At 70.2% G+C, this 56,146-nt stretch carries 52 protein-coding genes (2 of these 52 only partly in view); 27 read left to right on the top strand and 25 right to left on the bottom strand.

All coding sequences use genetic code 11. The features are described 5' to 3' along the window. The 3 genes from MFF01_RS03035 to MFF01_RS03025 form a co-directional block, all read left to right on the top strand. Positions 1 to 491 carry the 3' portion of a GrpB family protein gene (locus tag MFF01_RS03035; protein WP_238221870.1) on the top strand. 10 nt of this gene lie to the left of the window's left edge, so only the last 491 of its 501 coding nucleotides appear in the window; its start codon lies off the left edge, out of view; it ends in the stop codon at positions 489 to 491. A gap of 125 nt (positions 492 to 616) precedes the next feature. Then, positions 617 to 1,888 carry an N-acetylmuramoyl-L-alanine amidase gene (locus MFF01_RS03030; RefSeq protein WP_238221869.1) on the top strand — a complete coding sequence of 424 codons (1,272 nt, stop codon included), beginning with the start codon at positions 617 to 619 and terminating at the stop codon, positions 1,886 to 1,888. Between the two features lie 185 nt (positions 1,889 to 2,073). Further along, positions 2,074 to 4,503 (top strand): penicillin-binding protein 1A, encoded by a 2,430-nt coding sequence (locus tag MFF01_RS03025; protein WP_238221868.1) that lies wholly within the window; start codon positions 2,074 to 2,076, stop codon positions 4,501 to 4,503. A gap of 112 nt (positions 4,504 to 4,615) precedes the next feature. On the opposite strand, the gene MFF01_RS03020 is transcribed toward MFF01_RS03025, so the two are convergent. Then, positions 4,616 to 5,578, bottom strand: a complete 963-nt coding sequence (locus tag MFF01_RS03020) for an alginate O-acetyltransferase AlgX-related protein (protein WP_238221867.1) — start codon at positions 5,576 to 5,578, stop codon at positions 4,616 to 4,618. An 84-nt stretch (positions 5,579 to 5,662) separates the two neighbouring features. Further along, positions 5,663 to 6,184 carry a copper chaperone PCu(A)C gene (locus MFF01_RS03015; protein WP_373319609.1) on the bottom strand — a complete coding sequence of 174 codons (522 nt, stop codon included), beginning with the start codon at positions 6,182 to 6,184 and terminating at the stop codon, positions 5,663 to 5,665. Positions 6,185 to 6,729: 545 nt separating this feature from the next. Between MFF01_RS03015 and MFF01_RS03010 the strand changes: the two genes are divergently transcribed. Then, positions 6,730 to 8,049, top strand: coding sequence for a L,D-transpeptidase family protein (locus MFF01_RS03010; protein ID WP_238221866.1), 1,320 nt, complete (start codon positions 6,730 to 6,732; stop codon positions 8,047 to 8,049). A 170-nt stretch (positions 8,050 to 8,219) separates the two neighbouring features. On the opposite strand, the gene MFF01_RS03005 is transcribed toward MFF01_RS03010, so the two are convergent. After that, the gene (locus MFF01_RS03005) at positions 8,220 to 8,657 is read right to left on the bottom strand and encodes a hypothetical protein (RefSeq protein ID WP_238221865.1); all 438 of its coding nucleotides are present in this window, start codon (positions 8,655 to 8,657) and stop codon (positions 8,220 to 8,222) included. Positions 8,658 to 9,140: 483 nt separating this feature from the next. Here MFF01_RS03005 and glyA point away from each other — a divergent pair, with 483 nt between their 5' ends. From glyA to thiL, 7 genes are all read left to right on the top strand, one after another. Beyond that, positions 9,141 to 10,445: a serine hydroxymethyltransferase gene (gene glyA, locus MFF01_RS03000; RefSeq protein ID WP_238221864.1), complete on the top strand. Its 1,305-nt coding sequence runs from the start codon at positions 9,141 to 9,143 to the stop codon at positions 10,443 to 10,445. A 117-nt stretch (positions 10,446 to 10,562) separates the two neighbouring features. After that, entirely contained in the window at positions 10,563 to 11,081 is a 519-nt protein-coding gene (gene nrdR, locus MFF01_RS02995; RefSeq protein ID WP_238221862.1) for a transcriptional regulator NrdR, read from the top strand. Continuing rightward, a complete protein-coding gene (gene ribD, locus MFF01_RS02990; protein ID WP_238221860.1) occupies positions 11,078 to 12,178 on the top strand; it encodes a bifunctional diaminohydroxyphosphoribosylaminopyrimidine deaminase/5-amino-6-(5-phosphoribosylamino)uracil reductase RibD in 1,101 nt (366 codons plus the stop codon). The genes nrdR and ribD overlap by 4 nt, the downstream gene beginning before the upstream one ends. After that, complete coding sequence (locus tag MFF01_RS02985) at positions 12,179 to 12,823, top strand: riboflavin synthase (RefSeq protein ID WP_238221858.1); 645 nt, start codon at positions 12,179 to 12,181, stop codon at positions 12,821 to 12,823. A 163-nt stretch (positions 12,824 to 12,986) separates the two neighbouring features. Beyond that, on the top strand, positions 12,987 to 13,493 hold the full coding sequence (gene ribH / locus MFF01_RS02980) for a 6,7-dimethyl-8-ribityllumazine synthase (protein ID WP_238221856.1): 507 nt from the start codon (positions 12,987 to 12,989) through the stop codon (positions 13,491 to 13,493). 5 nt (positions 13,494 to 13,498) lie between these two features. Continuing rightward, on the top strand, positions 13,499 to 13,993 hold the full coding sequence (gene nusB / locus MFF01_RS02975) for a transcription antitermination factor NusB (protein WP_238221855.1): 495 nt from the start codon (positions 13,499 to 13,501) through the stop codon (positions 13,991 to 13,993). After that, positions 13,990 to 14,985 carry a thiamine-phosphate kinase gene (gene thiL / locus MFF01_RS02970; protein WP_238221854.1) on the top strand — a complete coding sequence of 332 codons (996 nt, stop codon included), beginning with the start codon at positions 13,990 to 13,992 and terminating at the stop codon, positions 14,983 to 14,985. Before nusB ends, thiL begins: the two co-directional genes overlap by 4 nt. Here the strand turns inward: thiL and MFF01_RS02965 are convergent. The 3 genes from MFF01_RS02965 to maiA form a co-directional block, all read right to left on the bottom strand. After that, positions 14,944 to 15,297, bottom strand: coding sequence for a hypothetical protein (locus tag MFF01_RS02965; protein WP_238221853.1), 354 nt, complete (start codon positions 15,295 to 15,297; stop codon positions 14,944 to 14,946). The two genes, thiL and MFF01_RS02965, sit on opposite strands and share 42 nt — an antisense overlap. Before the next feature lie 97 nt (positions 15,298 to 15,394). Then, positions 15,395 to 16,726 (bottom strand): NAD(P)/FAD-dependent oxidoreductase, encoded by a 1,332-nt coding sequence (locus MFF01_RS02960; RefSeq protein WP_238222124.1) that lies wholly within the window; start codon positions 16,724 to 16,726, stop codon positions 15,395 to 15,397. 155 nt (positions 16,727 to 16,881) lie between these two features. Continuing rightward, positions 16,882 to 17,526 (bottom strand): maleylacetoacetate isomerase, encoded by a 645-nt coding sequence (gene maiA, locus MFF01_RS02955; protein WP_238221852.1) that lies wholly within the window; start codon positions 17,524 to 17,526, stop codon positions 16,882 to 16,884. Positions 17,527 to 17,712: 186 nt separating this feature from the next. On the opposite strand from maiA, the gene dgcN reads away from it, so the two are divergent. Beyond that, positions 17,713 to 18,735, top strand: coding sequence for an N-acetyltransferase DgcN (gene dgcN / locus MFF01_RS02950; protein ID WP_238221851.1), 1,023 nt, complete (start codon positions 17,713 to 17,715; stop codon positions 18,733 to 18,735). Next, entirely contained in the window at positions 18,732 to 19,718 is a 987-nt protein-coding gene (gene dgcA, locus MFF01_RS02945) for an N-acetyl-D-Glu racemase DgcA (protein ID WP_238221850.1), read from the top strand. The genes dgcN and dgcA overlap by 4 nt, the downstream gene beginning before the upstream one ends. Before the next feature lie 64 nt (positions 19,719 to 19,782). On the opposite strand, the gene MFF01_RS02940 is transcribed toward dgcA, so the two are convergent. The 4 genes from MFF01_RS02940 to MFF01_RS02925 all read right to left on the bottom strand — a co-directional run bounded on the left by MFF01_RS02940 (position 19,783) and on the right by MFF01_RS02925 (position 23,251). Further along, a complete protein-coding gene (locus MFF01_RS02940) occupies positions 19,783 to 21,219 on the bottom strand; it encodes a sensor domain-containing diguanylate cyclase (protein ID WP_306421578.1) in 1,437 nt (478 codons plus the stop codon). 388 nt (positions 21,220 to 21,607) lie between these two features. Next, positions 21,608 to 21,769, bottom strand: coding sequence for a hypothetical protein (locus MFF01_RS02935; protein WP_238221845.1), 162 nt, complete (start codon positions 21,767 to 21,769; stop codon positions 21,608 to 21,610). After that, positions 21,766 to 22,812, bottom strand: a complete 1,047-nt coding sequence (gene cydB / locus MFF01_RS02930) for a cytochrome d ubiquinol oxidase subunit II (RefSeq protein WP_238221844.1) — start codon at positions 22,810 to 22,812, stop codon at positions 21,766 to 21,768. Before cydB ends, MFF01_RS02935 begins: the two co-directional genes overlap by 4 nt. 148 nt (positions 22,813 to 22,960) lie before the next feature. Then, positions 22,961 to 23,251 carry a hypothetical protein gene (locus tag MFF01_RS02925; protein WP_238221843.1) on the bottom strand — a complete coding sequence of 97 codons (291 nt, stop codon included), beginning with the start codon at positions 23,249 to 23,251 and terminating at the stop codon, positions 22,961 to 22,963. A 344-nt stretch (positions 23,252 to 23,595) separates the two neighbouring features. On the opposite strand from MFF01_RS02925, the gene MFF01_RS02920 reads away from it, so the two are divergent. From MFF01_RS02920 to MFF01_RS02910, 3 genes are all read left to right on the top strand, one after another. Further along, a complete protein-coding gene (locus MFF01_RS02920) occupies positions 23,596 to 25,554 on the top strand; it encodes a sensor histidine kinase (protein WP_238221842.1) in 1,959 nt (652 codons plus the stop codon). Positions 25,555 to 25,746: 192 nt separating this feature from the next. Continuing rightward, positions 25,747 to 26,499, top strand: a complete 753-nt coding sequence (locus MFF01_RS02915; protein ID WP_238221840.1) for a peptidoglycan-binding domain-containing protein — start codon at positions 25,747 to 25,749, stop codon at positions 26,497 to 26,499. Positions 26,500 to 26,591: 92 nt separating this feature from the next. Beyond that, positions 26,592 to 26,933 carry a DUF1491 family protein gene (locus MFF01_RS02910; protein WP_238221838.1) on the top strand — a complete coding sequence of 114 codons (342 nt, stop codon included), beginning with the start codon at positions 26,592 to 26,594 and terminating at the stop codon, positions 26,931 to 26,933. An 82-nt stretch (positions 26,934 to 27,015) separates the two neighbouring features. Here MFF01_RS02910 and MFF01_RS02905 read toward each other — a convergent pair whose 3' ends face one another. The 4 genes from MFF01_RS02905 to MFF01_RS02890 all read right to left on the bottom strand — a co-directional run bounded on the left by MFF01_RS02905 (position 27,016) and on the right by MFF01_RS02890 (position 33,130). Beyond that, positions 27,016 to 28,143 (bottom strand): DUF2336 domain-containing protein, encoded by a 1,128-nt coding sequence (locus MFF01_RS02905; RefSeq protein WP_238221830.1) that lies wholly within the window; start codon positions 28,141 to 28,143, stop codon positions 27,016 to 27,018. 236 nt (positions 28,144 to 28,379) lie between these two features. Continuing rightward, complete coding sequence (locus MFF01_RS02900) at positions 28,380 to 29,936, bottom strand: heme biosynthesis protein HemY (protein ID WP_238221828.1); 1,557 nt, start codon at positions 29,934 to 29,936, stop codon at positions 28,380 to 28,382. 135 nt (positions 29,937 to 30,071) lie between these two features. Continuing rightward, positions 30,072 to 32,282 (bottom strand): COG4223 family protein, encoded by a 2,211-nt coding sequence (locus tag MFF01_RS02895; protein ID WP_238221826.1) that lies wholly within the window; start codon positions 32,280 to 32,282, stop codon positions 30,072 to 30,074. A 131-nt stretch (positions 32,283 to 32,413) separates the two neighbouring features. Then, on the bottom strand, positions 32,414 to 33,130 hold the full coding sequence (locus MFF01_RS02890; protein ID WP_238221824.1) for a uroporphyrinogen-III synthase: 717 nt from the start codon (positions 33,128 to 33,130) through the stop codon (positions 32,414 to 32,416). Between the two features lie 169 nt (positions 33,131 to 33,299). On the opposite strand from MFF01_RS02890, the gene tsaD reads away from it, so the two are divergent. From tsaD to MFF01_RS02865, 5 genes are read left to right on the top strand one after another with little or no spacing between them, the layout of a single operon-like run. Further along, complete coding sequence (gene tsaD, locus MFF01_RS02885) at positions 33,300 to 34,343, top strand: tRNA (adenosine(37)-N6)-threonylcarbamoyltransferase complex transferase subunit TsaD (protein WP_238221822.1); 1,044 nt, start codon at positions 33,300 to 33,302, stop codon at positions 34,341 to 34,343. Next, positions 34,336 to 35,217, top strand: a complete 882-nt coding sequence (locus tag MFF01_RS02880; protein WP_238221820.1) for a GNAT family N-acetyltransferase — start codon at positions 34,336 to 34,338, stop codon at positions 35,215 to 35,217. Before tsaD ends, MFF01_RS02880 begins: the two co-directional genes overlap by 8 nt. Then, positions 35,214 to 36,224, top strand: a complete 1,011-nt coding sequence (locus tag MFF01_RS02875; protein ID WP_238221818.1) for an NAD(P)H-dependent glycerol-3-phosphate dehydrogenase — start codon at positions 35,214 to 35,216, stop codon at positions 36,222 to 36,224. The genes MFF01_RS02880 and MFF01_RS02875 overlap by 4 nt, the downstream gene beginning before the upstream one ends. Then, positions 36,221 to 36,685, top strand: coding sequence for an opioid growth factor receptor-related protein (locus tag MFF01_RS02870; RefSeq protein WP_238221817.1), 465 nt, complete (start codon positions 36,221 to 36,223; stop codon positions 36,683 to 36,685). Before MFF01_RS02875 ends, MFF01_RS02870 begins: the two co-directional genes overlap by 4 nt. A 50-nt stretch (positions 36,686 to 36,735) precedes the next feature. After that, positions 36,736 to 37,152, top strand: a complete 417-nt coding sequence (locus MFF01_RS02865) for an EVE domain-containing protein (RefSeq protein ID WP_238221816.1) — start codon at positions 36,736 to 36,738, stop codon at positions 37,150 to 37,152. A 9-nt stretch (positions 37,153 to 37,161) separates the two neighbouring features. On the opposite strand, the gene MFF01_RS02860 is transcribed toward MFF01_RS02865, so the two are convergent. Both MFF01_RS02860 and MFF01_RS02855 read right to left on the bottom strand, forming a co-directional pair. After that, entirely contained in the window at positions 37,162 to 37,824 is a 663-nt protein-coding gene (locus MFF01_RS02860; protein ID WP_238221815.1) for a response regulator, read from the bottom strand. Beyond that, complete coding sequence (locus MFF01_RS02855) at positions 37,821 to 39,257, bottom strand: ATP-binding protein (protein ID WP_238221814.1); 1,437 nt, start codon at positions 39,255 to 39,257, stop codon at positions 37,821 to 37,823. The genes MFF01_RS02860 and MFF01_RS02855 overlap by 4 nt, the downstream gene beginning before the upstream one ends. A 117-nt stretch (positions 39,258 to 39,374) precedes the next feature. Here MFF01_RS02855 and MFF01_RS02850 point away from each other — a divergent pair, with 117 nt between their 5' ends. Next, complete coding sequence (locus MFF01_RS02850) at positions 39,375 to 40,268, top strand: DUF6925 family protein (protein ID WP_238221813.1); 894 nt, start codon at positions 39,375 to 39,377, stop codon at positions 40,266 to 40,268. Between the two features lie 234 nt (positions 40,269 to 40,502). Continuing rightward, positions 40,503 to 41,417 carry a hypothetical protein gene (locus MFF01_RS02845; RefSeq protein WP_238221812.1) on the top strand — a complete coding sequence of 305 codons (915 nt, stop codon included), beginning with the start codon at positions 40,503 to 40,505 and terminating at the stop codon, positions 41,415 to 41,417. Positions 41,418 to 41,510: 93 nt separating this feature from the next. On the opposite strand, the gene MFF01_RS02840 is transcribed toward MFF01_RS02845, so the two are convergent. Then, complete coding sequence (locus tag MFF01_RS02840) at positions 41,511 to 43,220, bottom strand: DEAD/DEAH box helicase (protein WP_238221810.1); 1,710 nt, start codon at positions 43,218 to 43,220, stop codon at positions 41,511 to 41,513. A 307-nt stretch (positions 43,221 to 43,527) separates the two neighbouring features. Between MFF01_RS02840 and MFF01_RS02835 the strand changes: the two genes are divergently transcribed. Continuing rightward, positions 43,528 to 44,616: an NAD(P)/FAD-dependent oxidoreductase gene (locus tag MFF01_RS02835; protein ID WP_238221808.1), complete on the top strand. Its 1,089-nt coding sequence runs from the start codon at positions 43,528 to 43,530 to the stop codon at positions 44,614 to 44,616. A 7-nt stretch (positions 44,617 to 44,623) separates the two neighbouring features. On the opposite strand, the gene MFF01_RS02830 is transcribed toward MFF01_RS02835, so the two are convergent. The 3 genes from MFF01_RS02830 to MFF01_RS02820 are packed head-to-tail and all read right to left on the bottom strand — an operon-like array spanning position 44,624 to position 46,133. After that, positions 44,624 to 45,340, bottom strand: a complete 717-nt coding sequence (locus MFF01_RS02830; RefSeq protein ID WP_238221806.1) for an FAD-binding oxidoreductase — start codon at positions 45,338 to 45,340, stop codon at positions 44,624 to 44,626. Next, the gene (locus tag MFF01_RS02825; protein ID WP_238221804.1) at positions 45,333 to 45,938 is read right to left on the bottom strand and encodes a sulfite oxidase-like oxidoreductase; all 606 of its coding nucleotides are present in this window, start codon (positions 45,936 to 45,938) and stop codon (positions 45,333 to 45,335) included. The genes MFF01_RS02830 and MFF01_RS02825 overlap by 8 nt, the downstream gene beginning before the upstream one ends. A gap of 30 nt (positions 45,939 to 45,968) precedes the next feature. Beyond that, positions 45,969 to 46,133: a YqaE/Pmp3 family membrane protein gene (locus MFF01_RS02820; RefSeq protein WP_238221802.1), complete on the bottom strand. Its 165-nt coding sequence runs from the start codon at positions 46,131 to 46,133 to the stop codon at positions 45,969 to 45,971. A gap of 133 nt (positions 46,134 to 46,266) precedes the next feature. On the opposite strand from MFF01_RS02820, the gene MFF01_RS02815 reads away from it, so the two are divergent. Both MFF01_RS02815 and MFF01_RS02810 read left to right on the top strand, forming a co-directional pair. Further along, a complete protein-coding gene (locus MFF01_RS02815) occupies positions 46,267 to 47,205 on the top strand; it encodes a DUF2336 domain-containing protein (RefSeq protein ID WP_238221801.1) in 939 nt (312 codons plus the stop codon). A 43-nt stretch (positions 47,206 to 47,248) separates the two neighbouring features. Continuing rightward, a complete protein-coding gene (locus MFF01_RS02810) occupies positions 47,249 to 47,995 on the top strand; it encodes a hypothetical protein (protein ID WP_238221800.1) in 747 nt (248 codons plus the stop codon). 59 nt (positions 47,996 to 48,054) lie between these two features. Here the strand turns inward: MFF01_RS02810 and MFF01_RS02805 are convergent, their stop codons facing one another. The 5 genes from MFF01_RS02805 to MFF01_RS02785 form a co-directional block, all read right to left on the bottom strand. Further along, complete coding sequence (locus tag MFF01_RS02805; RefSeq protein ID WP_238221799.1) at positions 48,055 to 49,341, bottom strand: DUF4167 domain-containing protein; 1,287 nt, start codon at positions 49,339 to 49,341, stop codon at positions 48,055 to 48,057. Positions 49,342 to 49,808: 467 nt separating this feature from the next. Next, positions 49,809 to 50,681, bottom strand: a complete 873-nt coding sequence (gene prmC / locus MFF01_RS02800) for a peptide chain release factor N(5)-glutamine methyltransferase (RefSeq protein WP_238221798.1) — start codon at positions 50,679 to 50,681, stop codon at positions 49,809 to 49,811. Between the two features lie 5 nt (positions 50,682 to 50,686). Next, positions 50,687 to 51,772 carry a peptide chain release factor 1 gene (prfA, locus tag MFF01_RS02795; RefSeq protein WP_238221797.1) on the bottom strand — a complete coding sequence of 362 codons (1,086 nt, stop codon included), beginning with the start codon at positions 51,770 to 51,772 and terminating at the stop codon, positions 50,687 to 50,689. A 68-nt stretch (positions 51,773 to 51,840) separates the two neighbouring features. Next, positions 51,841 to 54,102 (bottom strand): phosphoenolpyruvate--protein phosphotransferase, encoded by a 2,262-nt coding sequence (ptsP, locus tag MFF01_RS02790; RefSeq protein WP_238221795.1) that lies wholly within the window; start codon positions 54,100 to 54,102, stop codon positions 51,841 to 51,843. Positions 54,103 to 54,252: 150 nt separating this feature from the next. Beyond that, on the bottom strand, positions 54,253 to 55,488 hold the full coding sequence (locus MFF01_RS02785; RefSeq protein WP_238221786.1) for an aspartate kinase: 1,236 nt from the start codon (positions 55,486 to 55,488) through the stop codon (positions 54,253 to 54,255). A gap of 213 nt (positions 55,489 to 55,701) precedes the next feature. Between MFF01_RS02785 and ubiG the strand changes: the two genes are divergently transcribed. Beyond that, positions 55,702 to 56,146, top strand: the 5' portion of a protein-coding gene (gene ubiG / locus MFF01_RS02780) for a bifunctional 2-polyprenyl-6-hydroxyphenol methylase/3-demethylubiquinol 3-O-methyltransferase UbiG (RefSeq protein WP_238221784.1). The gene runs 299 nt beyond the window's last position; 445 of the gene's 744 nt are visible here — the first part of the coding sequence; its start codon is at positions 55,702 to 55,704; its stop codon lies off the right edge, out of view.

Raw genomic sequence — 56,146 nt, 5'->3', positions numbered from 1 at the left:
AAGCGATGCTCCACCTCGTCGCCGATCCTGATCGCGCGCGTCTTGCCGCCGACACGCTGTTCGCCGCACTCGAACACGATCTCGGTCCGCAACTCCCAGCATCCGCCGAGATGCTGCACGTCGGTGCCACGGCGATACCCGGTTGTTTGACCAAGGGTGATCTCGATGTCGCCATTCGGGTCGATGCCGATGACTTCCCCGCGGCCGCCGCGATTCTGGCGGCGCGGTTTGCGCCCAACGCGGGGTCGATCCGCACGGCCGATTTCGCCGCCTTCGAAGGACGCGTCATGGCGCCCGCCCTCGGGCTTCAGCTGACCGTTCGGGATGGGCAGTTCGATGTCTTTCACCGCTTCGCCGTCGCGTTGCGCGCCGATCCATCCCTGGTCGCGCGCTACAATGCCCTGAAGATCCGATGCGATGGCGCGCCGATGAGCGCGTACAGACAGATTAAGGACGCGTTCATCCGCGAGATTCTGAGCAGCCGTCCCTGACGACCGTCACGGGTGTCGCGTCCCGGCCACAACCGGCCGTCAAATCCCCGATGCGGCACAAGGAACGATTAACCACACCGGCCGTATCGCTTAACCGGAGGCCACAGGAACCGGAACGCCGGACCATGCTCGCATCCCATCGCCTGCTCCGGTCGATCGCCCTCGCCGCGAGCCTCGTCCTCGCGTCGGGTCCCGCCGTGCGGGCGCAGGACGGCGACCGGGCGGCCCGTGCCCCCGCCGCCGTGGCCATCGCGGCGGAGCTGTCGAGCGGCGGAGCCGGGATCACGAAGCTCACCCTCACCCTGTCGAAGGCCATCGACGCGCGTGCCTTCGTCATGGAGCGGCCCGACCGCGCCGTCATCGATCTGGCGGAAGTCAACTTCCAGCTCGGCGCCGAGACCGGGCGCAAGCGCGAAGGCGTGGTGTCCTCGTTCCGCTATGGCCTGTTCGCCCCCGGACGTTCGCGCATCGTCGTCGATCTGGCGCAGCCCGCCACCGTCGGCACCATCGAGACGACGACCCGGCCCCGCGACGGCGCCGTGCTCCTCACCGTCGAGTTCAAGCGCAGCGACCGCGAGGGCTTCCGGCGCGCCGCCGTCGCGAGCGATCCCGCGCCCCAGCTCCGCAAGGCGGTGGCGCCGAGCGAGGCCACGGATGCGCGCCCCCTCATCATGGTCGATGCCGGCCATGGCGGCACCGACCCCGGTGCCATCGCGGCCACGGGCGTGTTCGAGAAGGACATCGTGTTCGGCTTCGCGCAGGCTCTCGTCACCCGCCTCGAAGCGGGGGGGCGCTACCGGGTGCGGATGACCCGCGACCGCGACGTGTTCGTGCCCCTGGCCGAACGGGTCCGTATCGCGCGGGAGGCCAAGGCCGACCTGTTCGTCTCGATCCATGCCGATTCGATCCAGTCCGCCCCGCAGGTGCGCGGCGCCACCATCTATACGGGATCGGAGAAGGCCACCGACGCCGAATCGGCGCGCTTGGCCGAGCGCGAGAACCGGGCGGACGCCGCCGCCGGAACGGAATCGAACGAGGGGCCGGGCCATGTCGCCGACATCCTCCAGGAACTCACCCTGCGCGAGACCCGCACCTTCTCGTCGGGCTTCGCCAAGGGCCTGATGGCCCAACTCGGCCCGGTGATGGAGATGAGCCCCAAGCCCCACCGCGAGGCCGGCTTCATGGTGCTGCGCTCGCCCGACGTGCCGTCCGTGCTCGTGGAGCTCGGCTATCTGTCGAGCAAGCACGACCTCGACCTCCTGCAGTCCGAGTCTTGGCGCGCCGAGGTGACGGGGAGCATGGCCAAGGCCATCGACGCCTTCTTCGGCAACCGCACCTCGCTCACCCGGCCGAATCCGCCCCGGCGCTCCGCGGCAATCGCCCCAGTTTCACCATAGAATGGGAGTGAAACCGGGCCTCGCGACGCCCCGGTTCGACGGAGGTCGCGAGTTCGATGGGAACGGCCGCGCGGGTAGCCTCGAGCGAACGCCGCCCTTCTCCATGCCTGCCGCTCCGAACGGGCGGCGCGCGGTCCCGGTCCTGTGCCGGACCGGCGGCAGATCCAGCGACGAACGGGACCCGGATGCGCATCGTCCTTCGTTTCTTCGGCTTCCTGTTCAGCATCGGCGCGATGCTGTTCTTGGTCGCTTCGGCCGGCGCGGCGTTCTTCTACTGGAAGTATAGCCAGGATCTGCCGGACCACGCGGCGCTCGCCAATTACGAGCCGCCGGTGATGAGCCGCGTGCACGCTGCCGACGGTTCACTGCTCGCCGAATACGCGAGCGAGCGTCGGCTCTACCTGCCGATCCAGGCCATGCCGAAGATCGTGGTCGCGGCCTTCCTCTCGGCGGAGGACAAAAACTTCTACAAGCATGGCGGCGTCGATCCCGAAGGGCTCGTGCGCGCGGCGCTGACAAACTTCAAGAGCGGCAAGAAGCAGGGTGCCTCGACGATCACCCAGCAGGTGGCCAAGAACTTCCTTCTGAGCCCGGAGCAGACCTTCGAGCGCAAGGCCAAGGAGGCGCTCATCGCCTTCCGGATCGAGGCGGCCTATTCCAAGGACAAGATCCTCGAACTCTACCTCAACGAGATCTTCCTCGGCACCATCGTGCCCGGCCGCAACCTCCACGGCGTCGCGGCCGCCGCCCTCGATTATTTCGGCAAGTCCGTCCACGAGCTGACCATCAACGAGGCGGCCTATCTCGCCGCCCTGCCGAAGGGGCCGAACAACTACCACCCCTACCGCCAGACTCAGAAGGCCCTCGACCGCCGCAACGAGATCATCGGCCTGATGGCCCAGAACGGGTACATCACGAAGGAGGAGGGCGAGGCGGCCCGCAAGATGCCGCTGGGCGTCAATCCGCGCGTCGCCTTCGCCAACGCCGCCAACGCCAACTACTTCACCGAAGAGGTCCGACGCGAGATCACCGAACGCTACGGCGAGAAGAAGCTCTACGAGGGCGGTCTCTCCGTGCGCGCCACCCTCGACCCGAAGATGCAGGCCTGGGCCCGCAAGGCCTTGGTCGATGGCTTGATCCGCTACGACCAGTCCCACGGCTGGCGCGGGGCCCAGGCCAAGGTCGACCTCGTCGGCCGCGATTGGGGTCTGGCCGTCGCCGAGGTTCCCGGCCTCGGCGACGTGCAGCCCTGGCGCCTCGCCGTGGTCCTGAACACCAACGGCGGCGTCGCGCAGATCGGCCTTCAGCCCCGGCGCGAGGCGTCCGGCCAGGTCTCCAAGGATCGCGAGACCGGCACCATCCCGGCCGAGGGCACGCGTTGGACCGGCCGCTCGCCGGCCGCGGCCCTGAACCCCGGCGACGTGGTCTACGTCGAGGCCATGGACGGCGGGCGCGGGGCCTATCGCCTGCGCCAGCGTCCGGAGATCTCCGGCGCCATCGTGGCGATGGACCCCTATACGGGCCGCGTCCACGCCATGGTGGGCGGCTTCTCCTACGACGAGAGCCAGTTCAACCGCGCCACGCAGGCGATGCGTCAGCCCGGCTCCTCGTTCAAGCCCATCGTCTACTCGGCGGCGCTGGACAACGGCTACACCCCGTCCTCCATCGTGCAGGATTCGCCCATCACCATCGAGGCAGGTCCGGGCCAGGAGGCTTGGACGCCCTCGAACTACGACGGCAAGTCGGGCGGCCCGCACACTCTGCGCTACGGCATCGAGCACTCGAAGAACCTCATGACGGTTCGGCTCGCCAAGGATGTCGGCATGCCGCTCATCGCCGAGTATGCCCGCCGCTTCGGCGTCTACGACGACATGCTGCCCGTGCTGCCCATGTCGCTCGGCGCGGGCGAGACGACGGTGATGCGCATGGTCACCGCCTACTCGATGCTTGCCAATGGCGGCCGGCGCATCCGGCCGACCCTCATCGACCGCATCCAGGACCGCGTCGGCGAGACCATCTACAAGCACGATGCCCGCAAGTGCCTCGGCTGCGATGCGGAGAAGTGGTCGGGCCAGGACGAGCCGAAGCTCGTGGACGATTCCGAGCAGGTTCTCGATCCGCTCACCGCCTACCAGATGGTCTCGATCATGGAGGGCGTGGTCCAGCGCGGCACCGCCACGATCCTGAAGCAGGTGGGCAAGCCGCTCGCCGGCAAGACCGGCACCACCAACGACGCCAAGGATGCGTGGTTCGTTGGCTTCTCACCCGATCTCGCGGTCGGCGTCTATCTCGGCTTCGACAAGCCGCGCTCCCTCGGTGACCGCGCCACGGGCGGCGGCCTCTCGGCTCCCATCGCCCTCGACTTCCTGAAGCAGGCCCTGAAGGACAAGCCGCCGACGCCGTTCCGCGTGCCGCCCGGCATCAAGCTCATCCGCGTCTCGGCCTCCTCGGGCATGCGGGCGGGCTCGGGCGAGGGCGCCGGCACGATCCTCGAGGCGTTCAAGCCCGGGACAGCGCCGCCCGACGCCTACGTGGCGCCCGCCAATCCGGCTCCCCCGGCGGGCGGCCCGCCCCCCGATGCCGACCGCGCCGCCCAGGCTGGTGGCCTGTACTGAGAGAAACGGGTTCGAAGGGCTCAGTCCTTTGCGGGTCCAGGGCAGAGGCCGGGAGAACGTCGGGCTCCGCCAGACACCCGCCGAAGGGCTTGCCCTTCGGAATCCCGTGAGTTCAGAAGCCTTTGCGCGCGAGTGCGAGGGCCGCGAGCTTGTCGATGTCGAAGCCGGCCTGCGGCACCTCGATCATGAAGCGCTCGGCGATCTCTGAGACGACGAAGTCCGGCCGGATCCGTTCGATCAGCTTCCAGTCGATGCTCGTGGACCACAGCATGTGCACCTCCCGGAAGGTGTCGGCGAACAGCGGCGTCAGGGTGCCGGTGGCGCCGTTCGGCGTGTGGTGGGCGTAGGAATCGCCGAATAGGACGAGACGGCGCGGATCGATGCCGGGCGCATCGTTGCGGAACACCGCATAGGCCCCGATATGCGCATCGCGCCCCCGGCCGTCGGCCTCGAACGCCGTGATCAGCGCATTGGCGTGGACACGCTGCGCCGCGCCCGCGAACAGGCAGGGTTCGGCGATCTCGCATCGCTCCGGATCGAACTTCGCGCCGAGGTCCCCGGCATAGACCTGTGGGGTTCCGAGCCTGCGCGCAGCGATGTCGTAACGCGGCCGCACGCCAAGATGCCGGCAGATCTCCGCGTAGGCGAGCCAGCCGCCCGCGAACGTCCAGTGGGTGTCCGTACGCCGGTAGAGCGCCGTGTCTCGTGCCCGCGCCCGGAACGGCCGCACCAAGTCGACGAGGCATGACCGCGCTGGCGAGAACCTGAGCCACCGCTCCAGGCGCAGGGCCGGCGACCGGGCGGGATCGAGGGCGAGGCCGTCGAACGCGTGGTCGTGGATCGCGAGCTTTTCCGGCGCCACCGCGTGGGCGTAGCCGATGCCGAGGGCGCCGAGACGACGGGTCCGTGCTTCGAGGAGGCGGCGCCAGCGCCAGAGCTTGGCCAGGGGAAATCCGGGCGTGCCGTATTGCGCCGCGACGTCGTTGCTGCCCCCCGTGAGAAACAGCCAGTTGTCCCGCCCGACATGGATATCGGGGCGGACGGAGGGGTCTGTCTCTGGGGCGGGGGGCATCATGCCGGCTGTGTAGCTTGGCCGAGGGAGCGGCGCATCCTTCCCGGCCACGACGTTTCCGAGGCGCGCCCGTCGCCCCGGGCGGCTTCAGTGATGCGCGTGGGGGGCAGGAGCGGCGGAGGCGGCGGCGTTCGGGCTCGTCGCGCCGATGGGCGCCACGGCGAAGGTCACCGGAACCGTCCCGGCCCGCTCGAAGGTCAGGGTTCCGGAGACGGGCTCGCCAACCTTCGGCGCGGACGTGAGATCCTCGAACATGAGGTGGAAGCCGCCGGGCTTCAGCTCCACGGTCTGACCCGGCGCGATGGCGAGCCCCTCCGGCACCGCCGCCATCTTCATGACGCCGCCCGCCATGGTCATGGAGTGGATCGCCCCCCGACCCGCGATGGCGATGCCCGCGCCCGTGAGCCGGTCGGCCTGCGACCCGGTGTTGGTGACGCGGACATAGCCGCCCGCGACCTTCGCCCCGCCCGGCGTCGCCCGCATCCAGGGCGTGTCGATGCGCAGGTCCCCGGCCGTCGTGATCTCGCCGGCCCGGGCAGACGCGGCAAGGCCGAGGGCGGCGACCATTGAAAGGGCAAGGCGAAGGGCGGTGCGGGTGCGCTGAATCATCGGACGATCCGGGAGTGCGATGGAAATGGCATCGGGCGGGAGACCCGCCGACATCGGCGAACCATGCGCGCAAATCTTCCGTGCGCAAGGGCACGTCCTGGAAACGCCACCGGACGCCGCACCGACCGTGCGCGTCCATGCCAAGTTTACGACGCGCGATCGCCGGTGGGCACGCCCACTGCCCGAACGGCGCCACCAAACGAAGCGTACCGGTTTGGAACAAGACGAGAAAATCGCAGTCTGTCAGATAGTTAGGCCGCCGCACCGTGCACCTGTCACGTCACGCATCGGCCCACCGCGCAACGAACGGTCTCGGTCGGCGGGGTATCCGTCAGTCCAACAACCGCATTGGACCATGCTGTGGCCCGGGCGGCACGCTCGCCGGGAAGTCATCGCGGCGCCCGCCGGCGCCATATTGTGGCCCGGACGCCATGAGTTCTTAACTTCACCCCGACACGTTCGCGGCAAGGGGCGTTCCGGAGCTGACGCATCGCGTCGGCGTCCGGGCACCACGCCGCACCCAACGTCAGACCAGAGTTCGCCCGATGCTCAAGCAGGCACTTTCCGCCCGGTCCCTTGCCCGGTCCGTTGCCACCCGGTCCCTCGTCCTCGCCGCCTCCGTCGCCCTCGTGGGCGGCGCCGCCTCGGCCCGCGAGGCCGCCGGCTTCGCCCAGGCCGAATGGGCGCAGGACTACGCCGCGCCGACCACCATGCAGGTGCAGCGCTCCTCGACGCCGATCCTCTCGCCCCAGACCATCGCGGCCACGGAGCAGACCATCGAGCGTTACCGCGACATCGTGAACCGGGGTGGCTGGAAGCCGATCGCGGGCGCCGACCGCCTGCGCATCGGCGCCAAGGGGCCTGCCGTGAGTGCCCTGCGCCAGCGCCTCATCGTCTCGGGCGACCTCGATTCGGCCTCGGGCGGCTCGGGCGTCTACGATTCCTACGTCTCGGCCGGCGTGAAGCGCTTCCAGTCGCGGCACGGCCTCAGCCAGACCGGCGCCATGAGCCCCGCCACCCAGGCGGCCATGAACGTGCCGGCGGATGTGCGCCTGCATCAGCTCGAGATCAACCTCGTGCGTCTGCGCTCCTACGCGGGCAATCTCGGCAACCGCTTCGTCATCACCAACATCCCCGCCGCCCTGGTGCAGACGGTGGAGAACGGCCAGGTCGTGACCCTGCATGCGGCCGGTGTCGGCAAGATCGACCGCCAGTCGCCGATCATGAATACGAAGGCGACGCAGATCAACTTCAACCCCTTCTGGACGGTCCCGGCTTCCATCGTGAAGAAGGACCTCATCCCCAAGATGCAGAAGGATCCGAACTACCTCACCGACAACAAGATCCGCATCTTCACGGGTGAGACCGAGATCTCGCCGGCCTCGGTGAACTGGAATTCGGACGAGGGCACGCGCTACCGCTACCGCCAGGATTCGGGCGCCGACTTCAACTCCATGGGCATCGTGCGCATCAACATCCCGAATCCGTACGGGGTCTTCATGCACGACACGAACACCAAGGGCGTGTTCGGCGACGACTTCCGCTTCATCTCGTCGGGCTGCGTGCGCGTGCAGAACGTGCGCGAATACATCACCTGGCTGCTCAAGGACACGCCCGGCTGGGGCCGCGAGCAGGTCGAGCAGGCCATCGAGAGCGGCAAGCGCGTCGACGCCACCCTGAGCACGCCCGTGCCGGTCTACTGGACCTACATCACCGCCTGGGCGACCCCGGACGGCGCGGTGCAGTTCCGCGACGATATCTACAAGCGCGACGGCGTGAACGTACCCTCCACCCTCTCGGCCCCGACCCCCGTGGCCAGCGCCGAGCAGGTCCCGAGCTTCGAGCCGGGCGACGAGGAGAACTGAGGCACGGGAGCAGGAGCGGCGTCACGAGTCTCCAATCTCGTCCGGGGCGGGTGCGATCAAGCCCCGCCCCGGAAGACCGAGTCTGTCCGACTGTCCGTCTCGGCCGATGAACAGTATCTGGCTCGTCTAGGACTGGGACGAGCGCGACAATCACTCCGCAGGAAACGGTCTCAATGGCGTAGGGAAGCCTCGATCTTCGGCAACAGCAATTCGTTCTCGCGGGCCATGCGAAGCGCTTCCTGATCGCGAAGGATCAAGCTGTCCTGAGGATCGAAGACGATGCCATTGTGCATCTGGGCGAGCGTCACGGCCGCGATATAGGCGGCGACGCAGTCAGTTAGACCGGACCAATAGAAGACATTAGCCGTATCCCACCTTCGACCAAAATCGAGATCGTCATACGTTTCGATGAGCTTGTCGAAGTCGCACGGTCGGAACTCGAACGCGACATCGCGGGACTTCCATTTGGCCGTGACCAGACCCCCTTCTCCGATGACGATTTGATCGCGGGAAAATTTCAAGTCAAACCCATGTTCGTCGATGATTTTTTGCCATTCGATGAGATTCGGAGGCAGGCCGTCAGAGAGGACGTAGAGATCCATGCTCATGGCTTCGGTCCTCTAATCGGAAATGAACTCATCAGCGCGTCGATCTCGCTCTTCGCATCGAGGCCCTTCGAGATGGGCCGCGCGGTGATCGGAACGTCGTCCCCGACGCCAAGATGCTGGTGGATCTGGGCTGCTCGTTCCTGGGTCAGCTTTGCGCCGCCGAGGACCGCCGCGACAACATGCGTCGCTCCGACTCGGGGTCGATCATTGTTCCCGCGTTAGCGCGAAAAATGCAACCCTCGCGTGTTCTGCGGCGGGCGCATCGAACGCCTTCGGCTTGGCCGAGGTGGCATCACGGCTTGGTTCAAAATTTTTCGGCCGCCGCCTCGCCGGGCCGCGGAAACTTTTTTTGTAGGACACGCCAAATTCGTGTGCCTTGGCCTTGTCCCGCCGCCCGTGTAATAAAATGCCCATCGAGCGTCCGCCCGCCGCTACGCCAGCGGATAACGGACGCCTTCGCCCGTTCAACAATCGAGGCAATCCATGAGCGCCGGTACCGCTGCCGACAAGCACTTCTCGAATTCCTTCTTCAGCGCGTCGCTCGCCGACGTCGATCCGGAAGTGGCCGCCGCCGTGGGGCAGGAACTCGGGCGCCAGCAGCACGAGATCGAGCTGATCGCGTCGGAGAACATCGTCTCCAAGGCCGTGCTCGAGGCTCAGGGCTCCGTTCTCACAAACAAGTATGCCGAGGGCTATCCGGGCCGGCGCTACTATGGCGGCTGTCAGTTCGTCGACATCGCCGAGAACCTCGCCATCGAGCGCGCCAAGCGCCTGTTCGATTGCGGCTTCGCCAACGTGCAGCCGAATTCCGGCTCCCAGGCGAACCAGGGCGTGTTCATGGCCCTCATGCAGCCGGGCGACACCTTCCTCGGCCTCGATCTCGCCGCCGGCGGCCACCTCACCCACGGCGCCCCCCCGAACGTCTCGGGCAAGTGGTTCAAGCCCGTCTCCTACACCGTGCGCCGCGACGACCAGCGCATCGACATGGAGCAGGTCGAGCGCCTCGCCCACGAGCACAAGCCCAAGGTGATCATCGCGGGCGGCTCGGGCTATCCGCGTCACTGGGATTTTGCCAAGTTCCGTGAGATCGCCGATGCCGTCGGCGCCTACTTCTTCGTCGACATGGCCCACTTCGCCGGCCTCGTCGCCGCGGGCGTCCACCCGTCGCCGTTCCCGCACGCGCACGTCGCCACCACGACGACGCACAAGACCCTGCGCGGCCCGCGCGGCGGCATGATCCTCACGAACGACGAGGCGCTTGCCAAGAAGTTCAACTCGGCGATCTTCCCCGGCCTGCAGGGCGGCCCGCTCATGCACGTCATCGCCGGTAAGGCGGTGGCCTTCGGCGAAGCCCTGAAGCCCGAGTTCAAGATCTATGCCCGTCAGGTCATCGAGAACGCCAAGGCGCTGGCCGACACCCTGATGTCGGGCGGCTACGACATCACCTCGGGCGGCACCGACAACCACCTGATGCTCGTCGACCTTCAGAAGAAGGGCCTCACCGGCAAGGCGGCGGAAGCCGCCCTCAGCCGCGCCGACATCACCTGCAACAAGAACGGCGTGCCCTTCGATCCGGCCAAGCCGACGATCACCTCCGGTATCCGCCTCGGCACCCCGGCCGGCACCTCGCGCGGCTTCGGCGTCGCGGAGTTCAAGCAGATCGGCGGCTTCATCGTCGAGGTGCTCGACGGCCTCGCGGCCAAGGGCGAGGCGGGCGATGCCGCCGTCGAGGCGGCCGTGAAGGAGAAGGTCCACGCCCTGACCGACCGGTTCCCGATCTACGCATGAGGGTGAGGCAGTGTTCGCGCTTAACGCGTGCACTGCAACACGCTAAAGGAGAACGGCCGTGGATCGAAAGGTCCACGGCCGTTCTCGTTTTCTCGCATCCCCACAGGTGGCCGCCCGATGCGCTGTCCCTATTGCAGCGGCCCCGACACTCAGGTGAAGGATTCGCGCCCCACCGACGATGCCATCCGTCGGCGCCGCGTCTGCCCGGATTGCGGCGGCCGCTTCACCACCTTCGAGCGGGTGCAACTGCGTGAACTCACCGTGGTCAAACGCTCCGGAAAGCGTGTTCCGTTCGATCGCGACAAGCTCCAGCGCTCCATCGGCGTCGCCCTGCGCAAGCGCGCCGTCGACCCTGAGCGGATCGAACGTCTCGTCAGCGGCATCACCCGCCAGCTCGAGAGCGGGGGCGAGGCCGAGATCGCCAGCGAGGCGATCGGCGAGCTTGTGATGGAGGGGCTGAAGGGGCTCGACGACGTCGCCTACGTGCGCTTCGCCTCCGTCTACAAGAATTTTCGCGAGGCCAGCGACTTCAAGGCTCTGCTCGGCACCCTAAGCGAAGCGCCGGCCGAGCCGCTCCCCGACGAGCCCGACGACACCGTCACGCCCCTGCGTGCCAAGCCCCGGCCGCGCCCATGAGCGCGATGGATATCCGCTTCATGCGCCTCGCCCTGGCGCTCGGCCATCGCAACCTCGGACGGACCTGGCCCAACCCCTCCGTCGGAGCCGTGGTGGTGAAGGACGGCCGCATCGTCGGCCAGGGCATGACGGAAACCGGCGGGCGGCCCCATGCCGAACCGCAGGCGCTGGCCATGGCGGGCGAGGCCGCGCGCGGCGCAACCCTCTACGTCACCCTCGAGCCGTGCTCGCATCACGGGCGAACCCCGCCCTGCACCGAGGCGATCATCGCATCCGGCATCGCCCGCGTCGTCACCGCCCTGGAGGACCCCGACCCACGCGTGGCGGGGCGCGGCCACGCGCTCCTGCGGGACGCCGGCATCGCCGTCGAAACCGGCCTCCTACGCGAGCAGGCCGCCCGCGACCATGTCGGCCACGTCACGCGGGTCACGAGGGGGCGCCCGAGCCTCCACCTGAAGCTCGCCCGGACGCCGGACGGCTTCGCCGCCGGGGCACCCGACCAGCGCCTGCGCATCACCGGCCCCATCGCCGACGGCGCCGTCCACCTGTGGCGGGCCCATGCCGACGCCATCCTGGTCGGCATCGGAACGGCGCGGGCCGACGATCCGTCCCTCACCGTGCGCCTGCCCGGTCTCTCGGAGCGCTCGCCCCTGCGGATCGTCCTCGATTCGAGCCTGCGGCTGCAGCCCTCGACCCACCTTGTGCGCGGCGCCCGCGACATCCCCACCCTTGTGGTCACCACCCGCAACGCGCCGGCCCATCCCAAACGCATGCTCGCCTCGTTCAGCGTCGAGGTGATCTCCGTGGCGGCCGAGGCCACCGGCCGGATCGATCTTGCCGCCGCCCTGGAGGCCCTGGCCGAGCGCGGTCTCACCCGGATCTGCTGCGAGGGTGGCCCCTGCCTCGCCGACGCCCTGGCGCGGGCGGATCTCATCGACGTCTGCACCCTCATCACCGGTCCCACCGCCCTCGGGGCGAGCGGCCTGCCGGCCGTCGGCCCCCACCTCGACGCCAGCCTATCGCGGGGCCATCTGAAACCCGTCGCGTCGCGCGATTTCGGTCCCGACCGCGCGGTCACGTATGAGCGGAGCGCCTAGATGTTCACCGGTCTCGTCACGGATGTCGGAGAGGTCGTCGAGGTGTCGGGCGACGACCGTCTGCGCCGCATCCGCATCCGCTCCGCCTACGATCCCGCCACCATCGCGCTTGGAGCCTCCATCGCCTGTTCAGGCCCCTGCCTCACGGCCGTGGCCGTGGAGCGCGTCGCGGGCGGGTGCATCTTCGCCGTGGATGCCGCGGCCGAAACCCTGGCCCTCACCACCGTCGGCACCTGGGGCGAGGGCACGCGGGTCAACCTCGAACGCTCCCTAAAGATCGGCGACGAACTTGGCGGTCACCTCGTCACCGGCCATGTCGACGGCCGCGCCGAGATCGTCGCCCGCGACGCGGTGACGGGTGGGGAGGGCGATCCGCAATGGGCGCCGAGCGACCGCTTCACCCTGCGCGCCCCGAAGGCGCTGGCTGGATTCATCGCCCGCAAGGGGTCCGTCTGCCTCGACGGAACCTCGCTGACGGTGAACACCGTCGCGGACGACCTCTTCTCGGTGCTGCTGATCCCCCATACCCTGGCGGTGACGACGTGGGGGCAGCGCCGCGCCGGCGATGCCCTCAATCTCGAGGTCGATCTCATCGCCCGCTACGCCGCGCGCCTGACGGAGGCCCGCGAGACGCTCGCGCTCTGACCCCGCCCGGCGGGCGCCCGCTTGTCCGCCGGGCGCCTTCGGTCTATCGCTCGCGCCTTCCGATCGGTCCGGGTTCGGCGCGTGCGTCGCGACGGCGCGGCCGGTTCAGGGCGGCGACTGTGCGGGAATCCGGACGTCCCTGCCCCTCTCACAAGGCCCCCCGATGGTTTCGACCCAACCCGCTTCCCGCCCGTCCCCCGCCATCGTCAGGGGCGCCCGCGTCCTCGTGGTCGAAGCGCGCTACTACGACGAGCTCGCCGACGCGCTGCTCGACGGCGCGCGGGGCGTTCTCGACGCGGCCGAAGCCGAGACGACGGTGGTGACCGTGCCGGGCGCCCTGGAAATTCCCGCCGCCATCGCGATCCTGACCGAGGCCGCCACCCGCGCCGGCCAGCCCTACGACGCCGCCGTCGCCCTCGGCTGCGTGATTCGCGGCGAGACCGGGCATTACGACATCGTGGCCGGCGAGAGTGCCCGTGCGTTGATGGACCTGTCCGTTGCCCGGCTGCTGCCGCTTGGCAACGGCATCCTCACGGTCGAGACCGAGGCTCAGGCGTTCGCCCGCGCCCGCGTGTCGGAGATGAACAAGGGCGGCGGAGCGGCCGAGGCGGCCCTGGCGGTGCTTGCCCTCAAGCGCGACGCTTCCGCCGCGCCCGTCGGAGAGGATTGAGCGCCATGGCCAAGATCATCGAGCGCAGCGGCGCCCGCCTCTCCGTGGTGCAGGCGCTCTACGAGATGGAGATCGCCGGCAAGGGCGTCATCGAGGCGGTGGCCGAATTCGAGACCTTCTGGATCGGCCAGACCGTCGACGGCGTCGAACATCCCCCGGCCGAGATCGCATTCTTCCGCGATCTCCTGCGCGGCGTCGTCGACGAGCAGCGCGCCATCGACCCGATGCTGGACGGCGCCCTGGCGCAGGGCTGGCCCCTCAAGCGCATCGAGGCGGTTCTGCGCGCCATCCTGCGCGCGGGAGCCTACGAACTCATGCATCGCCGCGACGTGCCGGCCCGGGCCGCCATCTCTGAATACGTCGATGTCGCCCACAGCTTCTACGGCGGCGACGAACCCGGCATGGTCAATGCGGTCCTCGACAAGGTGGCGCGCGAGGTTCGGAGCCAGGAATTCGCCGGTCTTCCAGGGTCCGGCCTGCCCGGCGCCGGCCGGGCGTGAGCGGGGACCGTCCCACCGAGGACGGCCTCATCGCGCGCTTCTTCGCGCCGCTGGCCGGCCTCGGCGCCGATGGGATGCGCGACGACGCCGCCACCCTGACGCCGAGTCCCGGTTGCGATCTCGTCCTCACGGCCGACGCCATCGTGGCGGGGGTTCACTTCTTTCCCGACGATCCGCCGGCTTCCATCGCCCGCAAGGCCATCGGGGTGAACTATTCGGATCTGGCCGCCAAGGGGGCGGCCCCGCGCGGCATCCTCCTCACCCTGGCGCTGCCCGACGACTGGACGGAACCCTGGCTTGAGGCATTCGCGGGCGGTCTGCGAGACAGTCTCGCCGCGTTCGGCGGCGCGCTTCTCGGCGGGGACACCGTGCGCGCGGCCGGCCCCCTGACCATCGGGGTCACGGCGCTGGGCGAGGTGCCCACCGGCGCCATGGTGAGGCGGATGACGGCCCAAGTCGGCGACGCGATTTGTGTCGGCGGCAGCATCGGCGATGCCGCCCTTGGGCTACTCCTGCGCCAGTCGCCCCCGCCGGATTGGGCCGCCTCCCTCGGCGGCGAGGCCCGCGACGTCCTTGTCGACCGCTATTGGCACCCGCGCCCGAGGCTCGGCCTCGCGCCGGTCCTCCGGCGCCATGCCCGCGCCGCCATGGACATCTCGGACGGCCTCGCGGGCGATCTCGCCAAGATGCTGAAGGGGGAGGGGCGCTCCGCCCTGATCCGCGTCGCCGATGTACCCCTGTCTCCGGCGGCGGCCCGGGCCGTGACATTGCGGCCCGACCTCATGGCGACGGTGCTGACCGGCGGCGACGATTACGAGATCCTCTGCGCCGTGCCGCCGGACGCCCTCGCGGCCTGTCTGGCGGAGGCGCAGGCCCTCGGCCTTCCGTTGCGCCCCATCGGAATGGTGACCGCCGGGGAGGGACCGCCGGTCTTCGAGGCCGCGAACGGGCTACGAACGTTCTTCGGGGCCGGGTCCTTCAGTCACTTCTGACGTCGGGGCCTCGTCCTCGGGCTCGGGATCGACCGTCCAGTGGGTGGCGAAGGCGGCGAGATGGCGGGCATCGGCGAACGCCATCACGGCGACCTGCCGCTCGGCCGGCATGGCGCCGGGATAGGGCGCCAACAGCACGGTCTCCTGGGAGAACTTGGCGCCGGGTGCCTGCTCGGCGAGCCAGACCTCGGCCTCGGTGGTCAGCCGGGTGGGGTCGGCTGCGTCGCGGGCGCGTGAATCGGCGCGCAGCACGAGGACGTAGGACCCGAGCGTCGGATTGCGCTGCTGCAGGGCCTGGATGATGTCGATCATGGGGCCGTTCCGAGAAGCGCCGGACCGCCACGGGGCGGCCCGGCCTGGAGGGAGACGCCCTGCCCCTCGCGGAGGGGCGGGCGAGCGAAGTTTGCGCTCAGTGCAGCTTCACCCGCGATTCCGTGCGGCGGGTCAGCGCCCGGGCCACGGCGTCGAGGGTGGTCTTCACCGTGCCGTGCAGGGCCTGCTCGTGCATCTTGTAGAGCGACCGGTACATCATCCGGGCGAACAGCCCGGCGATGAACATGTTCTTTCCGCGCACGAACCCCATCAGGCTGCCAACGGTCGAGTATTCGCCCAGCGACACCAGGGACCCGAAATCACGGTACTTGAAGGGTTTGAGCGGCTTGCCCGCCATCTTCGCGGGAATCGCCTTGATGAGGTAGCTCGCCTGCTGGTGCGCCGCCTGGGCGCGCGGCGGGATCGGCGTCTGCGAACCCGGTTCGACGAGGTAGGCATTGTCGCCGATGGCGAAGATGTCCGGATCGCGGGTGGTCTGAAGCGTCGGTGTCACCACGAGCTGGTTGTTGCGCGTGGTCTCGAGGCCGCCGATCCCCTGGAGGAACGGCGGCGCCTTCACGCCGGCGGCCCAGACCACGAGTTCGGACGGAATGAAGCCGCCATCGGCGAGCTGGACTCCATCGGGGCGTACTTCCGTAACGCGGGCGTTGGTGCGGACCTCGACGCCGATCTTGTGCAGCAGCTTCATCACGTCCTGGGACATGCGCTCGGGCACCGCCGGCAGGATGCGGGAGGCCGCCTCCACCAGGGTGATCTTGAGATCCTTGTCGGGGTCGATGCGGTCGAGGCCCGTCGAGGCGACGTCGCGGGTGGTGCGGTGGAGTTCGGCCGTGAGCTCCGTGCCCGTGGCGCCGGCGCCGATCACCGTGACGTGGAGCTGGCCCGGCCGCACGGGGCCCGCCTGGGTGTGGGCGCGCAGCATGCCGTTGACGAGGCGCTGGTGGAAACGCACCGCCTGGTCCTGGGTGTCGAGGGCGATGGCGTTCTCCTTCACCCCCGGCGTGCCGAAATCGTTGGTGGTGGAGCCCACCGCCAGCACCAGGGTGTCGTAGCCGATGGAGCGCACCGGCGTGACCTCGCGCCCCTCCGCGTCGTGGCTGGCGGCGAGCTGGATCGTGCGCGCCTGCCGGTCGAGGCCGGTCATCTCGCCGATGCGGTAGCGGAAATGGTGGCGATGCGCGTGGTGCAGGTAGTCCACGGCGTGATGGCCGACATCGAGGCTGCCGGCGGCGACCTCGTGGAGGAGCGGCTTCCAGATATGCGTACGCGCCCGGTCGACGAGGGTGACGTGGGCCTTGCCGGACTTGCCCAGCGACTCGCCGAGCTTCGTCGCCAGCTGCAGGCCAGCGGCACCGCCGCCGACGACCACGATACGATGCAGGTTCTCCACGGATTCGCCCGGTACCATGCGTTTGTCGTCCTGCATCTCGTCGTTGGAAGGGGTGGGTCTGGACCGGGCGCGCCACGGCGAAGGCCGTACCGGACTCTGCCGTTCCGCCTTACTCTGGAACGTCTTTATTTTGTGGTCGCCCGGCCTGGGTCAACACAATTGTCCACCGCCCCTCAGGCGGGAGCGCCCGGCTGGCGCAGGGGATGCGCCCGCGCGAAGGCATCCTGCCCCAGGCAATCCTCGGCGATCCGTCGAACCGTCGGGTAGGGCGCGGTCTCGACGCCGAAGATCCCGGTCCCGACCCACAGGCTGACGAGGCAGAGATCGGCGTGACTCACCGCGTCCCCCTGGGCGTAGCGCCCCGTGCCGGGCTCATGGGTGAGGCGGGTCTCCAGGGTCTTCAAGCCGGTCTCGAACCAGTGGCGCACGAAGCCCATCATCCGGTCCTTCGGGATGTCGTAGGCCTGCATGAGGTAGTTGCGCACCCGCGGCACGTAGAGCGGATGGGTGTCGCAGGCCACCACCTGCGCCAGCGACCGCGCCCTGGCCCGCGCCCGCGGATCTGACGGCAGGAGCGGCACGGCGGGGTGCACGTCCTCGAGATAGTCGAGGATGGCGAGGGACTGGGTGAGGGGCGGTCCGTCGCCGTCGAAGAAGGCCGGCACCGCGCCCTGCGGATTGATGGCGAGGAACGCGGGCTTGAACTGGTCGCCCGCATCGAGGTCGATGAATGTTTCCTCGCACGGGATGCCCTTGAGGTTGAGGGCGATCCGTACCCGGAATGCGGCCGCGGAGCGCCAGTTGCCGTACATCTTCATGGGGCCAAAATCTCCGTTGCGGGGGCGACCACACCCGACATCCGCCTCCGCCGCAAGCCCCTGTCTTCAAACCGACGCCGTGGCCGTGATCCTGCTTCGGCGCGTGCGGATTGGCAGCACGGGATTCCTCGCGCATAGCGACGGACTGGCGGGATTCGGGGGCCACGGCCCCAGGGAGGGACGGACATGCAGATCGAGACACCCTATCTGATGTTTCTCGGCGACGTGCCCGACACCCTGGCGGCCAAGACTGCCTACGGCATCAAGGATTGGCGCCCCGAATGGTGCGTCGGCCAGATGCGCCTGCCCGGCTGCGCCGCCGATCTCGGCATTCCCGATCTCACCCTGGCGGAGGCGGTGGCGAAGGGCTGTCGCACGATGGTGATCGGCGTAGCCAATGCGGGCGGCGTCCTGCCCGGACACTGGGTCGCCGAGATCGTTGCGGCCCTCGAGGCCGGGCTCGACATCGCCAGCGGCCTGCATGCGCGCCTCGGCGCCGTGCCGGAGATCGCGGCGGCGGCCGAAGCCCATGGCCGTCAGCTCCACGATGTGCGCCACACCTCCGAGACCTTCGCCACCGGCAAGGGCACGAAGCGGCCCGGCAAGCGGCTGCTCAGCGTCGGCACCGACTGTTCGGTGGGCAAGAAATACACCGTCCTCGCCCTAGAGCGCGGGATGCGCGAGCGCGGCCTCGACGCGGATTTCCGTGCCACGGGCCAGACCGGCGTGTTCATCTCCGGCCGGGGCGTCGCCATCGATGCCGTGGTGGCCGATTTCATCTCCGGGGCCGTCGAGTGGATCGCGCCGGCAGCCGATCCCGACCATTGGGATCTCCTCGAAGGCCAGGGCTCCCTGTTCCACCCGTCCTTCGCCGGGGTGAGCCTCGGCCTGCTTCACGGGGCGCAGGCCGATGCGTTCATCGTCTGCCATGAGCCGAGCCGCACCGCCATGCGGGGCGTCCAGCATCCCCTGCCGACGATCCAGGAGGTCATCGACCTCACGGTGCAGCTCGGCCGCCTGACCAATCCGGACATCCGGCCCGTCGGCATCGCGGTGAACACCCAGAGCCTGGAGGAGGGCGCCGCCCGCACACTCCTCGCGGAGCTCGCCCGAGAGCACGGCTTGCCGGCGACCGACCCCGTGCGCTTCGGTGTGGAGGAGATCGTCGACCGCCTCGTCGCCGAATTTCCGAAGGGAGCCGCCGCATGAGTTTGATTCTCGAAGCCGCCATCGAACGCTTTCCCATCGCGGGGGCCTTCACCATCGCGCGGGGAAGCCGCACGGAGGCCGTGGTAGTGGTGGCCACCGTGCGGGACGCGCAAGGCCGTGTCGGGCGCGGCGAGTGCGTGCCCTATGCCCGCTACGGCGAGACCGTGGAGAGCGTGTGCGAACTGATCCTGGGGCAGGGCGACGCCGTGGCGGACGGGGCCACGCGCACGGACCTCCTCACGCTCATGCCGGCGGGGGCGGCCCGCAACGCCCTCGACTGCGCCCTGTTCGACCTCGAGGCGAAGCAGACCGGCCGCCCGGCCTGGGAGATCGTCGGCCTCGACGCGCCGCAGGCTGCCGTCACCGCCTATACCCTCAGCCTCGGTGATCCGGCGAGCATGGAGGCCGCCGCCCGTGCCGCCGCTGCCCGGCCCCTCCTGAAGGTGAAACTCGGCGGCGAGGGCGACCCCGAACGGATCGCCGCCGTGCGGCGGGGCGCCCCCGAGGCGCGCCTCATCGTCGATGCCAACGAGGCGTGGCGGGCCGAGACCCTCGAGGCCAACCTCGCGGCTTGCGTCGCGGCGCGCGTCGAACTCATCGAGCAGCCCCTGCCGGCGGGCGAGGACAGTCTCCTCGCGCGCATCGCCAGGCCGATTCCGATCTGCGCCGACGAGAGCCTGCACGACCGTTCCGGTCTCGACGCCCTGGCCGCGCGCTACGACGCCATCAACATCAAGCTCGACAAGGCCGGCGGCCTCACCGAGGCGGTGATGCTGGCCCGCGAGGCCCGGGCGCGGGGCTTCTCGCTGATGATCGGCTGCATGGTCGGCACCTCGCTCGCCATGGCGCCTGCCATGCTGCTCGCGCGGGACGCCGAGTACGTCGATCTCGACGGGCCGCTGCTTCTCGCCCGCGACCGCGACCCCGGTCTGGTGTTCGAGGGCAGCACCGTCCATCCGCCGCTGCCGGCCTTGTGGGGTTAGGGCGTCGGTCACCGTCCCTCGGGACGGCGCTCCGGGCGCGATCCCTCCGAGGGGGCACGAGCCCCTATGCGGCGGCTCGCGGACCCGGCGCCGTGACAGCGCACCGGGTCTGGTTGCGGCCCCCGGCCTTGGCTTCGTAGAGCGCCGCGTCGGCCCGGCGGTAGAGATCGCTCGCCGTACCGGCCTCGGGGGCGGCGGGTACGGTGGTCGCGACGCCGATGCTCACCGTCACCGAGTGTGCCGCGAGGGCGGCCGATGCGACGGTCAGTTTCGCCGTCTCGGCGTGGATCCGCTGGGCGACGCGAAGGGCGCCCATCATGTCCGTGTCCCGGAGAAGCAGAACGAATTCCTCGCCGCCCATGCGGAAGACGACATCCGCCGCGTCGGGCACGCTCGCCGCGAGGCGAACCGCGAGCCCAACCAGCACCGCGTCACCGACGGCATGGCCATAACGATCGTTGAAGCGCTTGAAATGATCGGCGTCCACGACGAGCAGCGACAGGGTTTCGCCCGTGTCGGCGCCATCCGTCCAGGCTTCGTCGAACGCCGCCTCGAACCGGCGCCGGTTCGACAACCCGGTGAGGGCATCCGTGTGGGACAGGCGCGCCAGTTCCGCCTGCGCTTCCGAACGACGGCGCAGCTCCCGCCCGAACAGCAACGACAACCCGATGGTGAAACCGCACAGCGCGAGCACGATTCCGCTGATGACCAGGGCCTTTTCGCGCCACTCCGCCTCGACCTCGCTCAAGGACAGCGCGACGCTGAGGAGAAGCGGGAATTGGCCGATGCCCCCGAACGTATAGTGCCGCTCGAATCCATCGCTGGACGTGGGAGCGATGAAGGTGCCTTTGCCCTCTCGGACGAAGCGCTGGAACTCGGGGGCCGCCGCGAAGCTCTTGCCGATGAGCGTTTCGTCGAACGGATAGCGCATGATGCGCGTCCCGTCCCTGAGGTAGAGGTTGATCCGACCGAAATGCCCGAGGCCGATATCCCTGAACAGCCGGTTGAAGAAGCTCAGCTTCAGGCTGGCGATCGCCACGCCGCCGAACGAACCATCCGGCTTGTCGACGCGCCGGGTCAACATGATCGCGGACGTCCCCGAGAGATGCGAGATCAGGGGATGGGAGATGTGCAGTTCGCCGTCCGCCCGGTCCCGATGGGTCTTGAAGTAATCCCGCTCGGCGATTCCGGCCTGACGCGGCGGCATGGCTCCGCTATCGACCACGCTGTTTCCGTGCTCGTCGACCACGAGGATCGCCCCCATGTCCCGCGCCGAGGTCACGCGGTCGAACAGGAGGAGTTGCCGGATTTCGGGACCCAACTCGGCGACGCGGGGTTCCTTGAGGTTGTCGACGAGCACCCGGAGCGTGAGATCGATGATCTCGATATTCCGTGCGATGTCGCGTTCCAGAAGTTGCAGAAGATTCCGGGAATTCAGTTCGGCCTTGCTCCAGGCATCGCGCCGCAGATCGAGCAGCATGATCGCGGAAACGACCAGCATGCCGAGGGGCGCCAGGATCCCTAGGACGATCCAGGAATTCGCCGAACGAGGCGTAGAAATCGGAGCGCGGCGTCCGGTCGGCACGAGAGACCTCAGAATTCATTTTCACGCTAACTCGAAAGCATCACGGATAAGTTAACGCGATCATCTGATCGATCTTGTTCGTATATTGAAGCCAAAACTCTCGCGGTTTCGTTATTCGCAGCTTTCGGCGGTGTTCGTCTCGCGGGCCGCCGCGCGACCGGCCTGCGCTCGTAAGGCGATCGTGCGCGATTCGATCGATCGGATCGCGGCCGGTCCGCGCCGGACGGTCGATACGTCACGGTCTCGAGGCCTCGACGATGCTTGGATCACCGGAGCGCGTTCGGGCTCCGTCCCAGGGCCGCTCTCAGCCCCGCACGATGATCCGCAGGGCATAGACGAGGGCGGTGAAGACCACGAGGCTCACGGCGTAGAAGGCCACGAACCACAGCAGGCGTCGGTTGCGTCCGGCTGATCCGTTCCGTTCCGGGGGATACGGCGCGCGGTCGTCCGGCCCCAGGCCGCTCAATGGCCGTAGCCCCCGGCCCCGATGTCCTCGGCGACTTTTCCGCGAAACACCCAGTAGGCGTAGGCCGTATAGGCGAGGGTGAGGGGCATCACGACGGCGTAACCCACGAGGGCGAATTTCAGGGCGCTGACGGCATTGGCCGCCTGCCAGATCGTCATGCGCGGCGGCACGACGTAGGGAAACAGGCTGATGACGAGGCCGACGAAGCCGAGCAGGAACAGGGCGATGGTGAGGAGGAACGGCGCGACCTGCCGGCCGTCGGCGAGGGCGCGATGGATGCGCCACGCCACCAGGGCCGTCACCACCGGCACGGGCGCCACGTAGACGATGTTCGGCCAGGAGACCCAGCGCCATTGGATCTCGAGGCCGAGGAACGGCACCCAGGCGCTCACGATGGCCATGCTCAGGATGGTGCCGGCGAGGAACTGCCCGCTCTTGCGCCGGGCCCAGATCTGGAGTTCGCCCGAGGTCTTCATCACGCACCACGTCGCCCCGAGGAGGCCGTAGCCGCAGACGAGGCCGATGCCCGTCATCACACTGAAGGGGGTCAGCCAGTCGAGGGTGCCGCCGGCAAACCCGCGTCCCTCCGTCCGGAAGCCCTGCACGAAGGCGCCGAGCACCAACCCTTGCGCGAAGGTCGCCGCGAGGGAGCCGTAGTGGAAGGCGTAGTCCCACAGGGGCTGCGAGCGTTCCGCCTTGAACCGGAACTCGAAGGCGACGCCCCGGAAAATTAGGGCGATGAGCATGAGGATCAGCGGCAGGTAGAGGGCCGGCAGCAGGATCGCGTAGGCGACGCTGAATACGGCGAACAGGCCGCCGCCGCCGAGGATGAGCCAGGTTTCGTTGCCGTCCCAGATCGGCGCCACGGAGAGCATCATCCGGTCGCGCCAGTTTCCCTTGCTGGCGGCCGTGAACAGAATGCCGACGCCGAGGTCGAACCCGTCGATGATCACGTACATCGCGACCGCGAGGGCGAGGAGGCCGGACCAGATCAGGGGCAGCCAGAAGGCGGGCCCCTCGTATTCCATGCCGAAGCCGAACATCGGACCATCACCCCGGCAGCAGAGACCGCGACGGGCCGACCGTAACCATTTCGACGGCGCAAGGCCACCGGCCGTGCGACGCGGCGAAAGCCTCGTTCGCGCATCGTCCATTTACCGAAAGCCGGAAGCCGCCTTTCGGGACGATGCTCTAGCGGGCTCCGACGCCGCGCCAGGCCGGACGCCGGTCCGCCTCGTCCAGGGTGTCGGCGGAAGCGGCCGGTTGTGGGGCGAGGTGGCGGGCGAACACGTCCATCCCCTCCCGCGCGATCCGATCGCGGACCTCCGGCGACATGGCGTCCCAGGCGGCCGTCAGGGTCTGGGCGGGCAGAACCTGCATCGGCGACGCCGGCAGGGCGGGTGCGTCGTCCGGCCGGTCCTTGAGAAGGGCGAGGTAGGACAGGCCGCCGATGACCACGGCGGCGCGGAGGGGAAACAGCATGGCTCGGTCCAGGTCCGTACCGAAGGGTTCGCGTTCTGTGACGCCGAGCAACGCATGCGAAGGGTAAAGCAGAGATGATACGGACACGGTGATCCATCGCGATGGTGAACGGCGCTTTATTGGCATCCTTCTCTCGCCCACCATGGGATTCGCGGCTCGGTTCCGTGACCTGTTCCAATCGTGGGGCCGAGCTTCCAAAGGAAGCTTCCGTTTCGGCCCGTCCGGTTACCTTCCGGAAAGCATACGGAGACAGGCACGACCCCACCCGCAACACTCGCTTAAGTCTGGTCTGCGACGGTTCGCTCAGTCGAGTTCAAGTCGAGCCAAGGGGCGTCGGACGGGCCATGTCGGTCCCCTCCGCGCTGTGCGTGTCGGTATTGCGTATCTACGGTGCCCTGGCCTCCCTCATCGATACCCGCCTGGCGGGTCTCGTCCACGAGTCGGTCGTGGACGATGCCGCCGTGCGGTTTCGCCACGAGCGCTTCCTCGTCTCGCGGCTCGCCACCGGCCTCGTGATGATGCTGAGCCTGCCGCCCTACCTGCTCCTGCGCGGCGTGCCGAGCGGGGTCGAGGCCTTCGCCATCGTGAGCCTTCTTCTTCCGCTGTTCGCCGCCGTGCTGCTGTCGCGCACCGGTATCCTGTGGGTGGCCCACGCCATCTCGTCGGCCGGACTTACCGGCCTTGTCGTGTGCCTTGCCATGATGACCGGCGGCGTGAATTCCGCCGCCGCGATCTGGCTCGTGGCGATCCCCCTTGAGGCGGTTGTTTCGGGCTCACGCCGCGCCACCCTGGCCGCCGCGATCATCACCGCCGTCGGGGCGCTGTCCATCGCGTTCCTGCCGCCTCTCGGGGTGAGCGGCGTGGTGATGGAGTGGTCGCGGACCCTCGCCATGCCGGTCTTCGCCATCACGGCCATCGGCCACATCGCCGCCCAGGCCATCGAGCACTTTCGTCACGAGGGCCGGTGGCTCGCCAAGCTGCGCGACAACGAGTTGCGCGATCGTACCCTGCTGTCGGCCATCGACGACCTCGTGACATGGCACGACCACAACGGTCGTGTCATCGAAGCCAGCGCCTCGTCGGCCCGTTTCGTCGGGGCCGAGGCGAGCCGCCTGCGCGGGTACGGACTCCTCGACCGCGTTCATATCGGCGACCGGCCGGCCCTGCTCCAGACCCTCAGCGACGTCGCCGCCCATGGTGCCCCCGCCACGGTCCAGTTCCGCCTTCAGTTGGACGCCGCTGCCGTGCGAGCGGACGGCGCGCCGCGCATGATCTTCGCCGAGATGCGGGCCCACCGCATCGATGGCACCCGTACGGGCCTGTCCGAATCGGGATCGAGCGTCGTGGCCGTGACCCGCGACGTCACCGAGCATCGCCGCCACGCGGAGGAGCTGGAGCGGGCCCGCGCCGAAGCCGAGCGCGCCGACGAGGTGAAGAGCCGCTTCCTCGCCACCGTGAGCCACGAGCTGCGCACGCCGCTGAACGCCATCATCGGTTTCTCCGAGGTGCTGGCGGGCGAGGGCGCCATGACCATCGCCCCGGAGCGCAGCCGGGAATATGCCGGCATCATCGGTGATTCGGGCAAGCACCTCCTCGACGTGGTCAACACTCTCCTCGACATGTCCCGCATTCAGAGCGGACATTTCGACTACGCGCCGGAGACCTTCGACCTCAATGCCCTGGTCCGGACCTGCTGCGACCTGATGCAGCTCCGGGCCGAGAAGGCGAATCTCGTCCTCGTCCGCTCAGCGGACACGGCGCCGATCCTCATCACCGCCGACCTGCGCGCCTGCCGCCAGATGATGACAAACCTCCTGTCGAACGCCGTGAAGTTCACTCCAGCCGGCGGCCGGGTGGAAGTCGCCGTCCGCCGCTCCGACAGCCACATCGACCTCATCGTGACGGATACCGGCATCGGTATCGCCGCCGCCGATCTGCCGCGGGTTGGCGATCCCTTCTTCCAGGCGCAGAGCGACACGCGGCGCTCGCACGAGGGGACGGGTCTCGGGCTCTCCGTCGTCCAGGGCCTCGTCGGCCTCCATGGCGGCGCCATCGCCATCGAGAGTGTGCCGGGTCACGGCACGAGCGTCATCGTCACCCTGCCGGCCGTGTGCCGCGAGGAGGCGAACCTCGCCGGCCCGGCGCCCATCCGCACGGCGTCGCGGACACCGGGCGGCCTCGCCGACGCGTTCCACCCGCCTGCGCCGAGCCGCCGGCCCATCGGGCTGTTCGACGCGGCCTCCGATCCCGTCCGCGAGAGCTACGTGCCCGGCGTGGTTTCACCCCTGCGACGCGCCGGATGAGCCCGGCCCGCTTGCCCGAACGGCCGACCACCGATCGTTCCGGTCGGCCCCATCCTCATGGATGGGGCGACCGCGTTTCGAGCGGTTTCGTCTTGGCGAGCCGAAACCTCGGCTCGCTCGAATCATCCGTGCGTCGCCGGTTCGCGGCGCGGCCGGTGGCGACCTGTGCGCAACCGTCCTGAGGGAGCCGCCATGCGCGATCAGCGCGAGATCATCGTTCCGCCCCAGCCGCGAGGCCCCCGGGCGGATGCCGCCACCCGGCGCCAGCGCGCCGCCACGGACGCGCGGCCGAGCGGCTGGCTTGCCGATTTCGGGGCCGTCGGCCGCTGGGCCGGGCGCCTCTGCCTGAGCCGGCCCGGCGACGTCGTCGGTTTTCTCGTGGTGGTGGGAGCCGCGTCCTACATCTCATTGAATGCCCTCGGCTACCAGATCGGTCGCCATCCCGCGCCGATCTTCCCGAAGGTCGCGCCGCGCGTCACCGCCGACCGGCCTCCCGTGCGTCGGATCGAGACGGCGAAGGCGGAGGCGGGGCAGGCCGTGAAAGCCGCGACGCCGAAGGCCGAGGCTGCCAAGGTCGAGACAGTCCGGACCGAGACCGACAAGGCCGAAGCGCCCAAACCGGACGCACCCAAGGCCGAGGCGCCCCGCATCGCCCTGATCCAGCCGGCGCCTCGCCCGGTCTCGCGGGAGACCATCGGCGACATTATCCGCGAGGGCGAGACCACGTCCTCGGTGACGCCGAAGGTGGATCCGGCGGTGGCCAAGGCCCAACGCGCCCTGGTCAAGCTCGGTTACGGTCCCCTCAAGGCGGACGGGGTTCTGGGAACGGGCACGCGCGCGGCCATCGAGCGGTTCGAACGTGACCGCAAGCTCCCGGTCAAGGGCGAGCCCACGGGCCGCACCTTACGCGAACTCGCCGCGCGCGCGGCCGCCTCTCCGGGCTGACCGTCACCGTTCGCGCCGGGTCGTACGGGCGGGCCCGCGAAGACGGCAGCGCTGCCATCTCGCTTCGCGAAAAAGTCGGCTATAGGCGCGCGATGGCACGCTTGCGTTCGGATTTCTGGGTCTCGGCCCATCTGCGCCGCCTCGGCGTCGAAGGCATCGCCGCCGTGCAGCGGCGGCGCGGCGCGGCGGAGGCGGGGGCGATCTTCGTGAAGGTCGACCGTCTCGACGGCCGGGCCGACCTCTATGGGCCGGCACCCCAATCCCTCGTCGACACCGAAGGCGATGACGACCGGCGCTTCGTCGCCTTACTGCAGGAGGCCGAACCCGCCGATGTCGAAACCCGCATCGGCAAGGAACTGCGCTTCGACGGCGACCTCTGGATCGTCGAGATCGACGACCGCGCCGGCCGCCACCTCCTCAATCTCGCCGAATAGAGCATCGTCCCATCCGACAGCCTCCGGGTGTCCGGAGACGATGTATCCAAAGCGGCGCGGCCCCGATCGATCGAAGCGTCCGTCAGGACGTCTGGCGCACGCGGCCGGGCAGGGCGGGGCGCAGGGGCGTCCGCTCGACTGCCGCCGGGGAGACGCGCGGGCGCGCGGCGTCGGGGGCATTGTAGGGCTGGTGCGTGCGCGCATCGCCCGCGCGCTCGGGGAGGGCCGTGTCGACGATGGCGGCGAGCAGGCTGCGGGCGGCCGGGCGCTGAACCTTGCGGAACAGCCTCACGAGTTCGAACACCCGGTCGACGGAGCGCGACACGGTCTCGTTCAGGGTGAGGAAGACGTAGACCGCCTCTTCCTCGTGCAGGCCGACGGCGCGTAGGGCCAGGGTGAGGAGATCGTAGCGCAGGTGCGGGTCCGGCGTCGTCGCGAGGAAATCCCGGCGCAGACCGAGCATCTCCGCCAGGGCGCCGATGAAGCCGGCGATGTCGCCGCGCCCCGAGAACCCGGTGAGAACGGCGCCGGCTTCGCGCGGTGGCGGCGGGCATGGGCGCAGGGCCGCCTGTGCGGCGACAGCTTCGCCGATGGCGTCCCGATGCGCCTCGTCGGCGTAGAGGAACAGGGGCGAGAGGTCCGCCGGCGCCAGATCGGCGCGGGCGAGGAGCGCCTGGCCCAGCGCAGCTGACCGGCGACCGCGCCCGACGAGGCGGGCCAGGGTCTCGGCCCCGAAGGTGATGTGGGTGTTGTGCGCGAGCGCCATGTCGACATCGGCCACGTCGCGGGCCGACAGGGCGTTGGCGGTGCTCCGATCGAGGTCTGCCCGTCCGGCGATGGCGGCACCGAGGTCGGTGCCATCCGCCAGGGCGGCCTCGATGATGGAGGGGGTGAGACGCGGGGCCTGAGCCACCACGGCGTCCCGGATCTTGCCGCCGCGCGCGGCGAGAATCGCCAGGACGCCGGGCGGCGTCTCTGGGAAAGCGGCGAGCTTGCGGGCGACGATCTCGGCGGTCTCGTCGTCGACGATGGGGATTAGCCCGCCGGCCAGGGCCTCGAACGCCTCCAGTGTCTTGCGGTCGCGGAACGGCGCGGACAGAAACAGGTCCGTCTGCACCCGCAGGATCACGGGTTTCAGATCGAGCGTGTCGAGGCGCGACAGTTCGATCAGGCCGGAGAGGTCCGGCGCATCGTCGACAGATGGGTGCATGGCACTTCGATTACGCAGAACTCGCTGGTGTAAGACTTAGCGAATTTGCGTGAATCAGCCTTTAAGGCCCCCGGAGCCGGATCGTTTCGTCTTGCTCCATCCCCGCAAATCACAGGGGCGACGCCGCGGGAACGATGCGTCTCGCCGTTCGCCATGCGGATCATGCCGTAAACGAAAGAGGCCCACCGGTCCCCTGGGCGGGAGACGATGGGCCTCGGGTGCTTTTGCCCGGAGTCTTAGAGGGCTTGCCGCGCCTTTCCATCTCCGGCTGCGCCGGTTTTTTCCACAGCCTTGGGCATCGGTATGACCACGGGCGACGCCGTGCCGGCCGGCATCGGGTTGGTCGGAACGGCGCCCGGTGTCGTGGGAGCGGCCCCGGAAACGTGCGATGCGGCGCCGTTCAGGCCGGGGATCGCCGGCTGTACGACGGGCGTCTTCGCATCGAGGGGCAACGGCGCGGCTTCGGGCGCGGCGGTGTCCTCGGGGCGGGGCTCCGACGGACCCGCCAGCACCTCCGTCGGCGTCTTCCACACGAAGGCGTCGAGGCGGCCGGTGACCGGGGAGATCGGCGCCCAGGTTTCGGAGGCCACGCCATCGGCGATCCACATGGCGTCGCGCGGAGCGTGGGCCGCACGGGAGAGCCACTCGCGGGCGCGGGCCGAGCCGGACCCGTGCTCGGTCTCCTCCAGGCGCGCCATGGCGAGGCAGGTGCGCACGCTCGGCCGGTCGGCCAGAAGCGGTGCCAGAGCCTCGCGGGCCTTGGTGAATTCGCGTGCCTCGTAGGCCGCCTGCGCCATGGCGAGGCGGGCCTCGGGGTGCCATGACGAGATCCGCGCCAGGGTCTCGGCCCGGGCGAGGCGGTCGCGGACGGAATCGCCCGTGCGCAGGGTCAGGTATGTCTTGGCGAGGTCCGGATGCGGTCCGGCGCGCCAGGCGGCCTCGAGGACCTTGCCGGCCCGGCGCAGGTCGCCCCGGCGGGCGAGGAGCCGCCCGGCCAGCGCCGCCGCCGGCACGAGATCGGGGGCGAGCTTGACGGCCCGCATCACCCGGTCGGTGGCGGCTTCAGGCTCGCCGGCCTCGCGCTCCTGTGCGGCGGCGGTGAGCAGCACGGCGCGCTGGCGCCGGGCGAGGCTCTTCTCGATGAGACCCAGGGAGGCGCGGCGCTCGACGGTCTCCGTCGCGCCGGTCCAGTCGCCATCGGCACATTGCGCTTCGAGGACCGCCTCGTTGGCCCAGGTGACGCTCGGGGCCAGACGGGCGGCCTCCGCGGCGTAGGCGCGGGCGGACACGTCGTCCTCGCGGCGGCGGGCCTCGACGAACAGGCCGCGCAGGCCGAGCACCCGCGTCTCGGGATCGTCGACCATCCGCTGGAATGCCGTTTCCGCGGCCTCGCGGTCGCCAGAAATCTGCGCCGCCTGCGCCTTCAGGAGCAGGGCGAGGGGTTCGGCCCCGAGGAGGCGCTCGGCGTCGTTGGCATGGCGCCGTGCGGCCATGGGGTCGCCCGAGCCCACGGCGACCATGCCCCGCGACAGGGCGGAGTAGCCCTTGGCCCGGCGCCGGTCGCGCGAGCCCCGCACCAGGGTCTCGGGCAGGGTGATGAGGCCGCGCACGACGGCCCAGATGAAGCCGACGACGATGGCCGCGATCAGGACGCCGATGAGGGCGATGGCGAGGCTGATGACCACCTCGTAACCGCTCCACACAATGGTGACGGTTCCGGGATGGTCGGCGATCCACGTCGCGCCGTAGGCGGCGACGGCGAGGAGGGCCAGGAAGGCGAGAGCGCGCCACATGGGATCAGAAACTCCTGGGCGTGGCGCCGGTCGAACCGGCGGCGCCGTAATCCGGGAACGGGAGCGGCCGGCGCGCCCGTCGATGTGAGGGTCGGTGAGCGTCGGGCGCGCGGTCCGCGCCCAGGAGAGATTTGCTCACCGTTGGGCGCCTACGCCGGGCAGCCCCTTGAAGGCTTCCGCCAGAAGGCCCTGGGCCGCCTCGCCCGCTGCTGCCCGGGATTTCAGCCGGGTGCCGAAATCGCCGGCTTCGGCGCGGACGTTCTCCGGGAGAGCGGCGAAGGCCTGGGCCGCCTCGCCGACGGCCCCACGATCGAGGGCGTCCTGCACCTTCGGCAGCGGGTCGGCGGCGGCGATACCCTGCGCCGCGGGGGCGGGAGTATCGACCTTGCGGACCTGAACGATGGACTCGGCCATGCTCATGAGCTTCTGACCGAGATCGCCGGTCTCTGCCACGGAGCGGACCTGGGCGGCCCGGCGGCTCGCGGCGATCTTGTCCGCCACAGTACGGAACTCCGCCGCCAGGGTCCGGGCCGTCGGCGCGCCGCGATCGGCGAAGACCGCCACGGCGGTGAGCTTGGCCGGATCGCCGGGCTCGTAGTTGCGCAGGGCCGCCAGGGCATCGGCGTAGGGGGTGCCGGCGTTGAGGGCGGTGACGATCCGGTCGGCGGCCACAACCCGCAGGGCCGCCTGGACGGTTGCGGTTTCGGCGCGGGCCGACAGGGCCTTGTCGATGCCGGCGATCTTCTCTCCCTGCGCCTGGATCTGGGTCTCGACCTGCCGCTCGATGCCCTTGGCCGCTTCCGAGGCCTGCGCCTTCGCGGTCTCGGCCGCCTGCTGGCTCGCCTGCGTCGCGGCCTGCACCTTGGCGTCGAGGCTCTGCTGCACTTCGGTCAGCTTCTGGTCGAGGCTCTGGGTCGCCTCCGTATTGGCCTTCACGCGAGCCTCGACGGCGGTCTGAAGGGCGGCGAGCTTCGGCGCGAGGTCGGGCTGCTCGGCGGGTTTCTGCACGGCGGCGATCTGGCCTTCCAGGGTCTTCACCCGGTCGGCCAGGGCCGTCACCTGCTGGGCCTCGCCGTTCGAGGGCGCCACCGTCATGCGCGGTTCGCCGCCCTGCTGGCCGGGCTCCTCCTGAAGGGCGGAGATGCGCTGGTCGAGGCTGTCGAGGCGCGCGGTGATCTCCGCCGGCAGGGTGGCGGCCGACGGTGCGGCGCCGTCGGCGGCGGGCGCCGGGACCGCGCTGGCCTTCTGAAGGGCTTCGCGGGCCGTGGATACGGCCTCCGGCACCGCCTTCAGGGCGGTCTCGTTGGAGGCGATGCGCTGGGACAGGCGCGCGACCTCATCCTTGGGGGCCAGGGCCGCGATGCGCTGATCGAGGGCGGCCAGACGCCCATCGTCGGCGGGCGGCAGTACGCCGGCCCGCTCGATGCCGAACAGCAGGCCGGCGCCGATCACGCCGCCGAGGAGGCCGGCCGTGGCCACGGAGCCGAAGCCCGGACCGCGCGGGGCGGGTGCCGCGGCGGCGGGTGCCGAGGAAATCTTCGGCGTCGTGCCGCCGGTCGTCCCCGAGGTCTTGGCCGCCTCGGGTGTCGAGGCGCCGGACGTCGTCTTCGGATCGGAGGCCTTGTCGCCCGGCTTTGCGGCGCCCGGCGTCGCGCCGATACCCGGCCCCGAGCCGGCGCCCATCGCGCCCGTGCCCGTCGCGGCGGTCTTCTGGGCCGGCGGCGGATCCGGAAGGCGCTTGGCCTTCAGGTCGATGATCGGACCATCCGTGGCCGCGCCGGCCGGACGCACCGGGGTGGCGGACCCGCCGGGGAACGTCGCCGTCTTCGGCGCCTCCTTGACGGGCTCGGCCTTCGTGGCCTCCCCGGCGTTCGGGCCGCCCTTGATTGCTTCGGCCTTGCCCGGCTCGACCTTGCCCTGCTCGACCTTGCCCGTCTCCTTCGAGGCCTCGGGTTGAGCGGACTTCGCCTCCGCCGGCTTCCCGATCTCGACCACCTTCGGGCCTTCGCCCGGCTTGATGGCGCCCGGGGTCTTCGGTGCCTCGAACGACTTGGAGGCTTCAGCAGGCTTTGTCGCGTCAGATGCCTTAAGGGGCTCCGGAGCCTTCGCGGCGCCCGGCTGGGCCGTCACCGGGGACGCCGGCTTGGCACCCTCACCGGAGGGATTCGCCTTCGACGCATCGGGCTTCGGTCCGGACATGTCCGGCTTACCCGTGACAGGATCGGATTTTGCGCCCGGCACGGTCGACGGGTTGGCCGGCGACGGCACGGACGCCTTCGCGGCCTCGGGCGCGCGCGAGCCGGGCGTATTGCCCGGTCGGTTGGCGTCGCTGTTGGGTGGTTTCACGGCTCGTTGCTCCCTTCCGGATGCTGCCGATGTCGCCTGCACCGGGTCGGAGCCCACGGGTTCGGCGATCGCGGCCCAGCTTGTTGAAATCGTCCTAGCACCACGGCCCGCGCCTGAGCGAGGCCCTTCCGTCAGGTTCCCGCCATCAAACCTGCGAGAAGGGTCTCCTCATCCGGACGCGCCGCCACGAGACATGTGGCGAACCCGGCCTCCACCAGGGGGGCGGCCACGTCGCCAGACAAGCAGTAATGCCTGAGCACGCCGAAAGCTCCGCTTCGTCCGGCCTGCCGTGTCAGCGCCAGGGCGGTTTCGGCGCTGCGCCGCGAGTAATGCAGTACTGCGTCGAGGCTGGGGGGGCGCGCCGCGAGGGCGTCCGCCACGGCCGGGGGCAGCACGGGCTGGGCCTCGGCCGCGTAGGCGACCACGGCGGTGACGGGATGTCCCGCCGCCCTCAAGGAAAGGGCCGGCTCGGTTTTCCCCTCCGCACCCGTGACGTGCAGGAGCGCGCTGCCCGCCGGCAGGCTCGCGCACACGAGGGCCGCGAGGCGGACCGCATCGCCACCCGCCTCCCGCACGTCCGCGAGACCGGCCCGGCGGGCGAGAGTTGCCGTGCGTCCGCCCACGGCGAAGACCGGAATGGTCGCGAACCGCATCCGGTCCGCCGCGTTCAGGGCCGCGACGCCGTTGGCGCTCGTGAGCAGCAGGCCGGCGAAGGCGCCCTCGGGCAGGGCGCTCCCGGTCGGGCAGATGGTCAGCACGGGCGCGACGAGGGGCGTCAGGCCCATCGCCACGAGGCGCTGCCCCGTCCGCGTCGCCCCCGGCTCCGGCCGTGCCACCCAGATCCGCATGCCGCTCCATTCCGTCCGGTCGTTGCCCTGATACCGCCGGGGCGGCTAGGATGCATCGATCATATTCACCCACGGTCGCGAGGGCCTTGGGCTTTTCTTCACGCGATGGGCGCAGTCTTCGTCCGCCCCCGTCCCGGATCGCCCGCTCCCGCATGAATGCTTTTGCCCCATGAACGTCCTCGGCATCGAAACCACCTGTGACGAGACCGCCGCCGCCGTGGTCGCGCCGGGTGAGGGGGGGCGTGGGCGCATCGTCTCCAACGAGGTCCTGAGCCAGATCGCCGAGCACGCCGCCTATGGCGGCGTCGTGCCCGAGATCGCCGCCCGCGCCCATGTGGAGGTTCTCGACCGGCTCATCCAGCGCGCCCTCGACAATGCCGGCCTGCGACTGGCCGAACTCGACGGCATCGCCGTGGCGGCCGGTCCCGGCCTCATCGGCGGCGTGCTCATCGGTCTCGTCACCGCCAAGACCCTGTCCCTCGTGGCGCGGAAGCCCCTCATTGCCGTCAACCACCTCGAGGCCCACGCCCTCACGGCGCGGCTCACGGACGGGATCGGCTTTCCCTATCTCCTGCTCCTCGCCTCCGGTGGTCACACGCAACTCGTGGCGGTGAAGGGGGTGGGCGACTACGTGCGCCTCGGCACCACCATCGACGACGCCATCGGCGAAGCCTTCGACAAGGTCGCCAAACTCCTCGGCCTCGGCTACCCCGGCGGGCCCGAGGTCGAGCGGATGGCCGAGACCGGCGACCCCGAACGCTTCGCCCTGCCGCGCCCCATGCTCGGGCGGCGCGAGGCCAACTTCTCTCTGTCGGGCCTGAAGACTGCCCTGCGGATCGAGGCGGAGAAGCTCGCGCCCCTGTCCGGCGCCGACGTCGCCGACCTCTGCGCGAGTTTCCAGGCCGCTGTGGTCGACGTCGTCGTCGACCGCCTGCGCGTCGCCATGCGCGACTTCGCCGAGGTCGCCGGCCATCCCACCGCCCTCGTGGCCGCCGGGGGCGTGGCGGCCAACGGCGCCATCCGGCGGGCGCTCAGCGCCCAGGCCGGCGAGGCAGGCCTCGCCTTCGTGGCGCCGCCCCTCGCCCTGTGCGGCGACAACGGCGCGATGATCGCCTGGGCCGGTATCGAGCGCCTGCGTCTGGGCCTCGTCGACGATCTCACCGCGCCGGCCCGGGCCCGCTGGCCGTTCGCGGAGCCGAAGGCGGTTGCCTGACGCCGCGCGCGGGCGCTGGCGTGAGCTCGTCGAGCGGCGCCTGCCGCAGGCCGCGCGGCCGGATTGGCCCGTCCACCGCGACCATTGCTTCGCGCGCATCCTCCTCGACAACACCTGCGGCGGCCCCTGGCGCGAGAGCGTCCGGGCGCCCGCCTGGGCGAACCTCTCGGCGGATCAATGCGCCGCCGCGATCGGTCTCGGCGAAGCGGTGCTCGCCGGGCGCGCCGACCTCGACGTGCTGAACCGCCGCTCCCTGGCTCTGCGCGGCAAGCTGCGGAAGCCGGAGAGCGTCACGCCCCCACCCGACGGCCTTCGCGACGGTGACCTTGTGCTGCGACGCTGGCAGGCGGGCGACGAAGCTGCCTTCGCGGCGCTCGGCGCCGATCCCGAAGTGATGCGCCATTTCCCCGGGCTCCACGACGCGGCACAGAGCCGGGCCGACTTGCGCGGTTTCCAGCATCGTTTCCGGGTCGACGGCTTCGGCCCCTGGGCGGTGACGCTGGTGGGCGAGGGCCTCGTCGGCCTCGTCGGGGGCGCCCGTGTCATGCGGGTGATGCCGTTTCCCGGAGGCGATCGGCCGGGCGAGACTGTCGAGTTGTGCTGGCGCCTCGCCCGTTCGGCCTGGGGGCGGGGCATCGCCACCCGGGCGGCCCGCCTCGCCCTCGGCGATCTGTTCGGCCGTTGCGGCGTGGCCGCCGCCGTCGCCTTCACGGCGGAGAGCAACGATCCGTCCCGCCGGGTGATGGAGCGCCTCGGGATGAGCCCGGACGGCGGGTTCGCTCATCCGGCCCTGCCGCCGGGGCATCCCCTCGCAGCCCATCTGCTGTATCGTCTCACGGCGGCATCGTTCGAATCCGGAAGGCTTGGCGCGTGAGCACCACACAGAATTCCGCCACGCGGATCGGCGTCGTCGGTGGCGGCGCCTGGGGCACGGCGCTTGCCAACGCGGCGGCGGCCGCCGGCCACGAAGTGACCCTATGGCTGCGCGACCGGGACGCGGCCCGGCGCCTGGAGGAAACCCGCGAAAATACCCGCTACCTCCCCGGCGTGCCGCTCCACCGCCGGATCGCCGCGACGGCCGAAGCGGACACCCTCGGGGCGGCCGCGACCGTCCTCGTCGTGGTCCCGGCCCAGACCGTACGGAGCGTTTTGGCTGACCTCGGGGGCACCTTCGCGCCGGGTGCCGCCATCGTGCTCTGCGCCAAGGGGATCGAACGCGGCAGCGACAGTTTCATGAGTGCCGTCGCGGCGAGCGTCCTCGGCCCCGCCGCCCCGATCGCCGTCCTGTCCGGCCCGAGCTTCGCGGCGGATGTCGCCCGCAACCTGCCCACGGCCGTCACCCTGGCGGCGGCCGATGCGACCCTCGCGGCGACCCTCGCGGCGACCCTGTCTGGGCCGACCCTGCGCGTCTACCATACGGATGACGTGCGGGGGGTCGAGGTTGGCGGGGCGGGCAAGAACGTGCTCGCCATCGCGTCGGGCATCGTCGCCGGGCGAGGCCTCGGCGAGTCGGCCCGCGCCGCCCTCATCGCGCGGGCCTTCGCCGAACTCATGCGCTTCGCGCGGGCCTATGGCGGCCGGGCGGAGACCCTCATGGGCCTGTCGGGCCTCGGCGACCTCGTCCTCACCGCCTCCTCGCCGCAGTCGCGCAACTTCGCCTTCGGCCTCGCCCTCGGGGCCGGCGCCTCGCCCGAGGCGGCCGCCGGCGGCAAGCTCGCGGAAGGCGCCTACACCGCCGCCGCGCTGATGGCCCTCGCACGGGCGCGCAGTGTGGAGATGCCCGTCGCCGAGGCCGTGGCCGCCATCGTGGCGGGGGAGGCGAGCGTCGAAAGCGTCATCGCCGCCCTCTTGGCGCGTCCCCTGAGGGGGGAGGCCGAGTGACGGCCGGCCGGATCCACGCGTTCCTGGCGGGCGACGGCCGCGACGGCGCCGGGCGCCGGCTCGCCGACGTGCTCGCCTTCGACGATGCGCGCATCGAGGGCGTGCACGACTTCATCCAGTGGTGCTTTCCGCTTCCTGAGGCGAGCCGGGCCGTGCCGGGCGCCCCGGTTCTCACCCCGGACGAGGCCGCGTCCATCCGCACTGACGCCGCCGCCGGGGCGGGCCTGCGAGCCGCGCGGGATCGCATGATGCGCTTCTATGCACGGACGGATGGCTGGCTGCGCCCCCACGACCACAACCACCTGCGCATCACCCGCATCCTGCATGCCCTGCGCGATCTCCTCGGGCGGCAGGAGGCGCGCGCCTTCCACGCCTTCGTGCTGGCCCGCAACGCCGAGGCCGGCGCGCCCGTCAGCGCGAAATCCCTGGGCTACTGGGCGAACGCCCTGGCGGGGGACTGACGGTCGCGCTTGCGCGGTGGTAAGGCACGCGCCGTTTCCCGGAGATCCCGATGGCCCACTGGCTCTACAAGTCCGAACCCGCGACCTGGTCGTGGGACCAGCAGATCGCGGCCGGCGCCGGCGGCACCCACTGGAACGGCGTACGCAACCACGTCGCAAAGAAGAACCTTCAGGCCATGGAGGTCGGCGATCTCGGGTTCTTCTACCATTCCAACGAGGGCAAGGCCGTGGTGGGGATCGTCGAGGTCATCCGCCCGTATTACCCGGACGATTCCGACCCCACGGGCCGCTTCGGCATGGTGGATCTGCGCGCCGTGGAAACGCTCCCCCGGCCCGTCAGCCTGGAGGCGATCAAGGCCGAGCCGCGCCTCGCCGCCATGGTGCTGGCCAACAATTCCCGCCTGTCGGTCCAGCCCGTGACGGAGGAGGAATGGGCGATCGTGCGGGCAATGGGCGGGATGGCGTAAGCCTGCCCGCTACCCCTGCCGCTGGGCTTGCGTCACCGCCACGTGGATGAGTTCGGCGAGCGTGCGAACGCCGAGCTTCTGGCGCATCTGCGAGCAGGCATTGGTGACGGTCTTGTAGCTCACCGACAGGTCGCTCGCGATGGCGCCGTAGGATTTGCCCTGGGCCAGACGCGCCAGGATCTGCTGCTCGCGCGGGGTGAGCTGGGCTTCCGGCGTGCGGCGCGGGTCCGTGCGCAGCATGGCGACCTCCGTCGCGAGGCGCCGGTCGAGGTAGACCTGACCCGCGCGCACCCGGTCGAACGCCTCGAACAGCTCGCCCGACGCGTGGTCCTTGAGGACGTAGCCCAGGGCCCCGGCTTCGAGGGCCCGGGCGACGATGACCGGGTCGTTGTGCATGCTGAACACGAGGATGCGCACCTGCGGGTCGACGTCGCGCATCCGGCGCACGAGGGCGAGGCCCGCGAGTCCGCTCCCCTGAAACGTCAGGTCGCAGATCACCATCGCGGGCTTCAGGCGATGGAAGGCCCGGTAGCCCGCGACCACCGTCGTGGCCTCGGCGATGCGCTCGATGCCCGCATCCTCGAGCACCCGGCGGCAGCCCTGGAGCACGATCGGGTGATCGTCGATAACGAGGACCGGCGCCTTCGTCTGGGTAGTGTGAATCGCGTTCATGCCTGGGGAATCGCGCTCGTGTCCTCGTGCCGTTCGGGTTCGAACGGTATCCTGATCCGGACAACCGTTCCGGGTGTGCCGTTGTCAAGCACCAAAGTGCCACCGAGGGCTTCGACGCGCTCGCGCATCCCCGACAAACCGAGTCCCACCCGGTGGTCGGGGGCAATTCCACCGCCGTCGTCGCGCACGCTGATGGCGATGTGCGCCACCGATCCGTCGTGCGTCTCCCGGGCGTCCACGGAGACGTGTTCGGCGCGGCCATGGCGCACGGCGTTGGTCATGCTCTCCTGGATGCACCGGAACACCGTGAGGTCGGTCACGTCGCCGTAGCCGGCTCCGAGGCCCTCGAACGTGCCCGTGAAGCGCGTGCTCGAATGCCGCCGGGTGAAGTCGCGCAGAAGTAGCACGAGGCACTCGGGCAGGGGCACCTGCCCCAGGGCGTGCGGCCGCAGTCTGTTGAGGAGGTCGCGGTTCAGGGTCTGGACCTGGCCCACGATGGCGCTGATCTCCTCGGCGCGTTGGGCAAGCTTCGCCCGGTCGGGCTCGGCCTCGGCCCGGGCCATGCGGATCACCGAGGCGGCGTTGGCCTCCAAGGCGAACAGGCAGGGCCCGAACTCGTCGTGGAGTTCGAGCGCCGTCGCCCGGCGTTCGTCGTCCTGGGCGGTGAGAAGCTGGCGGTTGAGCCGGCGGTTGGCCGCGCGGGTCTCCGACAGGGCCTGGGCCACGCTGTTGAACCGGGCGGCGATGACGGCGAGTTCGCGCGAGGCCGGGGGCGCGAGGCGTGCGGTGTAGTCCTGCCGCTCGAGCTGGGTCAGGCCCTCGGCTACCTCGGTCAGGGGGGCCAGTACCCGGCCGAACGCCACGTAGAGGGCGGCAAGTAACCCGAGGCTGACGAGCAGGCTCGCCAGCGACAGGGAGGCGGCATAGGCCCAGACCTCGTCGATTTCGTCGCGGGGCTGGGTCGTGATCCGCGCCGCGCCGATGCGCTGGCCCTGGACGACGATGGGCAACTCGTGCTGGCGCGGCTCGGGCGCGATGAGGGCGACGAACCAGTGCGGCGCCTCGTAGGAATCCCGGCGCGGGCGCTGCGACGGCGCCTGTACGACGGTACCCGAGGCGTCGAGGACGGTGACGCGCACGTGGCGCAGGCCCTGGACGCGCAGGCGCAGGGTCTGCAGCAGGGTGTCGGGCGAGGCCGCCTGTGCCAGATCGATGGTGTCGGAGACGAGAAGCTCGACATTGGCGAGCGCCGCCTTCATCTCGACCTCGACGGCGGAGCGCGCGTTGAGCACGATCACGCCGCACGACAGCAGGGCCGCCAGGACATCGATGGCGATGACGAGGACGATCATCCGGGTGCGTGTCGGCCAGCGCGCCCAGAACGTGGGGCGGGCGGCCCAGGCGGGCGGACTCGATGCGGGGGCCGTCGTCATGGTTCGGAGTGCCGGAGCGGGGAGGGACTGCGTCTCGCTTGTAGGCCCAGTCCGGGCGCGAGGGAACGCGCGCCGTCGCGCCATCCCGCCGCTCGGAGGGGAGGGGAGGCGGCCGGTTTGATCCGTGACGGGCAGACGAACCGCGATATCCTCGCCGCCTACCTCGACGACCCGGCGAGCCGCTGGAGTCTCGGCGGGTTCGGGGCCGGCGCCGAGTTCGGCCATATCCCCGGCGAACCGGTCGTGGCCCTCGAGCCTTTCGTCCGCGTGACGCCACGCGGGGCCCTGCGCCTCGAACTCTCGGACGATCTCGTGCCGGTGGCCTACGAGACCGGGTTGCGGGGTGGCTGGAGCCACGCCGTCGCCCTGTGCCGCCCCGAGGCGACGGCCCTCGTCCGGGGCGCGGACGGGATCGTGGCGTGCGGGCCGGATGCGGGGGCCGCCCGGTTGGAGGATCGCGACGCGCCGCTGTTCGACCTCGGTCTCGACCTTCCGCAGGGTTGGGCGGCCCTGCGGACCCGCGATCCCCATCTCGTCCCGCGGCTGCAGAGCGCCTGCGGCGGGGTGGCCTTCGCCCCCGGCTCGCCGGTGCCGGGTCTCCTCGCCGATCGGCGGGTCGACGTGGTGATGATGACCCCCCTCGGGCGGATCGAAGTGTTCGCCGGCATTCCCCCTGCCGCCGGCGGACCGCGCGCCTACATCGCCCAGGAGGTGATGCGCCTGAGGCGGACCCACGCGGCCACGGCGCCGATTCCGCCGGGCCTCGTGCCGTGCGCGCATCTCCACCCGCCCCATTCCCTCCGCGAGGCGGATGGGCGGCCGATCCCGTTCGACCGGCACCGGCATGACGCGTTCCAGGCGTTGCTGGCCCGCTGGGGCGACTCGGACGCCGTCGCTCTCAAGGCCAGGCTCCGGGCCGGCGACGCCCTGCCGCGCGACGCCGACCGGCGTGTCCGCGCCTTGGCGCGAGTCGTCGCGGCGCAAGCGACCTGGGTTTCGGCTTCGACCTGACGCCAAGGCCGTAAGACCGGGACTGCGTCGTCCTGGGATGCCTTAAGTCGAACCGTGACACCACTCCTTAAAGCATCGGTCTTAATCCAGGCCTGAATCGAATACCCTCGCGCTTCCACTGTGGAAACGCTGCCGGACATCTTCATGCCCCATTGTCGGGATCAGATCTCGGACGTTGCATCGCATCAGGGATCGGGATCGGTCGCCGGATGCGTACGGAATGAGGCTCCGCTGATGTCGATCGCCATCGATCCGTCCGAAATGCGCGTCTCGGCCCCGGTCAAGCGGCGGGGGCCCTCGCGTGTCGGTCATCTCGCCCTCCTCACGGTCCTGGGAAGCGCCGGCCTCGTCGGTCTCTCGGTCGGGGCCTACTCGATGCTGTCGGGGCTTGCCGGTCCCTCGGCCTCCGGGGTTCGCATCGGCCGTGTCTCGGCCGACTGGCCGGACCTGCGCGACGGCGTGCCCGCCCTCGTGTCGACCGCCAAACGTCCGGACCCGGTGTCGGCGCCGGTCACCGTGGTCGAACCGATCCGGACAGAGGCCGCCATCGTCTCGTCCGAGGGCGTGACGGCCGATGCGAAGCTCGCCGCCACGACCGATGCGACAGTCGCCGCCAAGTTGAGCGATATCAAGCCGGCCGACAGCGCCCGCGTCGAGGCGAAGCCCACCGAACTCCGACCGGCCGAGGCGCCCCGTCCCGCCAAGGTCGCGAGCATCGCACCGGCCGCGAAGCCCGCCCGCCTGCCGGTGATCGAGAACGCCGCAACGGTGCCGCCAGCACCCGCCGTCCCCCTCGTCGAGAAGGCACGGTCCGCCCCCATCGTTGCTCCGACGGCGCATGAGACCACTCGCGCGCGTGCCGCCACGGGGACGAGCTTCGCGGCCCTTCCGCCAGCCGCTGCAGCAACGGACGCACCCAAGCCAAAGGCCGCCGTGGCGCGGGCCAAACCTGCCGGCAAGCCTGCGCCGGCCGCCGCCGCGACCGAAAGGGTCGCGGCTGCGCAACCGCCCCAGGCCGCCGAACCGGAGGCCGAGGAGACGGAGGTGTTCGGCATGAAGGTGCCGTCCCTGGCCCCCGTTGGACGCAAGTTCGCCGAGGGCGTCGAAGCCATCGGCAATGCCGTGAAGCGTTTGCCCGAGCAGTTCTGACGCCGTTCCCTCGACGCCGTAGACCCAATGAAGAAGAGCGCGATCCCGGCTGGGATCGCGCTCTTCTTCATTAAGTGTCGCGGTCGGGCGTGCTTAGAGCTTCGCGCGACGCGGCTTCTTGACCATCTCGCGCTCGTGCCGGGCTCCGCGCGGGCTCTTGAAGCCCTTCGGGCCGGTGGCCTCCGTCTCGCCGCCGTCGAGGATCGCCTCGACCTGGATCTCCGGCGAGCCATTCTTGGCGAAGGTCTGGGCGAAGCGCGACGCCGCGCCACCCCGGACCTCGAACTTGGTTTCCCGGTCGAAGATGCGGATGGCGCCGATCTCCTGGCGGCCGATATTGCCGCGCCGGGTCAGCATCGGCAGCAGGCGGCGCGGATCGGCGTTGTCGCGCCGGCCGAGGTTGAGCCGGAACCACACGGCGGGGCCCTGCGCCTCGATGGCGTCGGCGTCGGCCGGATCGTAGGCCGGCCGGGCCTTGCGCTCGGGGCCGGCGCCGGGATCGGTCACGTCCTCGGGCTCGGGCAGGCGCGAGCGGTAGATGCGGGCCAGCGCCGCCGCGAGTTCCTGCGGCGTGCGCTGGGACAGCAGGGTCTCGCCCATCGCCACGTCTTCCTCGGCGGGCGCTTCGGTGAAGATCGGGTCCTGCCACATGCGCTCGCCGTCGAGCTTGCGGATCTCGTCCGCCGTCGGCGGGCCGGCCCACTCGGCGTTCACCTTGGCGATCATGAGCATCTGCTCGGCCCGCCGGCGCTTCGAGGCCGGAATCAGCAGGACGGAGGTGCCCTTGCGGCCGGCGCGGCCCGTGCGGCCGGAGCGGTGCTGCAGCACTTCGGCGTCGTGGGGCAGGTCGGCGTGGATCACGAGACTGACGGTGGGCAGGTCGATGCCGCGCGCCGCGACGTCCGTCGCGACGCAGACCTTGGCGCGGCCGTCGCGCAGGGCCTGGAGGGCGGCGTTGCGCTCGCCCTGGCCGAGTTCGCCCGACAGGGCCACGGCCGAGAAGCCCCGCTCGGTCAGCACCGCCTGAAGGTGGCGCACGGCGTTGCGGGTGTTGCAGAACACGATGGCGGTGGGCGCATCGGTGAAGCGCAGGGTGTTGACCACCACGTGTTCGAGTTCGCGCGGCACCACGCGCACGGCGCGGTAGGTGATGTCGGAGTGGCCGCGCTCCTGGCCCTTCACGGCGATGCGCAGGGCATCGTTCTGGTAGCGCTCGGCCAGCGACGCGATGGCCTTCGGCAGGGTCGCGGAGAACAGCAGCGTACGCCGCTCCTTCGGCGTCACCGAGAGGATGAATTCGAGATCGTCCCGGAAGCCGAGGTCGAGCATCTCGTCGGCCTCGTCGAGGACGACGACGCGCAGATCCTGGGTCGTGAGGTTGCGGCGCTCGAGGTGGTCGCGCAGGCGGCCCGGGGTGCCGACGACGATGTGGGCGCCGTCGTTGAGCTGGCGGCTCTCGCGGCGCGGGTCCATCCCGCCGACGCAGGCGATGACCCGCGCACCGGTCTCGGCATAGAGCCACGACAGCTCGCGCTCGACCTGAAGGGCGAGTTCGCGGGTCGGCGCGATGACGAGGGCGAGGGGGGCGCCCGCCGGGCCGAGGCGCTCCGCCCCGTCGAGGAGGGTTTCGGCGAAGGCGAGGCCGTAGGCCACGGTCTTGCCCGAGCCCGTCTGGGCCGAGACGAGAAGGTCGCGCCCCTGCGCGGCCGCCTCGATCACCGCATTCTGAACGGGTGTGGGGTCTTCGTAGTCACGCGCGGCCAGAGCTCGGGAGAGCGGGGCCGGCAGGGTCGGAAAGGGCACTGAAGAGCCTTGCGGGCAACAGGCGAGAATCCCGCGGGGGATGGCCGCGCGGCGCGCGGATCGATCCCCTCGATGCGTAATTCCGGCCTCGAACGGTTACGGATACGGGGCGTTGTAGCCGGAACCGCGTCGGCGCGCCATCTCCGCGTACGCATGGGAGGTCTCCCGCACAGCTAAGCCCTGCATTTGGCAACGACGACGCTCGGATCGGGCGCCGGCCGCGCCACCGTGGCGGTGGTGTTCCGCGCGGCCCTCGTGTTCCCTTGCCGCCGGTGATTCGGCGCAACCCCTGACGCGGCAGGACCCAGTGAGCGACGTTCTCGTCATCGGCGCCGGTATCGTCGGCTTGGCCGTCGCCCGTGCCCTGGCCCTGCGCGGCCATGCCGTCGTGGTGGCGGAGGCGGAGGGCGCCATCGGCACGGGCGTTTCCGCGCGCAGCTCCGAGGTGATCCACGGCGGGATGTACTACCCGGCCGGATCGCTGCGGGCCCGCCACTGCGTCGAGGGCGCGCGCCGGCTCACCGCGTTCTGCGCCAGCCACGGGGTGCCGCATCGGGCCTGTGGCAAGCTCATCGTCGCCACGCAGGAGAGCGAGCACGCGGCCATCGCGGCGATCCACGCACGCGGCCTCGCCAACGGCGTCGCGGGGTTGGCGCTCCTCGACGGGGCCGAGGCCCGTGCCTTGGAGCCCAATCTCGCCTGCGTCTCCGCCCTGCACGCGCCCGGCACCGGCATCGTCGACAGCCACGCCCTCATGCTGGCGCTCCAGGGCGACTTCGAAGACCGGGGCGGAGCCGTTGCCTTCCACAGCCCGGTCGCGCGGCTGGAGTCTTCCGGAGGCAGTTGGCGGGCGCGGGTGAACGGTGACAGCCTGCCCTTCGATGCTGTGGTCAACGCTGCGGGCCTCGGCGCCCAAGCCTTGGCGGCGCGCGTCGTGGGCTATCCGTCAGAGGGCGTGCCGCGCCGCGTCCTCGCCAAGGGCAGCTATTTCGGCTGCCTCGGCCGCCCGGCCTTTTCCCGGCTGATCTACCCCGCCCCCGTCGAGGGCGGCCTCGGCATTCATCTTACCCTCGATCTCGCTGGGCGGATGCGCTTCGGTCCCGATGTCGAATGGGTCGAGGCGGAGGATTACGCCGTCGATCCAGGGCGGGCCGAAGCCTTCGCCCGGTCGATCCGACGCTACTGGCCCGGGCTCCCCGATGGTGCGCTCACGCCGGACTATGCCGGAATCCGTCCCAAGCTCACGGGGCCCGGCGAGCCGGCGGCGGATTTTCGCATCGACGGTCCGGCGGAGCACGGCTTTGACCGCCTCGTCCACCTGTTCGGCATCGAGAGTCCGGGTCTGACTGCGAGCCTGTCGCTCGCCGAGGAGGTCGCCGACCGGCTGTTCGCGTGAGCGCCCGTTAGCCGCCGAAGCGCTCGGTCCGGATCGTGCGGGGATCGAGGCCGGCCTCGACGAGCAGGTCGGACGCGGCCCCAACGAACGGGTTGGCGCCGCAGATGAAGGTGTGGCGCGGGGCGCCGAGACGCTCCAGTGCCTCGCCGATGAGAGCGGCGTCGATCCGCCTTCCGCCATCGCCCGTGAGGTTCAGCATGAGGTCGAAGCCCGGCTCCGTCTCGGCTCGCCGGACGAGTTCGTCCTGCACGAGAACCTCGTCCGCCGCGCGCACCGAGTAGATGAGGAGCGCCGGGATGTGCGGCGCGGCGGCGGCCCGGTGGCGCAGCATCGCCAGGAGGGGTACGACCCCGGAACCGCCGCCGACGAGAAGGAGCGGGCCGCCATCCTCCGGGCGCCAGACGAAGGCGCCGCCAATGGGGCCGCGCAGCTCCAGGGTGTCGCCCACCTCCGCGACGCCATCGAAGAAGCCCGACACCTCTCCCTTGGGCAGGCCTTCCACCATGAGTTCGATGGTGCCGTCCCGGCTCGGCGCCGAGGCGATGGAATAGCTGCGCTGGGCGCGGTAGCCGTCCGGCGCCGTCAGCCGGATCTCGACATGCTGGCCCGCCACGGCCGGACGGTCGAACGTCACGGCCAACCGGAAGCTCTTCACCCGGTGGGTGATGGGTGTGATGCCGACGATCGTGGCGTCGAGCCAGGGGAGGCGTGGCCCTTCAATCACCGGTGAAGCGCTGCTCGCGCCACGGGTCGCCGTACATGTGGTAGCCGCGCATTTCCCAGAAGCCGCCCTCGTCCTTCTGGGTGAAGCGCAGGCCCTTGAGCCATTTGGCACTCTTCCAGAAATAGAGGTGCGGCACGAGGAGCCGCGCGGGGCCGCCATGGTCGGAGGTGATCGGGGCACCATCGTAATGGGTCGCGACCATGGCCCGGCCGTCCGTGAGGTCGGCGAACGGCACGTTGGTGGTATAGTCGTCGTAGCCCTCGGCGAGAGCGAAGGCCGTGGGGGCGTCCACGCCGGCATCCGCCAGGAGATCGTCGACGCTCACGCCTTCCCACGCGGTATCGAACTTGGACCATTGCGTGACGCAGTGGATGTCGCCGCTCCAGCGCGTGCGCGGCAGCGCCCCGAACTCCGCCCAGCTCCAGCTCTTCAGCGGGCGCGATCCCGCCCGTAGGGTGAAGCGCCACGTGTCGAGATCGATCCGCGGATTCGGACCGATCTGCAGGACGGGAAAGTCTTCCGTGAGGGATTGGCCCGGCGGCAGACGCACTCGCGTCGTCTCCGGTGGACGTCGCCCCGTGAAACCCCGCGTGCTCATGCTGTATCCGTCATCGGCTCGGGCTCCGGATCAGCGATCCCGCATCACGATCCACAGGGCGTGAATCATGCCCGGAACGATGCCGAGGACCGTGAGCAGGATGTTGAGCAGGAACTGCAACCCGATGCCGGCGGTCACCAGAACCGCGAGGGGGGGCAGGAAAATGGCGAGCAGGATGCGAACGAGATTCGACACGTGGACTCCGCGGGGTCGTGAGGCCGTGAACCGGCGCGGTGGTAACGATGTGAACCATTCGAAGGTTTCCGGTTCGGATTTCTAAACGTCTCGCTGGCTATATGATGGGAGGCTCTCCGCAACGCGATCGTGCATGGTCAAACCACTCATTAAGAAGGTCGAGCACGCCGTCGCCATCGGCACGGATCGGCACCGGCAATCGATGCTGCGCAGAATCACGACCCTGTTCAGCGACCATGCCACACATCTCGGCGAGACCGAGCTGCAGCCGTTCGCGGCGGTCATGCTGCACCTCGCCCGCAACGTCGATCCCGCGGGTCGTGCAAGTTTCGCCAGGACCATCGCCGACATGGGCAACGCCCCGCGCAGCGTGGTGCGTGATCTCGCCTTCGATTCGGAGATGACCATAGCCGGGCCGGTCCTTGCCCGCTCCGCTCGCCTGACCGAGGACGACCTCATTCGCATCGCCAGGGTCGCTAGTCTCTCGCATCTCGATGCGGTCTCGCGGCGGCAGATCCTGAGCGAGCCCATCACCGAAATTCTTCTCACCAGGGCGGCGATCGCAGCGGTACGGCGCATCGCCGGAAACGAAAGTGCTCGGCTGTCGGAGGCCGGTTTCGGCCTCCTGATGAATCGTGCGCAGGACGATCAGGTCTTGCGCGCGATTCTCGGCCTGCGCCGCACGGTGCCCGAAGGATGCCTGATCGCATTTCCTGAGGCTGCCATACCCGGCAGTGGGATCGACCGCGACGAGCAGGCCATCGGGACCCTCATCGTCGGCGGTCAAGTGGACGAGGCCCTCGAGGTCGTGGCCCGGGTGGCGGGCGTGTCGTTGGAGAGCGCGCGCCAGGCCTTCCGCAGCGAGAATCTCGACAGGCTGCTGTTCCTCGTGCGCGCCGCAGACCTCGGTTGGGGAACTTTGAAGAGCTTGATTCAAGTTCAGCCCACCCGTCGCCGCCTCAAGCCGGAGGAAATGCGGGCCCAGTTCGAGGCGTTTCAGGCCCTGCCCGTCGCCACGGCCCGCCGTTCCTTGGAGTTCGTCAGCGCCCCGGACATCGCCAGGGTCGCTTGACGCCCCCACGCGTCGGCCCCACCCCTCCCGCCAGGAGGGCGCCGTGCTCATCGACCTGTTTCATTACCTGACCACCCCCGCATCCTGGGCGCATCGGCGCGGCGGCCACCTCCGGGAGAGCGTGCTGCTGCGCTCCCGTTCGCGCCGGTGCCGGACGGCCTGGGCGCCGCATCTGGGCCGAGCCCGCGCCCTGGTCGCGCAGGCCTGTGACGGACTGGCCCAAGCGCGGACCTGCGTCGTCCTCGGTTCGGGCCTCCTCGACGATGTACCCCTCGACCACCTCGCGGCGCGCTTTGCCGAAGTCCGCCTCGTCGACGCGATCCACCCGTGGCCGACCCGGTGGGCCGTGCGCGGCAGGGCGAACGTCACCCTGGTGACCGACGACCTCACGCGACCGGGCGCGGTCGACGCCCATGGCGGCGACGCGACGGTCGATCTCGTGATCTCCGCCAATCTGCTGTCGCAACTGCCGATCCTGCCCGTCGGTCGCACCGGGGAATCGGACGACCACCTCGGCGGCCGGATCGTCCGGGCGCATCTCGACGCCCTCTCGCGTCTCGATGCCCGGGTCTGCCTCGTCACCGACGTCGAGCAGCGGGAGGAGGATCGTGAGGGCCGGCTGACCGATCGCCTCGACCTCCTCCACGGCGAGACCCTGCCGCCCCCCGACGAAACCTGGACTTGGGAACTCGCGCCCTTCGGCGAGACGGCGCGTCATCGCCGCCTCGTCCATCGGGTCCAGGGATACCGGGATTGGCACACCGCTCTGGCGCGATCGAAGCCGGCCTGAACGCGAAAAGCCGCCCGGAGGGGCGGCTTTTCTGATGAGTGGCGGACCGAGGCGTCGGTCTATTCGGTTACGGGCGCGGTGTCGTTGTTCCCGGCCGGCTGCGGTTCGCCGCCCTCCGTTCCCTCGAAGCGCGCCCGGCGACGGCGGCGGGGCTTCGGCGCGGTGCCGGCCTCGTCGTTGCCGGCGGCCGGAGCGGTACCCTGAGATGCGGGTTCGTCGGCGGCGCGGGGTTCGGCGGTGCGTTCAGCGGGAACTGGCCGGGGCGGTGTCATGAGGAAGGCCGGAAGGGCGCTCACATCCTCCGCCGGTGCACGCTCGGTTTCGTCACGGCGACGGCTGCGTCGCGGGGGAACCTCGGCCGAACGGCGCGACTCGGACGGCTGAAAATCCTGGCGCGGCAAGTCCGGTCGGACGGGCTCCTGTCGAACCGGCTCCTGACGGATCGGTTCTTGCCGGAAGGATTCTTGCCGGGCCGCTTCCTGACGTACGGGCTCCTGGCGCGGCGCATCCTCCCGCGGCAGGTCCTGACGCGCGCCTTCCGGCTGCTGATCCGCCGTGCGGTTGTTTTCGAACCGCGCACCGTTGTTCCGGCGCCCGTATTCCTGACGCGGCTGATCCTGCCGATCCCGGTCCTGACGGTCCCGATCCTGGCGAGGCTGATCCTGCCGATCCCGGTCCTGACGGTCCCGATCCTGGCGAGGCTGATCCTGCCGCGGCTGGTCCTGGCGGAACTGATCCTGGCGGTTGTACTCAGGCCGCTGGTTGTCCTGCCGGCTGTAGTCGGGCCGCTGCCCGTCCTGACGCTGAGGGTCCTGCCGCTGCTGGTTGTCGAAGCGCTGCGGCCGGTCGTTGCGATTGTTGAAGCGGTCGCGCCGGTTCTGCCGGTCCGAGCCGCCATCCTGGCGCCCGTAATCCTGGCGCTGATTGTCCGGACGCTGGCCGTCCTGACGTCCCTCGTAGGCCGGCGGCTGGTAGGCGGACGGCTGGGGCTGCTGGCTCGGGTCGGCGTAGTCGTCGTTATAGGAATGCGCGGCATAGCCGAGGGGCGCGCCCTGATCGTCGCCGCCGTCCTCGTCGCCGTCATCGTCGAAGCCGTTGCGGGCGTAGCCGCCTGCCTGCTGCCGGTTCTGCTCCTGCGCGCCGGAGATGATGCGGAAATAATGCTCGCCGTGCTGGAAATAATTCTCTGCCGCCACGGGGTCGCCGCTGGCCTGCGCATCGCGGGCCAACTGGGCGTACTTGTCGGCGATGTGCTGCGCCGTGCCGCGAATCTTGACGTCGGGCCCGTTCGATTCGTAGGACCGCGTCAGCGGATTGGGACCCTTGGGGCGGTTGCGCCCGCGCATCCGTCGGTTTTGATTTGGTCTCATCGGTCTCGATTGACCCTCGTTCGTACGGGAACGTGTGGTGAGGCGGTCCGAACATCGGCAGCTTCGAGCCGAAACCGGCCCTGGCCCTGGTGGCCCGTGGAAAGGGGCCGCGTGGTCCGGGTCGTGCAGTCCGCGATCGGAATCGGAATTCGCCGTGCCTGTGTCTGTCCCGGTGTACCGAGGCTCGCGCTCGCGTTCAGGCGCTCATCGGTCTTCAGGCTCTGTGCTATCAGGCGCTCGCGCGTCGTCTCGTTACACGCTGTCCTGATCGTGGGAGATCGCCCAGAAACGCCGCGGGCTCGAAGCCGGCCTCGTTCCTTCCATGATCCGTAGCGACGGACCAATGTTCGATCTGCCTCGTACCCTAACGGGTCGGGTGCGGGCCAACAAGCACTTTTTCGCGCGATCCCATGGCGATACACGGATTTCGCGAGGGATCGCCATCAAGAAGTCGCGCGGAAGCCCATGAAAGTCACCACGCGGGCATGTCCGGCGAGATCGTGGGTGATCCCTCCCGGCACGAGCCCAGCCTGCCGGCCGAGGTCCAGCACGGCGGCCGCCTGGTCGTGCCCGACCTCGAACAGCAGGGTACCACCCGCCGCGAGCCGGACAGGCCCCGAAGCGACCTCGGCGAGGATCCGGCGGTAGGCATCGAGGCCGTCGGCGCCGCCGTCGAGGGCCGCCATCGGATCGTGGCACCGCACCTCCGGGGCCAGGGTCGCGATGGTGGCGGCCGGAATGTAGGGCGGGTTCGAGACGATGAGGTCGAACGCCCCCGCGAGGCCGGCGCTCCAATCAGTCCGCACGAAGGCGGCCCGCTCGCCGACCCCGTTGGCCCGAGCATTCGCGCGGGCCTGAACCAAGGCGGCCTCCGAGCGGTCGAGGCCGATGCCGAAGGCGCGGGGGCACTCGCGCAGCAGCGCCACCAGGATGCATCCCGAGCCCGTCCCGAGATCGAGGAGGGTCGTCGCCCGCGTCCGCTCCGGAAGGCGGGCGAGGGCGGCTTCCACCAGGGTCTCGGTGTCGGCACGGGGCACGAGGGTGTCGGGGGAAAGACCGAAGGGCAATCCCCAGAACTCCCAGGCCCCCACGATCCGCGCCACGGGCTCGCCCGCGAGGCGCCGGTCCACGGCCCGCGACAGGCTGGCCGCCCCCGGGGCACCGAGGGGTTCGGCCCCGCCGAGGATGAGGTCCGTGCCCGTGAGGTGCAGGACGTCGAGGACGAGGAAACGCGCGTCGTTGTCACCGATGCCGGCCGCGGCGAGGCGTTGCGTGACCTGCCGCAGGGCCTCGGCGCGGGTCGTCGTGGGGCGCATCGCGGTCAGGCCATGCCCTCGGCGGCGAGAAGCTCGGCCTGATGTTCCGTCACCAGGGCATCGACGAGCTCGTCCAGGGCCTCGCCCGCCAGGACTTCCTCAAGCTTGTAGAGGGTGAGGTTGATGCGGTGGTCCGTCACCCGGGCCTGGGGGAAGTTGTAGGTGCGGATGCGCTCGGAGCGGTCGCCCGATCCCACCTGTGACTTGCGGTCGGCGGCCCGCGCCGCGTCCTTGGCCGTGCGCTCGGCATCGTAGAGCTTCGCCCGCAGGAGCGACATGGCCCGCGCGCGGTTCTTGTGCTGCGAGCGCTCCTCCTGGACGAAGATCACGATGCCGGAGGGCAGGTGGGTGATGCGGATGGCCGATTCCGTCTTGTTCACGTGCTGGCCGCCGGCGCCCTGCGACCGCATGGTGTCGATCTTCAGGTCGGCGTCGTTGACGACGATATCGACTTCCTCGGCCTCCGGCAGCACCGCCACGGTGGCGGCGGAGGTGTGGATGCGCCCCTGCGTCTCCGTGTCGGGCACGCGCTGCACCCGGTGGGCGCCGCTCTCGAACTTGAGGCGGGCGAACACGCCCTTGCCCTTCACCTCGGCGATGACCTCGCGGTAGCCGCCGACCGTGCCCTCGCTCTCGGAGATGACCTCCACCTTCCAGCCCTTGGCGTCGGCATAGCGGCCGTACATCCGGAACAGGTCGCCGGCGAACAGGGCCGCCTCGTCGCCGCCTGTGCCGGCCCGGATTTCGAGGATGGCGGACTTCTCATCCGCCGAATCCTTCGGCAACAGGATGAGCTGCAGGGCCCGGTGGGCCGCCTCCAGGCCGGCCTCGGCCTCGGGCTTCTCGGCGGCCGCGAGGTTGCGCATCTCGGAATCGCCGCCGGGCTCGTCCATGAGCGCCTGGATGTCGGCGAGGTTGGAGGCCGCCGCCCGGTAGGCGTGGATCGCCGCCACGACGCCCTCGAGTTCGGACAGTTCGCGCGAGAGCTGGACGAAGGTCTCGGAATCGGCCGAGCCGGCGCTCAGGGTCGCGGTGACGATGTCGTGCCGCGTCAGGATGGCGTCGAGACGCTCGGAAGGAATGGGGGTCATCGCCCGTGGGGTACTCTCAGCAGTGATTCGGTTTGGCGAAGTCGTGACGTTCCGGCGGTCCAGGCCCGCTAGATGGGAACGCCGTGCGCCTTGGCGAAGGCGCTGAGCGCCGGCCGCAGGGATTCACCGTCGCCGGCCCGCGCCATCTCGGTCTCGATGAAGGCGGCCACGGCGCTCGCGTCGAGCCCCAGCACCATGGCCTTCACCGGGCCGATGGCGGCGGGCGACATGGAGAGATGGCGAAAGCCGAGGCCGATGAGGGCCATGGCTTCGAGGGGCTTTCCGCCGATCTCGCCGCAGACGGTGGCGGGGCAGCCGGCTGCCGCCGCCCGTTCGGCGATGAGTCGGAAGGCACGCAGGGCCGGGACGCTCAAGGTGTCGAAGCGGCCCGCCACCCGGCGATTCTCGCGGTCGACGGCGAAGAGGAACTGCATGAGGTCGTTGGAGCCGACCGACAGGAAGTCGGCCGCCCGCGCGATCTCGTCGATCTGGAACAGCAGGGACGGCACCTCGACCATCACGCCGAGGCGGCAATCGCTCGGCAGCGGGTGGCCGTGGCGACGCAGGTGCGCCTTCTCGCGCTCGACGATGGCCTTGGCACGGGTGAACTCGTCCACCGTGGCCACCATGGGGAACATGATCTTGAGGGGGCGCCCGGCAGCGGCCCGCAGGAGGGCCCGCAGCTGCACCCGCAGAAGGGCGGGCCGGTCGAGGCCGATGCGGATAGCGCGCCAGCCCAGCGCCGGGTTCTCCTCCTCCAGCGCCGGCATGTACGGCAGGATCTTGTCGCCGCCGATGTCGAGGGTGCGGATCGTCACCGGCAGGTCGCCGGTGGCCGCGAACACCGCCTCGTAGAGCGTCTGCTGCTCGGCCGCCGACGGCATGCGCTGGGCCACCATGAACTGCAGCTCGGTGCGGAACAGGCCGATGCCGTCGGCCCCCGTCTCGGCCAGATGCGTGAGGTCGATGAGCAGCCCGGCATTGAGCTGCAGGCCTATGGCCACGCCGTCCTGCGTCACGGCGGGGCGGTCGCGCAGGGCCCGGTACTGTTCCTGGCGCTTGGCGCGCACCCGGACCATTTCGCCGTAGGCCGCCTCGATCTCGGGGCCGGGGCGGACCTGGATCTCCCCCGTGGCGCCGTCGACGATGATGGCGTCGCCCGCGTCGCAAAGGGCCGTGGCGTTGGCGATCTCGCCCACCGCCGGGATGCCGAGCGCCCTCGCCACGATGGCGATGTGACTCGTCGGGCCGCCTTCCTCCAGCACCACGCCGCGCAACGCCGTGCGGTCGTAGTCGAGGAGCGCCGCCGGTCCCATGGAGCGGGCGACGAGGATCGCGTTCTCGGGCAGCACCCGGTCGCCGTTGCCCTCGTGGCCGATGAGGGTACGCAGGAGGCGGTTGGCGAGGTCGTCGAGGTCGTGAAGGCGGTCGCGCAGGTAGGGATCGCTCTGGCGCATCATCCGGGCGCGGTTGTCCGACTGCACCCGCTCGACGGCGGCCTCGGCGGTCAGGCCCGATTGCACGGCCTCGCGCATCCGGCGCAGCCAACCCTTGTCGTGGGCGAACATCCGGACGGTCTCGAGGACCTCGCGCGATTCGCCCGTGCCGATGCTGTCCCCGCGCTCCACGAGGTCGTCGATCGCCGAGCGGACCTCGCCGATGGCGAGTTCGAGGCGTTCAACCTCGCGGTCGACGTTCTCGGCGATGAGCTGCTTCACCACGATGCGCGGCTCATGCAGCACCACGTGGCCGAGGCCGATGCCGTCGGCGAGCGCCACGCCGCGTTGGCTCACCGGGCGCCGCGCCGCCGGCCCGGTGCCGGGCGCGAGCGCCTGCAGCTCGCCCGAGGCGATCATCTCCGACAGCACCATGGCGGTGGTCTGGAGCGCCTCGATCTCCTCCTCGGAATAGACCCGGTAGGTCTTGTTCTGCACCACGAGCACGCCGAGCGTGTTGCCCGCGCGCAGGAGGGGCACGCCCAAGAAGGCGTGATACGCCTCCTCGCCCGTCTCCGGCCGATACGAGAACGACGGGTGCGACTGGGCGTCGGACAGGGACAGCGGCTCGGCCGTCTGCGCAATGAGGCCGACGAGGCCCTCGTCGGCGCGCATGCGCGTGAGGTGGACCGCCTCGCGGTTCAGGCCCTCGGTGGCGAACAGTTCGAGGATGTTGTCATTGCTCAGCACATAGACCGAGCAGACCTCCGCGATGACGTTGGCCGCGATGAGGGTGACGATCCGATCGAGACGCGCCTGTGGGCTGACCGGCTCCGCCATCGCTTCGCGGAGGCGGCGCAGCAGCAGGCGCGGTCCTCCAGGCGCAGCGGGCATGGTCTCCTCGATCCGGCTTCGGCTCGCGCGGGTCCCGCGCAAGAATCGTGCGCGTGGCAAGCGCGCGTCTTCGGAGCGCCTCGCGAAATCCCCGGACGCCGCCGATTGCCCCTTCGGCCAACGGCGCGGCGCGTCTTTCGCGAGAGACACTCAGGCCTGGTCGAGGCCGTATAGCGAGTGGAGCGTACGAACGGCAAGCTCCGTATAGGCGGAGTCGATGAGAACCGAGAACTTGATCTCGGACGTCGTGATCGCCCGAATGTTGATCCCTTTCTCGGCAAGCGCCCGGAACGCCTTGGCGGCCACGCCCGCGTGACTGCGCATGCCGACGCCGATGGCGGAGACCTTCACCACGTCCGTGGCGCCCTCGATCTGGGCGAATTCGATGGCGCCGCTCTGGGCATCGAGGACCGTGCGGGCGCGATCATAATCGGCCGACGGGACCGTGAAGGTCATGTCCGTGGTCGACTGGTCGCCCGACACCGTCTGGATGATCATGTCGACGTTGATGTTGGCATCCGCCAGGGGGCCGAAGATCGCCGCCGCGATGCCGGGGCTGTCCTTGACGCCGCGAAGGGTGATCTGTGCCTCGTCCTTCGAGAAGGCGATCCCGGTGATGATCTGCTGTTCCATGGTCTCGTCCTCGTCGCAGATGAGGGTTCCGGGGCGGGCGTTGTCGGGCGGGTCGAAGCTCGAGCGCACCGTCGTCGGCACCCGGTGCACCATGGCGAGCTCGACGGAGCGAACCTGAAGCACCTTGGCGCCCAGCGATGCCATCTCGAGCATCTCCTCGAAGGTCACCCGCTCCATGCGCCGAGCCTTGGGCACCACGCGCGGGTCGGTGGTGTAGACGCCGTCCACGTCCGTGTAGATGTCGCAGCGCTCCGCCCCGATGGCGGCCGCGATGGCCACCGCGCTGGTATCGGAGCCGCCCCGGCCGAGGGTGGTCACCCGGCCCGTGGCCTCATGGATACCCTGGAAGCCGGCGATGACAGCGACCTCGCCGCGCGCGAACCCGGCATCGAGGCGCGCACCGTCGATGCCTTCGATGCGGGCCGAACCGTGGGCGTCGGAGGTGAGGATCGGGATCTGCCAGCCCTGCCAGGAGCGGGCCGCGATGCCGGCCTTGCGCAACGCGATGGCCAGCAGCCCGGCGGTGACGAGTTCGCCAGAGGCCACGACGGCGTCGTACTCGGCCTCGTCGTAGAGGGGGGCCGCGTCCTTGACCCAGGCGACGAGTTCGTTGGTCTTGCCCGACATGGCCGAGACCACGATGGCCACCTCGTAGCCGGCCGCGACCTCGCGGGCGACGTGGGCCGCCACGTTGCGGATGCGCTCGACATTGGCGACGGACGTGCCGCCGAACTTCATCACCAAACGGGGCATGCAGCGTCCACGTCGATTCTTGTGGAAAGGGAAGCCGGGGTGCCGACGGGCCGGGTTACGCCCGCGTCGCCGCGCGGCTGTACCGGACAGGGCTTCGGCGGGTACAAGGGCCGCCGGGGCCTGTCAACAAGTGCGGCGACACGCCCCGCGAGACTCCCGACGCTCCGCGAGATTCCCGCGCCTCGACCCTGTGCCCCAAGCCGAACGGACCCGATGACCGGACCCCAAGCCTCCTCCATCGACCGCGACGAGGTCGCCCGCTTCGAGGCCATCGCGGCGACGTGGTGGGACCCGGCCGGGCCCATGGCGGTGCTGCACCGCTTCAACCCCGTGCGGCTGGCCTATATCCGCGACGCCGCCTGCCGGCATTTCGGCCGGGACCCGAAGGCGCCGTTCCCGTTGAGCGGCCTCTCCGTCGTCGATGTCGGCTGCGGTGGCGGCGTCCTGTCCGAGCCCCTGGCGCGTCTCGGCGCCGACGTCACCGGTCTCGATCCGGCACCCACCAACGTCCGGGTCGCCCAGGCCCACGCGGACGCCGCCGGGGTCACGGTGGAATACCGGGCGCAGACCATTGAGGACGTGGTGGCGGGCGGGGCACGCTTCGACATCGTGCTCGCCATGGAGGTGGTGGAGCACGTGGTCGACCGCACGGCCTTCG

This window comes from Methylobacterium adhaesivum (assembly GCF_022179065.1).
Lineage (GTDB): Bacteria > Pseudomonadota > Alphaproteobacteria > Rhizobiales > Beijerinckiaceae > Methylobacterium > Methylobacterium adhaesivum.
The sequence above is the reverse complement of the archived record's forward strand: the minus strand, read 5'-3'. Positions and strand labels throughout refer to the sequence as shown.

Bases quoted from the DNA above. Each gene is read 5' to 3' on its own strand.
- MFF01_RS03020 (WP_238221867.1), bottom strand. From the start codon at position 5,578: ATGATGCCCCCCGCCCCAGAGACAGACCCCTCCGTCCGCCCCGATATC.
- MFF01_RS02815 (WP_238221801.1), top strand. From the start codon at position 46,267: ATGGTCAAACCACTCATTAAGAAGGTCGAGCACGCCGTCGCCATCGGC.
- cydB (WP_238221844.1), bottom strand. From the start codon at position 22,812: ATGTTCGGCTTCGGCATGGAATACGAGGGGCCCGCCTTCTGGCTGCCC.
- prfA (WP_238221797.1), bottom strand. From the start codon at position 51,772: ATGACCCCCATTCCTTCCGAGCGTCTCGACGCCATCCTGACGCGGCAC.
- MFF01_RS02860 (WP_238221815.1), bottom strand. From the start codon at position 37,824: ATGAACGCGATTCACACTACCCAGACGAAGGCGCCGGTCCTCGTTATC.
- ribD (WP_238221860.1), top strand. From the start codon at position 11,078: ATGAGCGCGATGGATATCCGCTTCATGCGCCTCGCCCTGGCGCTCGGC.
- ptsP (WP_238221795.1), bottom strand. From the start codon at position 54,102: ATGCCCGCTGCGCCTGGAGGACCGCGCCTGCTGCTGCGCCGCCTCCGC.
- nusB (WP_238221855.1), top strand. From the start codon at position 13,499: ATGGCCAAGATCATCGAGCGCAGCGGCGCCCGCCTCTCCGTGGTGCAG.
- MFF01_RS03015 (WP_373319609.1), bottom strand. From the start codon at position 6,184: ATGATTCAGCGCACCCGCACCGCCCTTCGCCTTGCCCTTTCAATGGTC.
- tsaD (WP_238221822.1), top strand. From the start codon at position 33,300: ATGAACGTCCTCGGCATCGAAACCACCTGTGACGAGACCGCCGCCGCC.
- MFF01_RS02985 (WP_238221858.1), top strand. From the start codon at position 12,179: ATGTTCACCGGTCTCGTCACGGATGTCGGAGAGGTCGTCGAGGTGTCG.
- MFF01_RS02900 (WP_238221828.1), bottom strand. From the start codon at position 29,936: ATGTGGCGCGCTCTCGCCTTCCTGGCCCTCCTCGCCGTCGCCGCCTAC.
- MFF01_RS02960 (WP_238222124.1), bottom strand. From the start codon at position 16,726: ATGGTACCGGGCGAATCCGTGGAGAACCTGCATCGTATCGTGGTCGTC.
- MFF01_RS02805 (WP_238221799.1), bottom strand. From the start codon at position 49,341: ATGCGCGGGCGCAACCGCCCCAAGGGTCCCAATCCGCTGACGCGGTCC.
- ribH (WP_238221856.1), top strand. From the start codon at position 12,987: ATGGTTTCGACCCAACCCGCTTCCCGCCCGTCCCCCGCCATCGTCAGG.
- maiA (WP_238221852.1), bottom strand. From the start codon at position 17,526: ATGAAGATGTACGGCAACTGGCGCTCCGCGGCCGCATTCCGGGTACGG.
- dgcA (WP_238221850.1), top strand. From the start codon at position 18,732: ATGAGTTTGATTCTCGAAGCCGCCATCGAACGCTTTCCCATCGCGGGG.
- MFF01_RS02940 (WP_306421578.1), bottom strand. From the start codon at position 21,219: ATGCTGGTCGTTTCCGCGATCATGCTGCTCGATCTGCGGCGCGATGCC.
- MFF01_RS02890 (WP_238221824.1), bottom strand. From the start codon at position 33,130: ATGCGGATCTGGGTGGCACGGCCGGAGCCGGGGGCGACGCGGACGGGG.
- MFF01_RS02825 (WP_238221804.1), bottom strand. From the start codon at position 45,938: ATGAGCACGCGGGGTTTCACGGGGCGACGTCCACCGGAGACGACGCGA.
- MFF01_RS02965 (WP_238221853.1), bottom strand. From the start codon at position 15,297: ATGATCGACATCATCCAGGCCCTGCAGCAGCGCAATCCGACGCTCGGG.
- MFF01_RS02785 (WP_238221786.1), bottom strand. From the start codon at position 55,488: ATGCCCCGTTTGGTGATGAAGTTCGGCGGCACGTCCGTCGCCAATGTC.
- glyA (WP_238221864.1), top strand. From the start codon at position 9,141: ATGAGCGCCGGTACCGCTGCCGACAAGCACTTCTCGAATTCCTTCTTC.
- MFF01_RS03025 (WP_238221868.1), top strand. From the start codon at position 2,074: ATGCGCATCGTCCTTCGTTTCTTCGGCTTCCTGTTCAGCATCGGCGCG.
- MFF01_RS02865 (WP_238221816.1), top strand. From the start codon at position 36,736: ATGGCCCACTGGCTCTACAAGTCCGAACCCGCGACCTGGTCGTGGGAC.
- nrdR (WP_238221862.1), top strand. From the start codon at position 10,563: ATGCGCTGTCCCTATTGCAGCGGCCCCGACACTCAGGTGAAGGATTCG.
- MFF01_RS02925 (WP_238221843.1), bottom strand. From the start codon at position 23,251: ATGCTGTTTCCCCTCCGCGCCGCCGTGGTCATCGGCGGCCTGTCCTAC.
- MFF01_RS02905 (WP_238221830.1), bottom strand. From the start codon at position 28,143: ATGCACCCATCTGTCGACGATGCGCCGGACCTCTCCGGCCTGATCGAA.
- MFF01_RS02845 (WP_238221812.1), top strand. From the start codon at position 40,503: ATGTCGATCGCCATCGATCCGTCCGAAATGCGCGTCTCGGCCCCGGTC.
- MFF01_RS02920 (WP_238221842.1), top strand. From the start codon at position 23,596: ATGTCGGTCCCCTCCGCGCTGTGCGTGTCGGTATTGCGTATCTACGGT.
- MFF01_RS02915 (WP_238221840.1), top strand. From the start codon at position 25,747: ATGCGCGATCAGCGCGAGATCATCGTTCCGCCCCAGCCGCGAGGCCCC.
- MFF01_RS02910 (WP_238221838.1), top strand. From the start codon at position 26,592: ATGGCACGCTTGCGTTCGGATTTCTGGGTCTCGGCCCATCTGCGCCGC.
- MFF01_RS03010 (WP_238221866.1), top strand. From the start codon at position 6,730: ATGCTCAAGCAGGCACTTTCCGCCCGGTCCCTTGCCCGGTCCGTTGCC.
- MFF01_RS02855 (WP_238221814.1), bottom strand. From the start codon at position 39,257: ATGACGACGGCCCCCGCATCGAGTCCGCCCGCCTGGGCCGCCCGCCCC.
- prmC (WP_238221798.1), bottom strand. From the start codon at position 50,681: ATGCGCCCCACGACGACCCGCGCCGAGGCCCTGCGGCAGGTCACGCAA.
- MFF01_RS03030 (WP_238221869.1), top strand. From the start codon at position 617: ATGCTCGCATCCCATCGCCTGCTCCGGTCGATCGCCCTCGCCGCGAGC.
- MFF01_RS03005 (WP_238221865.1), bottom strand. From the start codon at position 8,657: ATGAGCATGGATCTCTACGTCCTCTCTGACGGCCTGCCTCCGAATCTC.
- dgcN (WP_238221851.1), top strand. From the start codon at position 17,713: ATGCAGATCGAGACACCCTATCTGATGTTTCTCGGCGACGTGCCCGAC.